Consider the following 57671-nt stretch of genomic DNA (forward strand, 5'->3'; position numbering starts at 1 on the left):
ATTGTCTTCGCGCAAGCTCAGACGGTACTCCGCGCGGCTCGTGAACATCCGGTACGGCTCGGACACGCCGCGCGTGACCAGATCATCGACGAGCACGCCGAGATAAGCCTGATCGCGGCGCGGGCACCATGCTTCCTTGCCTTGCACGAAAAGACCCGCGTTGATGCCGGCCAGAACGCCCTGTGCCGCCGCCTCTTCGTAGCCGGTCGTGCCGTTGATCTGTCCCGCGAAGAACAGGCCACTGATCACCTTCGTTTCCAGCGATGCCTTCAGCCCACGCGGGTCGAAATAGTCGTACTCGATCGCGTAGCCAGGGCGCAGGATGTGCGCATGCTCGAGGCCGCGCATAGAGCGCACCAGCTCGAGCTGCACGTCGAAGGGCAAGCTCGTCGAGATCCCGTTCGGATAGAACTCGTTGGTCGTCAGCCCTTCGGGCTCGAGGTAGATCTGATGCGATTCCTTCGATGCAAACCGGTGAATCTTGTCCTCGATCGACGGGCAATAGCGCGGCCCCACCCCCTCGATCACACCCGTGTACATCGGCGAACGATCGAGACCGCCGCGAATGATGTCATGCGTCCGTTGATTCGTATGCGTGACCCAGCACGGCACCTGGCGCGGATGCTGCTCGACGCGGCCGAGGAATGAGAACACCGGCACCGGGTCTAGATCGCCCGGCTGCTCTTCGAGCAGCGAATAGTCGATCGTGCGGCCGTCGATTCGCGGCGGCGTACCCGTCTTCAGCCTACCCTGCGGCAGCTTGAGTTCTTTCAGCCGCGCCGACAGCGAAACCGCAGCGGGGTCGCCCGCGCGGCCGCCGGTATAGTTGTTCAACCCCACGTGAATCTTGCCGTCGAGGAACGTGCCAGCCGTCAGTACCACCGCGCGCGACCGGAAACGGATGCCCACTTGCGTGACGGCACCGACCACGCGGTCGCCGTCAACCATCAGATCGTCGACGGCCTGCTGAAACAGCCACAGGTTCGGCTGATTCTCAAGCCGATGGCGGATCGCTGCCTTGTACAGCACGCGGTCGGCCTGAGCGCGCGTTGCGCGGACGGCTGGTCCTTTCGACGAATTCAGGATACGAAACTGGATGCCGCTTTCGTCGGTAGCGGCCGCCATGGCGCCGCCGAGCGCGTCGACTTCCTTGACTAGATGGCCTTTGCCAATGCCGCCAATCGACGGATTGCAGCTCATCTGACCTAGGGTTTCGATGTTATGGGTCAAAAGCAGCGTTTTATTGCCCATACGCGCCGACGCCAAAGCGGCTTCGGTGCCGGCATGACCGCCGCCGACGACGATTACGTCAAATTCTGTGGGAAAAAGCATCGCGGGATCTCACGCCAGATCGTCGCGTGAGCCTTCAAAGGAAAATGTATGGGCGAATTATAACGGGTTCGGTTTCGGCCCGAATTTCGTCGGAATGGTGAAACAATAAAAAAGCGGTATGTTTCACGTGAAACACACCGCTTTCAGAGACCGCCGCTAACCGGAAAAGTGCGAGCCTAGGCGACTTTTTTCGCGAGGCCAAGATAGGTTTCGATCACCCGGGGATTCTGCGCGAGGTCGGATGCCGGTCCTTCCAGTGCCAGCTCGCCGGTTTCCAGCACGTAGCCGTAGTCCGAGATCTGCAATGCGGCGCGCGCATTCTGCTCGATCAGCAGCGTCGCAACGCCCGTCTGCCGCAACGCGCTGATGATGTGGAAAATTTCCTTCACGATCAGAGGCGCGAGTCCGAGGCTCGGCTCGTCCAGCATCAGTAGATCGGGCTTGCCCATCAGCGCACGGCCTACCGCGAGCATCTGCCGCTCGCCACCTGAAAGCGTCCCAGCCGCCTGCTTGCGCCGCTCCTTCAGCCGCGGGAACAGTTCGAACACCGGTTCCAGCTGATCGAGAAAGTTGCGCTCCCCTGCCCGCTTGCGCCGGTAGGCGCCAAGCAGCAGATTGTCTTCCACCGTCATCGATGCGAACAGCTCGCGCTTTTCCGGCACCAGACACATACCGAGTGCGACCCGTTTTTCGACCGGCACCGCGCTGACGTCTTCGCCCTGATAGGAGACCGCGCCTTTTGCATGACCGGACGTGGGCAATGCGCCCATGATCGCGTTCAGCAGCGTCGATTTGCCCGCACCGTTCGGACCGATCACGGAGACGATCTGCCCCGCCCGCACCTTGATCGCCGCATTGTGCAGCGCCTCGACCTTGCCGTAGCGGACCGACAAATGATCTACTTCGAGAATCGGTCCCGCGGCCGCCACACCGGTCGTTGTCGTGTTATTCATCATTCCACCCCACCCAGATACGCTTCGAGCACCGCTGGATCCTGCTGCACTTCCTGCGGCAGACCTTCAGCGATCCGCGTACCGAACTCCATCACCACGAGCCGGTCCGTCAGATTCATCACGAAATCCATATCGTGCTCGACGAGCAGCACACTCATCCCTTCCGCCCTCAGCCTGCGCAGCAGATCGGCAAGTTGAAGCTTTTCCTGATAGCGCAGACCTGCAGCCGGCTCGTCGAGCAATAGCAGAGTCGGATCGCAGCACAGCGCGCGCGCAATTTCGAGAATCCGCTGCTGACCGAGCGCGAGGCTGCCTGCCTCGTCATACATATGCTGTTCGAGTCCGACGCGGCGAATCTGCCGAGCGGCTTCGGCCATCAGCCGCGCCTCTTCCGAGCTGTTCAGCCGCACGACGCTGCGCCACACACCCGCATGGCCACGCAGATGCGCGCCGATCGCGACGTTCTCGAGCACGGTCATGCCCGGCAGCAGCTTCACATGCTGGAACGTCCGGCCGATGCCACGCTTGACGATTTCACGTGAACTCAGCGCATCGATGCGCTCGCCGCGGAACGTGATCTCGCCACTCGTCGCCTGCAGCACGCCGGTCACGAGATTGAAGGTCGTCGACTTACCGGCGCCGTTCGGTCCGATCAGCCCGATGATCTGCCCGGCCTTGACCTCGAAGCTCACATCGTTCACCGCGACGAGGCCGCCGAACTGCTTGCGCGCCTTGTTCACCGTCAACAGGTCTTCGCCGGCCTGTGGCTTGTTGCGCTGCGGCAGCGGCTCCGCGTGATCTGCGAGATGCGCACGCGGGCCACGCGGGAAAAAGCGCGCGACGAACGGCCATACGCCCTGCCGTGCGTACTGAAGCAGCAGCACCATGATGATGCCGAACACGATCACTTCGAAGTTGCCGTTCTCGCCGAGCAGTTTCGGCAGTAGCGTCTGCAGATAATCCTGCAGCACGGTCAGAATTGCCGCGCCGAGCACCGCGCCCCAGACGTGCGAGACACCGCCCACCACCGCCATGAACAGAAACTCAATGCCGTGATTCAGCCCAAACGGCGTCGGGTTCACGGCGCGCTGCAAGTGCGCGTACAGAAAGCCCGACACCGACGCCAGCACCGCCGCATAGACGAAGATCACCACGCGCATCCAGCCGGTATTGACGCCCATCGCTTCGGCCATCTGACCACCGCCGCGCAGCGCACGAATGGCGCGGCCCGGGCGACTATTAAGCAGATTCTGAACAGAGACGACCGCCCCCAGCACGACCACCCAGATCAGGTAATAGATATGGCGGCCGGACTCGAGGTTGATCCCAAAAACATTCAGCACCGGGATGCCGTTGATGCCGTCGTACTTGCCGAGCATGTCGAGATTGCCGAACAGGTAGAACAGCGCGAGCCCCCACGCAATCGTGCCAAGCGGCAGGAAATGGCCGGACAGACGCATCGTCACGAGACCGAGCATCAGCGCGATCAGCGCAGTCACGATCACGCCCGCGATCAGCGCGAGCCACGGTGACACGCCAAAGTTCGTCGTCAGATACGCGGTCGCATAGGCGCCGATGCCGACGAACGCGGCCTGCCCGAAGCTCGTCATCCCGCCGATGCCGGTTAACAGCACGAGGCCGATCGCGACGATCGAATAGAGGCCGATGTAGTTCAGCAGCGTGACCCAGTACTCGGGCACATGAATCGGATGCGGCAGAACCGGCAACGCGAACAGCACCACGAGGAACAACCAGAAGAACTTCTTTTGCATGATCCGTTTCATCGCGTCACTCCTCTTCCTCTTCGGCGTGCGGGCTCGCAAGACTGCGCCACAGCAGCACCGGGATGATCAGCGTGAACACGATCACTTCCTTATAAGCACTGGCCCAGAACGATGAATACGACTCCAGCAGACCGACGAGAATCGAGCCGGCCGCCGCCAGCGGATAGCTGACCAGACCGCCGATGATCGCGCCCACGAAGCCCTTCAAACCGATCAGGAAGCCCGAGTCGTAGTAGATCGTGGTGAGCGGCGCGACGAGGATGCCGCACAGTGCGCCGAGCCCCGCCGCGAGCGTGAAAGCGAGGCGCCCCGCCTGCGTCGTGCCGATGCCGACGAGCCGCGCGCCGAGCCGGTTCACCGATGTCGCACGCAACGCCTTGCCGGAGATCGAGCGATCGAAGTACAGATACAGCGCGCCGATCAGCACGACCGCGGTGCCGATCACCCACAGGCTCTGCCCGGAGATCGACAGCGTGCCGATGTTGAACGTCGCATCGGAAAACGCGCTGGTGCGCGAACCTTCCGCCCCGAACATCACGAGGCCGAGACCGACCATCGCGAAGTGCACGGCCACCGCCACGATCAGCAGCAGCAGCGTGGTCGCCTCCGCGATCGGCTCATACGCAAGCCGATAGACGAACGGACCCATCGGAATCACGATCAGCAGCGTCAGCGCGATCTGCACGATCATCGGCAGCGGCTGCAGGAAGATGCCGCGTGTGAGCGCGTAGACCGCGATCGGAAACAGCAGGTACTTCCCTGCCAGCATAGGCAGCGTGCGCGCCGCATGACGACGCCGTTCCGCGTGCCGCAAGACCCCTGCCGTCTCGACGACGAAGCAGGCTGCGCCCATCGCCATCAACAGCCAGCAGGTGGCCGGAAACTTCTGCGTCTGCAGTGCGGCGAGCGTCAACGCGCCGTACGAAACGAACTCCCCTTGCGGGATGAAAATCACCCGTGTGACGGAGAACACCAGCACTAGCGCAAGCGCGAGCAGCGCGTAGATCGCGCCGGTCGTGATGCCGTCCTGCGCGAGGATCGCCGCAATTGATAGATCCATACTTCCTCGTCCTGAAGCGTCGAAATCGAAAACCGGGAATGAGTCGTGATCGTGTGGCTCGTAGCGGGCCATCGATCTGCAATGCCCGAAAAGACAACCGCCGCGCCGGGACACGGCGCGGCGGTCGATGCCATTGTCATCGAACACAATGGCAATGCGGCGTCATGCACCGCAGATTGCGCGAGAGGCGCGTACCGCTAGTTGTCTTTGTAAATGCTCTTAATCGTTCTGCAGCTTCCACTTGCCGTCGACGATCTGCACGATCACGCGCGCGCGCTGATCGAGGCCGTTGTGGTCGTTCGCGGTGGTGTTCATGATGCCGTGCGATACCGGCAGCTCCTTGATGTTTTCGAGCGCGTTGCGCAGTGCCATACGGAACTCGGGCGTACCCGGCTGTGCGGTCTTCAGCGCGACCGGAATGGCAGCCTGCAACATCTGGCCGGCATCCCATGCGTGACCGCCGAAGGTCGCGACCGAACCCGCGCCGTACGCCTTCTCATAGGCGTTCTTATAGGCTTCCGACGACTTCTTCACCGGGTTCGAATCCGGCAATTGATCGACGACGAGAATCGGACCGGCCGGCAGCAGTTCGCCTTCGCAATCCTTGCCGCACACACGCAGGAAATCGTTGTTCGCGACACCGTGCGTCTGATAGATCTTGCCCTTGTAGCCACGCTCCTTCAGCGTCTTGGCCGGCAGCGCCGACGGCGTGCCCGAGCCCGCGATCAGCACTGCGTCGGGATTCGCGCCCATTGTCTTCAGCACCTGGCCCGTCACCGATGCATCGGTGCGGTTGAAGCGCTCGTTCGACACGATCTTCAGGTTGTGCGCTTTCGCGGCGGCGTCGAACGTCGTGTTCCAGCTGTCGCCGTATGCGTCCGAGAAACCGATGAAGCCGACCGTCTTCACGCCATGGTGCTGCATGTAATCGGCGATCGCGTCGGCCATCAGACTGTCGTTCTGAGGCGGTTTGAACGCCCAGGCGCGCTTCGCATCCATCGGCTGGATGATCGCGGCCGATGCCGCGAGCGAGATCACCGGTGTCTTGCCCTCAGCGGCCGGATCGAGCATCGCGAGCGAATTCGGCGTGACGGTCGAGCCGATGATCGCGTCGACGTGGTCTTCGTCGATCAGCTTGCGCGTGTTCTGCACGGCCTTGCTGGTGTCCGACCCGTCATCGAGGATGATGTACTGCACGCTCTTGCCGCCGATCTCCTTCGGCAGCAATGCGATCGTGTTCTTCTCAGGAATCCCGAGCGACGCGGCCGGCCCCGTCGTCGACAACGTGACGCCGATCTTCACCTGCGCGAATGCCGCCCCCGCGCCGCACATCAGTGCCATCGCGATGCCGGTTCGTACCCAATGCCTTGTCTTTTTCATTGCGAGTCTCCAAACGCCTTGAAATGCGCCTATCTGTAAACCGGCTTGCTCGGCCGGGTGTCTGAATCTAGTGAGCGGGTTCAGGTGTGCCAAGCATGGTTTTCCCTGCTCGGCGCGCATACCTTCCCCGCTCTGTTGGGTGCCGCTCCTGCCGCGGTGCGCGAGTGCACATTCACGTCATACGCCGCGTTTCTGTGCCGCGGCTCTGGTCCAACCAGGCATTCTTAAACCACTAATATGTTAGTAGCTTGCGTTCTGCATCATCGACGGTCAAGAGAGCATGCGCCAAATGCGGGTTTGTCCTGAAGCCGCGAAACCACACTTTTGCGCGCTGCAGAGACCTCGCACGGGCAATAAAAAAGACGCGTCAACCGCACGCGTCTTTTTCGATGAGATCCCGTGGCGCAGAGCCTTCGCTCAGTCGCCGGCGAGCTTCCACTTGCCGTCGACGATCTGCACCATCACGCGCGCCCGCTGATCGAGACCCGCGTGGTCGTTCGCGCTAATGTTGAAGATGCCGTGCGACGCGGGCAGATCTTTCGTGCCTTCGAGCGCGGCACGCAGCGCCTCGCGGAATGCCGGTGTGCCGGGCTGCCCCTTCTTCAACGCGAGCGGGATCGCATGTTGCAGCAGCAGACCCGCGTCCCAGGCGTGACCGCCGAACGTCGACACCGATCCTGCGCCATACGCCGTTTCATACGCGTGCTTATAGGCGAGCGCGCTCTTCTTGACCGGATTCGCCTCGGGCAATTGCTCGGCGACCAGCAGCGGGCCGGCGGGCAGCCACGTGCCTTCGCAATCCTTGCCGCACACGCGCAGGAAGTCGTTGTTCGCGACGCCGTGCGTCTGATAGTACTTGCCCCTGTAACCGCGTTCCTTCAGCGTTTTCTGCGGCAGCGCGGCCGGCGTGCCCGCACCGGCGATCAGTACCGCGTCCGGATTCTGCGACATCATCTTCAGCACCTGGCCTGTGACCGACGCGTCGTTGCGCGCGAAGCGCTCGTTCGCGACGATCTTGATCTTGGCGAGGTCGGCGGCTTTGCCGAATTCCTTGAACCAGCTCTCGCCGTACGCGTCGGAAAACCCGATGAACGCGACCGCTTTCACGCCGTGATTGGCCATGTGCTGCGCGATCGCCGTAGCCATCAGAATGTCGTTTTGCGGCGTCTTGAAGACCCATGCGCGCTTCGCGTCCATCGGCTCGACGATGCCCGCGGCCGCGGCCAGCGAGATCATCGGCGTGGAAGTTTCGGCGGCGACGTCGATCATGGCGAGCGAGTTCGGCACGACGGTCGAGCCGATCAGTGCATCGACGTGATCTTCGCTAGTGAGCTTGCGAGCGTTCTTGACCGCCTGGGTGGAATCGGTTGCGTCGTCGAGGACGATGTAGTCGATTTTCTGGCCCGCTACTTCTTTTGGCAGAAGCGCAATCGTGTTCTTTTCCGGAATGCCGAGCGATGCGGCCGGACCTGTTGCCGACACGGTGACGCCGATTTTGACGTCCGCGAATGCAGGGTCGCTCCATGCGGCCGAAACCCCGGTGGCGACCAATGCCGCGCTGATCCAACGCAATGCCGACTTCATCCTGCTCCTCTATTAACCCCGTTATTCAATTGCAATTAAATCCACGGATTCAATTGCCAACCCAGTGGTCGGTGAATAGTGAGTTTAGCGGACGCAAGCGCCGTGCTGCAAGCGTTTCGAAGGCTTGCGACGTTTACATCCAGCGGCTTCCGAGGAATAAAAAATGGCGCGCGAAATAGCCGAGATATTGAGTCGAGGAAGATCAAAAATACAAATAAAAAAGCGCTGTTGGATATCAATCCAACAGCGCTTTCTTCTGGGCACTGAGTGCCTCAATTGTCTCCTCGTTCTCCACCTGCAAATTCGTGGTGCATCAGAACTGCATGAAGATTAAACGACCACCTAAGCAGTAACAACTAGCAATTACCCTAGTGGTGCACCGCGGCACCGAATTGGGGCGCATTGGGCGGATTTCGTCGCACAGGTTGCCACAGGTTCGCTCGAGCCTCCGATCCAGCGGACCTTCGGCGCGACCCGCAATTGAATCGGAGCCCGAAGCATTTGCGTATCGCACTGCATCAAGCGGCGGCCGCGCGCGACATTAATCCGACAATCTCAAGCCCGCAACGGCCGCACCCGCGCGACGATCTCACCGACGATGCCGCGCCGGAAAGCCAGCACACACGCGATGAAAATCAGCCCCGTGACGATCGTCACCGATTCGCCGAGCGAGCGGAACCAGTCGATGCCGGTCATCGACGCGAGCGCCGAGCCGATATCGCCGAGCCTGTCTTCGAGCGACACGATCAGCGCGGCGCCGAGCAACGGCCCGAACAGCGTGCCCATACCGCCCACCAGCGTCATCAGGATCACGAGGCCGGACATTGTCCAATAGGCGTCGCTCAACGTTTCGAAGCCTTGCACCAGCACCTTCAGCGAACCCGCCAGACCCGCGATGCCGGCCGACAGGATGAATGCGAGCAGCTTGAAACGGTCGGTGTCATAGCCGAGCGACACCGCGCGCGGCTCGTTTTCCTTGATCGCGATGAGCACCTGCCCGAACGGCGAATGCACGATGCGTACGATCAGCAGGAACGCCGCGACGATCACCGCGAGCACGACGAAATACAGCGCGACATCCGACGACAGACTCAGCAGGCCGAACAGATTCCCGCGCGGAACGCCTTGCAGGCCGTCCTCACCGTGCGTGAACGGCGCCTGCAGGAACACGAAGTAGACCATCTGCGCGAGCGCGAGCGTCACCATCGCGAAGTAGATGCCCTGACGGCGAATCGCGAAGAAGCCGACCACGAGCCCAAGCAGCGTCGCCGCCGCGGTGCCGCTCAGCACGCCGAGCTCCGGCGAAAAGCCGAGCGTCTGCATCGCATAGCCGGTCACGTAGCCGGCCGACGCGAGAAACATCGCGTGACCAAAGGACAGCAGGCCCGTATAGCCGATCAGCAGATTGAAGGCGGCCGCGAACAGCGCGAAGCACAGCACCTTCATCACGAAGAGCGGATAGATGCCGAGCACCGGCACCGCGAGCAGCACGATCAGCAGCAGACCGTAGAGCACTTTTCTCTGCATCATTTTTCCCTGCCGAAAAGACCCGCCGGACGCACGAGCAGCACGAGCGCCATGATCACGAAGACGACGGTCGACGACGCTTCGGGGTAGTACACACGCGTGAGTCCTTCGACTACGCCGAGCATCAGGCCGGTCAGAATCGAGCCCATGATCGAGCCCATGCCGCCGATCACGACCACTGCGAACACGGTAATGATCATCGACTGGCCCATTAGCGGCGAGACCTGGATCACCGGCGCCGCGAGCACACCGGCAAACGCCGCGAGCGCGACGCCGAAGCCATAGGTCAGCGTGATCATCAGCGGCACGTTGACGCCGAACGCCTCGACGAGCTTCGGGTTCTCGGTGCCCGCGCGCAGATACGCGCCAAGCCGCGTCTTCTCGATCACGAACCATGTCGCAAAGCACACGACCAGCGACGCGACGACCACCCATGCGCGATAGTTCGGCAGATACATGAAGCCGAGATTGGTCGCGCCCGACAGCGCCGACGGCACGTCGTACGGCTGCCCCGACGAACCGTAGATCGAATGGAACACGCCTTCGATCACGAGCGTGAGGCCAAACGTCAGCAACAGGCCATACAGATGATCGAGCTTGTAAAGCCAGCGCAGCATCGAGCGCTCGATCGCAACGCCGACGAGCCCGACGACCAGCGGCGCGAGCACGAGCATCACCCAGTACGGCAGATTGAAATACGACAGCCCCATCCACGCGAGCATCGCGCCGAGCATGAACAGCGCGCCGTGCGCGAAGTTGATCACGTTGAGCAAGCCGAAAATCACAGCCAGCCCGAGGCTCAGAATCGCGTAGAACGAGCCGTTCACGAGCCCGAGCAGAAGCTGGCTCAGCATCGCCGGCAGCGGAACGCCAAAGATGTCCATTGAAGCCCTTAGCTCTTCAAGCCATCGTCAAGGTGAGAAACGGTGACGCACGATCCGGCCGGCACGCGACGAGCGGCGAATCTGCCCATCGCGTGCGGCATCCGAAACGGTTACCCGCCGGCGCGTGCCCATGCACCGCCGACGGTTCTCTCAGGTCTGCGCGGTCCTCGACCGCATCCTGCTCCCGTTCGCGCTTACTTCCACAGCGCGCAGCGGGTCTGCGCCTTGGTCGTGAAGGCCTGATCGCCCGGAATCGTCGCCATGATCTTGTAGTAGTCCCACGGCTCCTTCGATTCGGCCGGCGTCTTCACCTGCATCAGGTACATGTCGTGGATCATGCTGCCGTCCTGACGGATGTAGCCCTTCGCGTAGAAGTCGTCGATCCTGGTCTTGCGCAGCTGCGCCATCACCTTGTCCGGATCGGTCGAGCCTACCGCCTGCACCGCCTTCAGATAGTTCATCGTCGCCGAGTAGTCGGCAGCCTGCAGGCTCGACGGCATCTTCTTCATCTTCTCGAAGTAGCGCTGCGACCACTTGCGGGTGTCGGCATCCTTGTTCCAGTACCAGCTGTCGGTCAGCACCAGACCTTGCGTCGTTTCCAGCCCGAGGCTATGCACGTCGTCGATGAACATCAGCAGCGCGGCGAGCTTCATCGTCTTCGTGATGCCGAATTCCTTCGAGGCCTTGATCGCGTTGATCGTGTCGCCGCCCGCGTTCGCGAGACCGAGGATCTGCGCCTTCGATGCCTGCGCCTGCAGCAGGAACGACGAGAAGTCCGACGCCGACAGCGGATGACGCACCGCGCCGAGCACCTGGCCACCGTTCGCCTTCACGACGTCCGAGGTCGCTTTTTCGAGCGCCTTGCCGAACGCGTAGTCTGCCGTCAGGAAGTACCACGTCTTGCCACCCTGCTTCGTCACCGCCGAGCCCGTGCCGTTCGCGAGCGCGGTCGTGTCATATGCGTAGTGGATCGTGTACGGCGTGCATTGCTCGTTGGTCAGCGTATCGGCGCCGGCGCCGACGTTGATGTAGACCTTGTGCTTCTCGCCCGCGACGGTGTTCATCGCAAGACCGGTCGCCGAGTTCGTGCCGCCGATCAGCATGTCGGCACCGTCGCGGTCGAACCATTCGCGTGCGCGCGACGCCGCGATGTCCGCCTTGTTCTGGTGATCCGCGTACAGCACCGTGATCGGCTTGCCGTTGACCTTGCCGCCGAAGTCGGCGACCGCCATCCGGATCGCTTCAAGTCCGCCCGGCCCGTCGATATCCGCGTACAGTCCCGACAAATCCGTGATGAAGCCGATCTTCACGGCATCGTCGGCCGCTTGCGCGCTGCCCAGCGTCAGTGCGGCGCCGGCGGCGACCGCGAAACAGAGCGAGGCAATTCGCGCGAGTGGATTCTTTTTCATGCGTGTCTCCTGGTTCTTCGCTTGTGGTTATCAGAGGCAGTCGGGCGCGAAAGAGTCCGTGTCTATACGCCCAGTAGGTCGTGCAGCACCGGCATCTTGCCTTCGAGCTCGCCGGCCCCGAAATGCTCGACGATCATGCCGTGCTCCATCACATAGAAACGGTCCGCGAGCGGCGCGGCGAAGCGGAAGTTCTGCTCGACCATCACGATCGTATAGCCGCGCGATTTCAGCGTGATGATCATGCGTGCGAGCGACTGAACGATCACGGGCGCGAGCCCCTCCGAAATCTCGTCGAGCAGCAGCAGATTCGCGCCGGTGCGCAGAATCCGCGCGACCGCGAGCATCTGCTGCTCGCCGCCGGACAGCCGCGTGCCCTGGCTCATGCGCCGCTCCTGCAGATTCGGGAACATCGCGTAGATTTCCTCGAGCGACATCATATGCGCCTTGTCGCCGACGGTCGGCGGCAGCAGCAGATTTTCCTCGCACGACAGGCTCGAAAAAATGCCGCGCTCTTCCGGGCAATAGCCGATGCCGCAATGCGCGATGCGATGCGTGGGCAGGCCGACCGTCTCGCGTCCGTCGATGCGAATCGAGCCGGTACGGCGGCCCGTCAGACCCATGATCGCGCGCAGCGTCGTGGTGCGGCCCGCGCCATTGCGTCCGAGCAGGGTCACGACCTCGCCGCGGCCGACCGACAGATCGACGCCGTGCAGAATGTGGGATTCCCCGTACCAGGCTTGCAGTCCCGCGATTTCCAGCGCGGGTACGCCGCTTTTCGTTTCGTTCGCTTCGAGGCCTTCGCGCTCGACCGTCGTATTCATGCGTGGGCTCCGGCGAGCGCCGCGTCGGCGCTGCCCATGTAGGCTTGCATCACGAGCGGATTCTTCGACACTTCCGCGTAGCTGCCCTCGGCGAGCACTTCACCCCGTTGCAGCACGGTGATCGTGTCGGAGATACCGGCGATCACGTTCATATTGTGTTCGACCATCAGGATCGTGCGGCCCGCCGATACTTTCTTGATCAGCGCGGTCACCCGGTCGACATCCTCATGACCCATGCCTTGCGTCGGTTCGTCGAGCAGCATCAACTCCGGCTCCATCGCGAGGGTGGTCGCGATTTCGAGCGCGCGCTTGCGACCATAGGCGAGTTCGACGGTCAACACATCGGCGAAATCGGTCAGGCCGACCTGGGTCAGCAGATCCATCGCGCGATCGTTCAGACGCTGTAGCGTACGTTCGCTCTTCCAGAAGTGAAACGCGGTGCCGAGCGAGCGCTGCAAACCGATGCGCACGTTCTGCAATGCCGTCAGATGCGGAAATACCGCGGAAATCTGGAACGAACGAATGATGCCCCGCCGCGCGATCTGGGCGGGACGTTCACTGGTGATGTCGACGCCGTTGAAAACGATCTGACCCGCGGTGGGTTCGAGAAATTTGGTGAGCAGATTGAAGCAGGTGGTCTTGCCCGCTCCATTGGGGCCGATCAGTGCATGGATCGAGCCACGGCGCACGCGCAGGTTCACGCCGTTCACGGCGACAAAGCCTTTGAACTCACGGGTGAGGCCGCGAGTTTCGAGAATCGTATCGCCGAGAATCATGTTCCCTTCCATACGGAGTAAGGCGAAGCACTTCGGTCTTTAAGCGCGAAGCTCCGCGCGACTTGTTATGTTGGCGGCACCCCTTGCCGCTCGTTGGCGTGCTGCACCAATCCGGACGGTGATCCATGGCGCGGCATGCAGCATGGCTGCCATTGTCGCCCCAATGATGCAGCGCATTCATTGGGATTTGCACTTAGTGAACGAGGTCCATGCCGTGCGCACGTGACGCACGGTTCGCACGCTTCAGTACGCGGCGGAAAACATGACCGATGCGCTCACTTTGCATGTCACGCATGGATGTCACACCGCCGACATCGAGGCGGCGACACCCGTTTGCGCGGCCATGCTGCCGCTCACGCGCGCGCGACGATCCTCGCGGATCATGTCGCTCGCGCGTTCGGCGATCATCAGCGTCGGTGAATTGGTGTTGCCCGAGGTGATGTTGGGCATCACCGACGCATCGACGACACGCAGGCCCTCGACTCCGATAACCCGTAGCCGATTGTCGACGACCGCGGCGGGATCGTCGCTCGTGCCCATGCGGCAGGTGCCGACCGGATGGAAGATCGTCGTGCCGACCGCGCCCGCGGCCTGCTGCAATTCTTCCTCACTCTGATACTGAAGGCCCGGCAGGATCTCCCGCGGCTGATAGCGCGCAAGCGCGGGCGCCGCGACGATGCGACGCGTGAGACGCAGCGCGTTCGCGGCGACGTGGCGGTCGTACTCGGTCGACAGATAATTCGGCGCGATCAACGGGGGCGCGCAAGCATCGGCCGACGCGATATGAATGCTGCCGCGCGACGTGGGACGCAGCTGACACACAGAAGCCGTGAAAGCATTGAAGCGATGCAGCGGTTCGCCGAAGCGATCGAGCGACAAAGGCTGCACGTGATACTCGAGATCGGGTCGTGTGAGCGAGCGATCGTCCGCGTCGGACTTCGCGAACGCGCCGAGTTGCGACGGCGACATCGACATCGGTCCGCTTTGAAACAACGCGTACTGGATGCCGATCTTCAGCTTGCCCCACCAATGCGCCGACATCGTATTCAGCGTACGCACGCCCTGCACCTGATACGCCATGCGCAGTTGCAGATGGTCCTGCAGATTTTCGCCGACGCCGCGCAGATCCTGAACGACCTCGATGCCGAGATTCTGCAGACGCGCACCATTGCCGACGCCGGATAATTCGAGCAATTGCGGCGAGTTGACCGCGCCCGCGCAAAGGATCACTTCGCAACGCGCTTTGGCGAGATAGTCGACGTCCCCGCCACGATATTCGACACCGGTGCAGCGCCGGCCATCGAACACGACGCGCTGCGTGTGGGCACCGGTAATGACCGTGAGATTCGCGCGCTTCAGCGCAGGCCGCAAGAATGCCTTCGACGCATTCCAGCGAATGCCGCGCTTCTGATTGACGTCGAAGTAGCCGACGCCGCTGTTGTCGCCGCGATTGAAATCGTCGGTGGCGGCAATGCCGGTTTGCTGCGCGGCTTTCGCGAACTCTTCGAGGATCTTCCATTTGAGGCGCTGCTTTTCGACGCGCCAGGGTCCGCCCGCGCCGTGCGCTTCGTTGGCGCCGCCGTGGTGATCCTCGCTGCGCCTGAAGACCGGCAGCACCGCGTCCCATGACCACGTGCTGTCGTTCGTCACGCGCGCCCACTCGTCGTAGTCTTCGCGCTGGCCTCGCATATAGATCATGCCGTTGATCGACGAACTGCCGCCGAGCACACGCCCACGCGGATACGACAGCCTGCGGCCATTCAGACCCGGCTCGGCCTGGGTCTTGTACAGCCAGTCCGTACGCGGATTGCCGATGCAGTACAGGTAGCCGACCGGCACGTGAATCCAGTGATAGTCGTCTTTGCCGCCGGCTTCGAGCAACAGCACCTGGACGTCGGGATCTTCGGTGAGCCGGTTCGCCAGCACGCAGCCCGCGGTGCCCGCGCCGACGATGACGTAGTCGAACTCGCCTTCGAGCCGCCGTGTGGCGCGAGGCGTACTGTCGGTATGACCCATCGTTCAGTCTCCTAAGCATTTCGGCGGCGCAAACGTGGAGGCTCGATTGCTTCCACGCTTCGCGCCGCGACGCGCTTTTATTCTGTTGCTGGCGTGCTTGCCGACCTGATGCCGTGCAAAGCCGCCAGCTTATTTGGCGACCGGCATCGTGAATTCGGCGCCCTTCGCGATGCTGTCGGGCCAGCGCTGCATGATGCTCTTGTAGCGCGTGTAGAACCGCACGCCTTCCTCGCCGTACGCGTGATGATCGCCAAATAGCGACTTCTTCCAGCCGCCGAACGAGTGCCAGGCCATCGGCACCGGAATCGGCACGTTGATGCCGACCATGCCGATCTCAATCTGCCGCGAAAACGCGCGCGCAATGCCGCCGTCGGACGTGAACAGCGACACGCCGTTCGCAAACTGATTCGCGTTGATCAGTTCGACCGCGGAGGCAAAGTCGGGCACGCGCACGACGCACAGCACCGGTCCGAAAATCTCCTCGCGGTAGATCTTCATGTCGGGCGACACGTCGTCGAACAACGTGCCGCCGAGGAAGAAGCCCTTCTCATGCCCGGCGACCTGATGACCGCGCCCATCGACGACGAGCTTCGCGCCCGCGGCGACGCCGGCGTCGATATAGCCGACCACCTTGTCGCGATGAGTGCCTGTGACGAGCGGCCCCATCTCGGCTGCCGCTTCCATGCCGTTGAGGATCTTCAGGTTCTTCACACGCGGCGTCAGGCGTTCGATCAGCTCATCGGCGATATGCCCCACCGCGACCGCCACCGAGATCGCCATGCAGCGCTCGCCGGCCGATCCGTAAGCGGCGCCGATCAGTGCGTCGACGGCCTGGTCCAGATCCGCGTCGGGCATCACGACGAGGTGATTCTTGGCGCCGCCCAACGCCTGCACGCGCTTGCCGTGCTTCGTGCCTTCCGTGTAGATGTATTCGGCGACCGGCGTCGAGCCGACGAACGACAGCGCGCTCACCTCGGGATGCACGAGCAGCGCATCGACCGCGACCTTGTCGCCGTGCACGACGTTGAACACGCCGTCCGGCAGGCCCGCTTCCTTCAGCAGTTCGGCGAGCCGGTTCGACGCCGACGGATCGCGTTCGGACGGTTTCAGCACGAAAGTGTTGCCGCACGCGATCGCGACCGGGAACATCCAGCACGGCACCATCATCGGGAAATTGAACGGCGTGATGCCCGCGACCACGCCGAGCGGTTGCCGCAGATTCCAGTTGTCGATGCCGCCGCCGATCTGATCGGTGAAGTCGGTCTTCAGCAGATTGGGGATGCCACACGCGAATTCGACGATTTCGATGCCGCGCATCACCTCGCCCTTCGCGTCCGAAAACACCTTGCCGTGCTCGCGCGTGATCAGCTCCGCCAGTTCGTCGTGGTGACGGTCGAGCAATTCCTTGAACTTGAACAGCACCCGCGCGCGTTTGATCGGCGCGGTTTCGCTCCACGCGGGAAACGCGGCTTTGGCGGCGGAAACCGCGGCGTCCACCTCGGCGACGCTCGCGAGCGGCACGCGCGCATTGACGCTGCCGAGCGCCGGATTGAAGACGTCGCCGAAGCGCCCGCTCGTGCCTTCGACGGCCTTGCCGTTGATGAAATGGCTCAGCGCGCGTGCGCTCGCCGCGCCGCGTGCGGCTTCGTTCTGGACGGTTGCGTCGGGATATGTCTCGCTCATCTCGTTCCTCTTTCCTGTGAAATCCTCCGCTTCGCGCGTCGGTGCCGCGCGCGCAAGCGTGTGTTGAACGCCAAGCGTACGGCGCCCACAGGCGACAAATCCAATGAGAATTGCTCAACTGAGCTATAAGCCGCGCTAATATCAAGATATGGATCTGACTCTGCTTAGGGCCTTCGTCACCGTCGCGCGCGAGGGCAACCTCACGCGTGCTGCGGTGCAACTGCATCTGACCCAACCTGCCGTCAGCCTGCAGATCAAGCACTTGCAGGAGACGCTCGGCGTGACGCTGTTCACGCGGACGTCGCACGGGCTCGCGCTGACGCGCGACGGCCAGGCGCTGCTGCCGCACGCCGAACGCGCGCTCGGCGCGGCCGCCGACGTGGAGCGCGCCGCGCAGACGCTTCGCCAGGAAGTGCGCGGGCGCCTGCGCATCGGCACGATTCTCGACCCGGAGTTTCTGCGCCTCGGCGGCTTCCTGAAGCAGCTGGTCGAGACCTGGCCGCAAATCGAAACTGCTCTGCGCCACGGCATGTCGGGCTGGGTGCGCGAGCAGATTCGCGCGGGCGAGCTCGACGTCGGCTATTACATCGGCCTGCCATCCGACGACGACAGCCGCGACGGCGCCACCTTTCACGCGGTCACGCTCACGTATTTCCAGTATCGCGTGCTCGCGCCGGCGGGCTGGAAAGATCGCGTGAAGGGGGCGCGGGACTGGCGCTCGCTCGCGGCTCTGCCGTGGATCTGGACCCCGCCGGCGTCCGCGCACAACCGGCTGCTGTCGCGCTGTTTCGGCGAGGCGGGCGTCAAGCCCGTCAAGGTGGCCGAGGTGGACCAGGAGCCGTCGATGCTCGATCTGGTCAAGTCGGGCATCGGTCTCACGCTTGCCCGCGACGCGACCGCCATCGCCGAGGCGCATGCGCACGCGCTGACGATCGTCGATGGCATCACGGTGCCGACGCAGTTGAGCTTCATCACGCTCGACGAACGTAAAAACGAGCCGGCGATCGCGGCGGCGTTGAAGCTGATCGAACAGCAGTGGGCGATTTGAGGGGGCCGGCCCGGCATGGGTTGCGATATGAGTCGCGCTAATGCCCGCGCCGCTCTGACCTGCCCGCACTGAAACCAATCCGTCACGAAGTTTTTGCTAGATTGTCGTTTTCCGCTCGCGCAGCGGCTTCGCTTTCCACTCCGCCTGACTTCGTCCTTCCCGGCGACTTCTCCCTGGCGACACCGGCAACCCCGGAGCCACCGGGTACTCCATTCATCCACAGGAGCCTGACATGGCACGCAACATCGAAATCAAAGCCCGCGCCCAGCATTTCGACCAACTGCGCGAGCGCGCCGCGCAGCTCGCGACGGACGCGCCGCTGATCTTTCGCCAGCAGGACTTTTTCTACGACGTGCCGCGCGGCCGCCTGAAGCTGCGCCAGTTCGACGACGGCACGCCGGCCGAGCTGATCTTCTACCAGCGCGACGACCGCGACGGCCCGAAGGCGTCGTACTACACGCGCAGCCCGGTAACGAACCCCGAAGCGATGCATGCGCTGCTTGCGACCGCGCTGACGACGCGCGGCATCGTCTCGAAAGAGCGGCACGTGTATCTGATTGGACGCACGCGGATTCATCTGGATCGCGTCGACGGTCTCGGCGATTTCGTCGAACTGGAAGTGGTGCTCGCGCAGGAAGACGACGAAGAAGGCGGCCACGCCGAAGCGCAAGCGATGTTCAGGAGCCTCGGCGTATCCGAAGCGGATCTGGTGCCGGTCGCGTATGTCGATCTGCTGAATGCCGAAGACGAGCCGAAGCAGGCGGCATAGAGATCGCGTCACCGCAGGGGCCGCGGCAGCGCATGCGCGGCTCACTCTTTCCTGTCAGTCGCCACTGCCGGCAACCGCCTCAAACCCTCAAACCGGCGCCGCTCCCGGCGCCAGATGACCGAGCGGCAACGGCCCATTGCGCTTGAACGTGGTCAGCACGATATTCGAGCGCACGCTATCGACACCCGGCACGCGCATCAGCTTCTTCATCACGAAGGTCGACAGGTAGTTCAGATCCGGCGCGACGATGCGCAGCAGATAGTCGGCATCGCCGACGACCGCGTGACATTCGAGCACTTCGGGCAACACGTCGATCTGCTGCTGAAACTGCTCAATGATCGAATCGCCGTGATGCTTGAGTTTCAGGCTCGTGAAAGCGGTGACGCCGAGCCCGAGCTTTTCGGGCCGCAGCACGACGCGATAGCCATCCACCACGCCGACCTGTTCCAGCCGCTGCAAGCGTCGCCCGATCTGCGACGGCGACAGCGGCACCTGCTCTGCGAGTTGCTGATGCGTGGCGCGGCCAAAGCGCTGCAGCACGTCGAGCAGCGCGAGATCGAAGTGATCGAGTTCAAGCATGAGCACATCCCGCATCAATTGGTCATTCAATGCACGATTATTGCATATCAGCGTGCTTTCACACCAATCTTGCGCCCATTCCGCAGCCGCTCCGCTCTACACTCGCATACACCGATTTCACGCGATTACTCTGTCAAAGCCGCTTCGCCATGCCCACCGCCAGCAGCGCCAAACTCCAGGAACAGTTCGACGCGGGTCTCGAGACCCGCGCCGACTTTATGATCGACCAGCCTCTAGAACGATACGGCACGGTCGACCACGCGGTCTGGCAACAACTGTACGCGCGCCAAACGACGCTGCTCGAAGGCCGTGTCTGCGATGAATTCCTCGCGGGGGTCGAGCGCATCGGCCTGCCGTCCGAGCGCGTGCCCTCCTTCGACGACGTCAACGCCAAGCTCACGCCCGCAACCGGCTGGCGCATCGTCGCGGTGCCTGGCCTCGTGCCGGACCAGGTGTTCTTCGAGCATCTGGCGAATCGCCGCTTTCCGGTCACCTGGTGGATGCGTCGCCCCGACCAGCTCGACTACCTGCAGGAACCCGACTGCTTTCACGACCTGTTCGGCCATGTGCCGCTGCTGATCAACCCGGTATTCGCCGACTACATGCACGCGTACGGCCGCGCCGCGCTCGCCGCCAATGAAGCGGGCGCGCTGCCGCTGCTCGCGCGGCTCTATTGGTACACAGTGGAGTTCGGGCTGATCCGCGATGCCGCGAGTCCGAACGGCGTGAAGATCTACGGCGCGGGCATCGTCTCGAGCAAGGCCGAGACGCTATACAGCCAGCAAAGCGCGGCGCCGAACCGGCTCGGCTTCGCGCTCGAACGCGTGATGCGCACGCGTTATCGCATCGATACGTTCCAGAAAACCTACTTCGTCATCGATGACTTCGCGCAACTGTTCGGCGTCGCGCAAACCGACTTCGCGCCGCTTCTGACGAAGCTCGTCAAGGCACCCGCCTACGCGGCGGGCGACGTATTCGACGGCGACTGCGTGATCACACGCGGAACCCGCGACGGCTGGCACGCCGGCGGCGACGTCTGAACATGAAGCCGCCGCGATTCGCCCCGTCCCGGCGTGAGGCGAGCGTTGTGCAATCGTGAAAAAATAACGGCTTCGCCCCGCCTGCCGGCGCAGCGTGTTCGATCAGCGAGGTAACCAACACCATGATTCAGAAACTGACGTCCGACCAACGTACCCAGCAACTGGCGAAACTGAATCGCTGGCAAAACGCGGCGGAGCGCGACGCGATTCGCCGCACATTCGAGTTCGCCGACTTCAACGAGGCGTTCGGCTTCATGACGCGCATCGCGATCAAGGCGCAGGAGATGGATCACCATGCGGAGTGGTTCAACGTGTACAACAAAGTCGACATCACGCTATCGACCCATGAAGCGAACGGAGTAACCGAACGCGACATCGCGCTCGCCACGTTCATCGACAGCATTACTATGTAATACAAATAATTACCGGCGTTTATGCGTGTTTATACACAACTTGCCGCGTAATCAGGCCACAATGAAAGGACAATGCAGGCAATTCCCTGGGCAAACCTTCAGTTCTACAGGCTATTCTTAAGTTGAACGTAAGCTTCCCAGGCCTGCCGTGCAATCGGGTCGAAACGATCGAGTGATAGCGACTGCTGACGCTGTACAATCAGCAGCGCATACGGCTTGGAGAGCGCGCTTGCCTCCTTGCACAGAACGTGTTCGTCGCCGCTTGAAGGTGAGCGGGCGCGCCAGAAGTTGATTGCGGCTTCCAGTTCGTGAATGCTGATCTCGGACATGGCTTCGTGATGACTGGCACGGCGCTTCGAGTCGGCTCGACAGCTGCCTGGTGGGGCGATAGCCGCCGCTTCGCACGCTGGCTGTGTAGCAGGCGCCCCGGCGAACCGCTTGCCCAAACGCCTAAACCCATTGTACTTGAGCGAAATCCATGCGACTCCTTCTGATCGAAGATGACCGCCCCATCGCGCGCGGCATCCAAAGCAGTCTCGAACAAGCCGGCTTCACCGTCGACATGGTCCATGACGGCATCTTTGCCGAGCAGGCCCTCACGCAAAACCGCCACGAACTCGTGATCCTCGATCTGGGTCTGCCGGGCATCGACGGCATGACGCTGCTGTCGCGTTTCCGCCAAAGCAACCGTCACACGCCGGTGATCATCCTGACCGCGCGCGACGAACTGAACGACCGCGTGCAAGGCTTGAACTCGGGCGCCGACGACTACATGCTGAAGCCGTTCGAACCGGCCGAGCTCGAAGCGCGCATTCGCGCGGTGATGCGCCGCAGCGGTCCGCACGGCGATATGCCGCGTCCGGAAGTGTCGCTGGGTGGCGTGCGGCTGTCGGGCGTCGATCGCCGCATCTTCAACGACGACAAACCGCTCGAACTGTCGCCGCGCGAATTCGCGGTGCTCGAAATGCTGCTGCTGCGTCACGGCCGCGTCGTCAGCAAGGCGCAACTGCAGGACCACCTGACGCACTTCGGCGGCGATCTCGGCGATACCGCGATCGAAGTCTATGTGCACCGTGTGCGCAAGAAGCTCGAGAACTGCCGTGTCGAAATCGTCACCGTGCGTGGTTTTGGCTATCTGTTGCAGGAAATCCGCCAGGCCGCATAATCGCCGTGAAGGCCGCGCATTGCGTCGCGGCCTGACGGCGCCGGACCGGCGCCGCGGATCGGCTGTGCCCGCTGCGCGCCGTGCCGGCAGCCGGTCTGTCTCAACGCGCTTCGCGCCGTTGCCACCGCAGTTACAACTTTCCCGCGCGTACGATCATGCACCAGCCGGCCGCCAATAGTCTGCGCCGCACGCTGCTGCGGCGCCTCGCTGCTCCCCTGTCGCTGCTCGCGCTGATGAGTGGCCTGATCGCCTACTGGCTCGCCTGGCAGTACACGCAGCACGTGGTCGACCGTTCGCTCGCGGACCTCGCGACCGCGATCTCCAAACAGATCCAGATTGCCGGCCCGGAAGCGCCGATCACGGTGCCGCCGCTCGCGCAGGCGATGTTCTCCGATCCGGTCGAACATCTGGTGTACCGGATCAGCACCGGCGACAGCGAAATCGCCGGCGACCACAATCTGCCGCTGCAAGGCACCAACGTGCGCCGCATGCATTACGCGTATGTGTTCGAGACGCAGCACGAAGGCGTGACCGTGCGGGTCGCACAGGTACGTGTCGAACAGCCGAGCGGCAATCCGATCGTCGTCGAAGTCGGCCAGCCCGTGCATCACCGCTTTCGCATCGCCGCCGAGTTCCTCGTCGCGATCATGATGCCGTTATTGCTGCTGCTGCTGGCCGGCTGGGTGATCGTGTGGCGCGTCGTCAATCAGCAGCTCAATCCGCTGACGGCGCTCGCCGATTCGCTGAACCGGCAAACGCACACGTCCCTCGAACCGGTCGACGAAACCTATGTGCCGGTCGAAATCCGTCCGCTGACGGGCGCGCTGAACGCGCTGCTCGACCGTCTGAAAGCCGCCCTCGATGCGCAACGCAAATTCATCGCCGATGCCGCGCATCAGCTGCGCACACCGCTCACCGCGGTGAAGCTGCATGCCGAGCAGGCCGTCGTCGCGCGCGATCCGCAGCAGACCCTTGCCGCCGTGCGCGAACTGCGCGCCGCAGCCGATCGCGCCGTGCGACTATCGAACCAGTTGTTGTCCCTCGCGCGCGCCGAGCCGGGCGAACAGGCGGCCCGCTTCGTCAATGTCGACATGGCCGCGCTTGCGTTCGACACCGGCGCCGAATGGGTGCCGCGTGCGCTCCCGGTGCACGTAGACCTCGGCTTCCAGCGCCTCGACGATCCGTCGAACGATGATCCGCTGATGGCGCGCGGCAACCCGGTGCTGCTGCATGAAGTAATCGCGAATCTGCTCGATAACGCGCTGAAGTATGTGCCGCCCTCGCGGGCCGAAGGCGGGCGTATCACGGTGACGGTGTCGCAGACCTTGATCGACGACCTGCGCATGGCCGAGATCGTCGTCGAAGACAACGGGCCGGGCGTGCCGCGTTCGCAGCAGGCGGATCTGTTCAAGCGGTTCTTCCGCGGCGACGGGCAGGCCGAGGCGGGTGTCGACAGCGGCGCCGGTCTGGGCCTCGCGATCGTCCACGACATCATGGTGCTGCATCATGGCAGCGTGCATTACGAGGATGCGCCGGAGGGTGGCGCAAAGTTTATCGTGCGGATTCCATTGCTGCCGCCCGGTGCGTCCGCAGGCGCTGCCCCCACCAACGACGCCAACGCGCGGCGCGCCACGAAGAAACCGGCGCACTCGGCGCCGGTCGATTTGTAGAAGGTTTGCCCGGCTGTCGCGTCCGCGTTCGCCTTAGCGCTTAGATCTGCGCGCCGGGCCGCGGCTCATTTCTTCTTCGATTTCTTCGCCGATTTGCTCGACTTCTCCGCCTTGTCGGCACCTTTGTCCGACTTGCCGGCGCCCTTGGCTTTCGGCGGCGGCGCCAGCATCGTGCCGCGGCACTTGCGCGCGCCGCAGCGGCATTCGTATTCCTTTTTCAGCTTTTTCGTCTGCCGCGCATCGATCACGAGGCCGTAGTCGTAAAAAACTTCCTCGCCCTCCGCGATATCGCGCAGCGCATGCACGTACACGTGCCCGTCGATTTCCTCGGCTTCGCAGTTCGGCGCGCATGAATGATTGATCCAGCGCGCGCTATTGCCGTTCACCTTGCCGTCGATGACCTTGCCGTTATCCAGCGCGAAATAAAACGTGTGATTCGGTTCAGCCGGATTATGCGGATGACGGCGCAACGCCTCTTTCCAGGTAATCCGCTCGCCCTTGTATTCGATCAGTCGCTCGCCGGCGGCAATCGGTTCGAGAGCAAACACGCCTTTGCCGTGCACACCCGAACGGCGCACGGCGATCCTGCGTGAATTCATTGAATGAATCCTTGTGAAGAACTGGGGAATCGAGTCTGGCAATCGTCTGGCGCGTCTTGCGCGCGGCCCTTTCTGACGCGAATAGCAAACGCGGCGCCTTGCGAGCGCCGCGTCGACTTGCGACGCACATCGCGCCACAACCGGCATCGTACACGCTGTCGACGGCTTCCTTCAACCGTCAGCCGATACGTTTGTTCAACCTGCGACGGGCGTCACCGTTGACCGAACGTAATGTCGCCGAACAGCGCTTTCTGCTCGCGCGGTTGTGAACGCCAGTACTGCGGCGGCGCCTCCACGGTCGCGCCGAGGTTAGCGGCCGCGTGCCACGGCCAGCGCGGGTTGTAGAGCAGCGCACGAGCCAGCGCGATCAGATCGGCATCGCCCGCTTCGATCAGTTGCTCGGCGTGCAGCGGATCGGTGATGAGCCCGACGCCGATCGTCGCCAGACCGGTGGCGTGCTTGACCGCCTTCGCGAACGGAATCTGATAGCCCGGCTCGAGGGGAATCTTCTGCAGCGGCGAGACCCCACCCGACGACACGTCGATCCAGTCGCAGCCGCGCTTTTCCAGTTCGTGCGCAAACGCGATCGTGTCATCGAGCGTCCAGCCGCCTTCGACCCAGTCAGTCGCCGACACGCGCACGCCGACCGGCTTGTCGGCCGGGAATGCAGCACGCACGATGTCGAAGATTTCGAGCGGGAAACGCATGCGGTTTTCGAGCGAGCCGCCGTAGTCGTCGGTGCGCTGATTCGCAATCGGCGACAGGAATTGATGCAGCAGATAGCCATGCGCGGCATGCAATTCGAGCGCGTCGATGCCAACGCGCGCGGCGCGCCGCGCGGATGCGGCGAACGCCTCGCGAATCCGGTTCAGACCGGCGACATCGAGCGCGAGCGGCGGTTCCTCGCCGGGCTTGTGCGGCAGCGCCGACGGCGCATGGGGCAGCCATCCGCCTTGCGACACCGGAATCAGCTGGCCGCCTTCCCACGGCACGTGGCTAGACGCCTTCCGGCCCGCGTGCGCGAGTTGCATCGTCACGTTGATATGCGAATGCTTGCGGATCGCGGCCAGCACCGGCACGAGCGCTTCTTCGGTCGCGTCGTCCCACAGGCCGAGATCGCCGGGCGTGATGCGGCCGTCCGGCTCGACGGCGGTCGCTTCGATGCACAACATGCCCGCACCGGACAGCGCGAGACCGCCGAGGTGGATCATGTGCCATGCGGTCGCTTCGCCGCGTTCGGCGGAGTACTGGCACATCGGGGAGACGACGATGCGGTTGGGAAGCGTCACGCCACGCAGCGTGAGCGGAGAAAATAGCGCGCTCATGGATTTTGTCCAGTGAAAGCCCGAGAGCGATCGAGGATAGCACCGCATGCGGTTTACTGCATGAACGTGGCACCAGACTGGCCGCTTACGTCGCCAATCGGCTAGCCATTCAGACTTTCGTCTCGACCTGATCGAGCCATTCGCCGAACATGCGGCACGCGGCGGCTTCCAGCGCCGGACCGAATCGAGCGGTGTCGGCGCGCAACTGACGCGGGTCGATGCCGTGGCCGGACAGTTCGTTCGCATTCCCAATCAGCCAGGGCTCGAACCGATCGGTGCGAATCTCCGGATGACACTGCAAGCCCAGCACGTGATCGCCCCATGCGAAGGCCTGATTCTCGCAAGCTGGAGTCGATGCCAGACGGGTCGCGTTGGCAGGCAGATCGAAGGTGTCGCCGTGCCAATGCAGCATCGACGTATGAGCGCCATCGAGGTGACGCAGCGGCGAGGCGCGGCCCGCATCGGTCAGCGAGAGCGGCGTCCAGCCGAGTTCGGCCTGAGCCGCCGGGTAGACGCGCGCCCCGAGCGCGCGCGCGATCAGTTGTGCGCCGAGGCAGATGCCGAGTGTCGGCAGACCGGCCGCAATGCGCTTTTCGATCAACGACAGCAGCGGCGCAAGCGTCGGGTACAGCGCGTCGTCGGTCGCGCTGATAGGACCGCCGAGCACGACCATCAGCGACGCCGAGACCGGATTGGGCGCCTCGATACGGCCGACGCCCACATCGAGATAACGGACCGGACGGCCGCGCTCGCCGAGGACGAGCTCGAAACTGCCCAGATCCTCGAAGTGCACATGGCGGATGGCGAGTACTTCCCGATTCATCGGCCTGCCCTATCTTCAGGTTAACTAACGACTTGCCGCTATCAACTCTATCCTTGCACGGCACCAGCCGGCAAGCAGGCGGCATATACCGCCCGCCGAGGCCGGCCGGGCCATGTTAGCGGATTGCCCCGGAATACGCCCTGTTACTGGGCGAAGATCTTCCAGGTCTTCTTCTGGGTGGCGACGTCCGCGGTTTCGTGCACGGAGCAGTCGAGACGCAGATCGGTGTCCGACATGTTCAGGTCGAGCAGCGCGCAGTGATGCGGCACTTTCTTCGGATTCTTGCTCACCTGGAAATGCGTGCAGCTCAGGCACATACGATGCGACGGAATCGTGTTTTGCGCTTCGAGCTGATAGATGGTCTTGAGCAGCGTGCGATAGAACACGGACTGTTCGTCGTCGCGCAGCGTGCCGACCGCCTTGGCCAGGAAGTCCGGCCATTGCGCGGCGCGTTTGGCAGCAGTGCGGCCTCGCGAGGTCAGGCGTACCGCGAGCGCGCGACCGTCGTCGAGTGCGCGACGCTTTTCGACGAGGCCCTTGGTCTCGAGCGTGCTGACCGCATCGCTGGTGGTCGCGGCGGTCAGCGCCGTTTCACGCGCGATTTCGCCGAGACGCATCGGCCCCTTACGTTGCATCAGCAGCACGAGGATTTCGCCCTGGGTCGGCGTAAGGCCCGCGCCTTCCGCCCATTCCCAAGCCTGGCTTCGCATCGCCGTGCTCAATCGCAAGAGGCTGTGGGTCACTCGCCCGGTTGCCTGTTCTCCGTATACGCCTTCGCTCATAATCTTCGATTCGTTTATTTACCGCTTGGTGCGATCCCGGCGGCTGCCTAGCGGGGTACGCCCGTTGCGTGTGTGGGGTGCTTCGTCCAACCGCGGATGAAGCCGTTCGTACTATCTCAAAAATACACCGCCTTGGAAGCCGAAGGCGGCGAAAAACGACATTCTATGCGACAGCGGCAAATCGTACAGCTAACTTATGCAACGCGAGCTGTGGATAAGCAGGGGAAAACGTTTGGATAGCCTGTGTACCGTTTTGCAACAAGCACTTGCAGCGGGTCGAACGTTTCCTCGGTTGTTCTTGCCGGGCGCGGCCGGAGCCTGTTTTTCGAGCCCGGTTGTCATTTCCCCAGCGCGTTGACTCTGCAGGAAATTATTCAGTTGTCCACAGCCTTTGGCAATGCCTGCTTACGACCACTACGCTGGTATACGTAAACTTTCGAAAAACCTGAAGGGTTGAGCACGCAAAAAAACATAAAAATTTTCTTACGAAAAAAAACCCGCACGCGGCGGGTTTCGTCGAAAACGTCGCGTACCTGGCGCACGCAAACGGTTTTCATCAGGTTTTCGCGCCTAGGCACGCCACTGCAGACACTGCTGGCGCACCGCTTCGTGCAGGGACTTTTCCTGCGCAAACACGCTGCGCAGCCAGGTCGCGTCGTTGACCTGGCCGCGCGCGATCGCGCCAACCTCCGCCAGCGCATTGGCCGAACCCAGCGCTTCGGCGTGCGGTCCGATCTGCTCGAGCGTTTCGAGAATATCTTCGGAAATCGTCTTGCGTTCACCGGTTTGTGGATTGATGCAGGTGCCGGCGAGCCCGAAACGGCAGGCTTCGAACCGGTTGAACGTGTAGACCAGATAGTCGTCTTCCTGCGGCATGATCGGCTTGTCGAGCAGCAGATGACGCGCGAGCGTCTGGATGTAGCAGGCGATCGCCGCGGCGCGATCCACCGAAAACGGCGTATCCATCACCCGGACCTCGATCGTGCCGAACCCCGGCTTCGGACGGATATCCCAGTAGAAATCTTTCATGCTGTTGACCACGCCGGTGTGGACCATCTTCGAGAAATACTCCTCGAAGCTGTCCCACGTCAGCACGAACGGCGCGCGGCCCGACAGCGGAAACGCGAACACGGAATTCAGTCGTGCCGAATGAAATCCGGTATCGACACCCTGTACGAAAGGCGACGACGCCGACAACGCAATGAAATGCGGGATGAAGCGCGACATCGAATGCAGCAGATACAGCGCGCTGTTCGGATTCGGGCAACCGATGTGCACGTGCTGGCCGAACACCGTGAACTGCTTCGCGAGGTAACCGTACAACTCGGAAAGATACTGAAAGCGCGGCGTATCGACGATCTGCCGTTCGCTCCATTGCTGGAAAGCATGCGTGCCGCCGCCGCACAGACCGACGTTCAGATGGTCGGCCGCGGACACCAGCGTGTCGCGAATCTTGCGCAGATCGGCGACCGCCTGTTCGTGCGACGTGCAGATGCCGGTCGACAGCTCGATCATGCTTTCGGTAATTTCCGGCGTGATGTTGCCCGGAATTTTCTCGTCCTTGATGAGGCGCAGCAGATCCGTGCCGGCTTTGGTCAGATCATAGTCATGCGTATTGACGATCTGCATTTCGAGCTCGATACCGAAGGTGAACGGTTTCGAATCGATGAAGGGTTCGAGTGACATGGCGTCCCCTGAGTCAGGTCGTTTGAGGCGAAAGAATGGGAAAGACAGGCTCGTGAACCGCGCATGGCAGCCAATGCGCGTTTCACGCCTACCCCTCGCGTCGCTCGGCGACGAGCGCGAGGCTGCGATAGACGAGCCACGGCCCGAGAATCTGCAGCACGAAAATCGAACACATGACGATCGCGCGCAGCTGCGGATCGAAGTTCGGATACAGGTTGTACGTGTCGTCGACGAGCAGATACGCAAGCGCCGACATCGGCGACAACGACAGGCCGAGCGCGATGCCCTGCTTCAGGTTCAGGCCGCTGGGCTTCGCGAACGCAAGCACGCCGACCAGCTTAGCGACGAGACGAGCAACGATCAGACCCAGCGCGGCGACTCCGCCCAACGCGATGTGCTTCCACTCGAACGACGTCAGCGTCAGCACGAACAGGATCACCGTCAGCAGCCAGCCCGCGGTGCCGAAATGCTCTGGCCACAACTGCGGACGCGCTTCGTGATTCTTCACGATGATGCCCGCGGCGAGCAGCGCGAGAATTGTCGACAGCTTGAACAGATGCGCGATCGCGATCGCAAGCAGCACGAGACCGAACAGTGCGACGAACGAATGCTCGTCGTGCATGTTCAGGCGGCGATAGAAGAACGTGCAGGTGCGCGCGAGCAGATACGCAAGCACGAGCGAGCCGACCAGCAGGTACAACGGCTGCAGGATCGTCGCGAACACGTTGCCGTAAACCTCCTGATGCAGCCAGCTCGAGACGAGCTTTTCGATCACCACCGCGTACATGCTGTTCAGCGCGGTCAAGGTCAAAAGACGCTGCGTGACCTGCCCTTCGGCGCGCAGTTCGGTTTTGAGCTGGATCACCATCGCGGGCGATGTCGCCATCGCGATCGCGGCAAGTACCGTCGCGACCATCAGCGGCACGTGCAGAAACAGCAGCACCGGCAGCACCAGCACGAAAGTCAGCGTGGCTTCCGCGACGCTCGACAGGATCAGCCACGGATTGCGGCGAATCCAGCGCAGATCGAGCCGGCTGCCCAATTCGAACAGCAACAGACCGAGCGCAACGTCGAGCAGCGGCCGCGCGGCGCTCGCGGAATCCGCGTCGATCACGCCAAAGCCGGCCGCGCCGGCCACCAGGCCGATCACCGCATAACCGGAAATGCGCGGTAAACGCCACGCGCGATAGCAAAGCTCGCCGCACAGACCGGCGGCAAGCAACGCAAGACCCGCCCAGAAAATGGCGTCGGGTGAAAGCGGCCACGCTGGCAGAAACGAAAACGCCGAATTCATCGTGATGGGTTCTCCTTGGCAGCAACGGCAGACGACACGAACCGGCGCACACGCACGCCGTGGCACGAGCGAACCGAGAGCGCTCGTGATCGCAAGCGCTTCGCGAAGTCAGCGTTGCGAGGTTTCAATGATCGGATGATCGGAATGCGCCGCGGCCGCAAAGAACACCACGGAGTCCGGCACATTCATGGATGCGGCTGTAGCAACAGGCACGGTGAAGGAACGCCGTCGACCTTGAATCAGATTCTGATTGACCGGCACCGTTCCATTGCTGCGTGTGCTACCAGACACGGTGGCACGACGCGGAAAAGAACGGGGATTGTGCCATAGCTTGTTCCGCGTTGACCGAAAAGCCGTTAACTCGCTGGCAAAACGGTAAAAAAGAACGTTATTTTCACAATGGACGGAAAAAGCGACCTTTTTTCGGGGTATCGCGTCAGTTTCGGCGACGTCGCGAACGGCGAATCCGATCAACAGTGTTACCGCTGCATGTGTGATTTTGATGTGCGGTTTTGTCTGTCGTTTCTCGGGCTCACTCAATGCTCGTTCAACGCTCTTTCAAGTTAAGGGGGTGCGTCGAATATTCTGTTTACGCGAGTTCGAACGAAATTCAGCTAACCCGACAGGCGGGGCGTTAGCCCCCGTCTTTGCTGTTTACTGGTTTACCGTATGTATACGTAGTAACAGTTAACAAGCTGACTCCGTTTCTGTGGATAACCTACGTTAACCGAAATAAATCATCGAGTTGCCGCTCGCATAACCAGATGTACAGCATGTGCGACGGCAGCCGGTATACGCGAGTAACTTTTCGCGTCTTTTTGCAATGTTCCAGTTACCCCGTTTACGTCCACAACGGTTCCACACGACTTGCGCCGGTTAACCGCGTGGTTATCCACAGGTTGCGGTGGACAAACAAGAGGGCCGGTTAACCCGGTTTACAGGGCGGACGGGGCTAACGCGTGTGCCGGGCGCAGAAGTTAACTTCCCAATGATCCAAGCCCGTTAACCGATCGTTCCCTGCCGCAACGAACGCAGCAGAAAACGCGCGGGATCGATGTCCTCCGCGAGATCGCGTTCGAGCGGCCACGGCTCGCCTTCGATCTGCGAGGCGATCAACTCGGCGCCGAGCGCGGCCCACACCAGCCCGCGAGAACCATAGGCGAATGCGCCGTACAGACCGTCGACACGCGGCAGATCGAGCGGCCATGCGCCGCGCAGCCGGGCAGCGTCGCGCGCGGCCCCGGTTTCGTCGGCGAGCTGGCCGATCATCGGCATGCGGTCCGAGGTCACGCAGCGAAACGCGACGCGCCCGGCGAACGAGGTCAGCGGCGCGGCATCGAGTGCCGTTGCGAACGACGGCAGCATTTGTGCAACGCGCTCGATATTCTCGCGATGACCGTCTGCGCGCAGCGACGTGTCGGGGTCGTCGAGTTCATAGGTTGCGCCTGTCAGCGTGACGCCGTTCGCGAGCGGCACGGCGTAGCCCTCGCCGATCACCGGCAGCGCGAGGGGCGTGACGGTACCGGCGGGCAGCAAGCTCAACTGTCCGCGAATACTGCGGGTCGGCGCATGACGCAAACCAGCGATGCGCGCAGCTTCATGCGCGCCCGCGACGATCACGACGGGCGCTCGAGCGACCACCTTCCCCGCGATATCGAAGACGGTCCACTGATCGCCGGAACGTTCGAGCCGTGCGACGTCGACGCCGAAGCGTCGTTCGAGCAAGCCGCCTGCCGATTCGAGTTGCGCCGCGCACAGCGAGCCCGGATCGATCCAGCCGCCGCGTGGAAAGAACCAGCCGCCACGCGCGAGCGGCATGCCCGCGAGTTGCGCTGCGTCGGCCGCGGAGACCGGCGTCACGTAATCGGACGGATAGCGGAACGTGCCGATGGCCTCGCCGAGTGCGCGCGCCTCGGCGTCGTCGGCAGCGATCTGCAGCAGGCCGCGATTGCCGCGCGCGATTCGATGCCCTGCCTGCTCGAGCGCGGACCAACGATTGAGCGCGTACAGAAAGCCCGCCCGCGTGACGCGCGACGCGACGCTGTCGTCGCGCGAAATCATCGGGTGGAATACGCCGGCTGGGTTGCCGGACGCATCCTGTGCAACGGACCCATGTCGCTCGAGCGAAGTGACGCGCCAGCCACGCGCCGCAAGCCGCTCGATCGCAGCGCAGCCGGCCAGTCCCGCGCCGATCACGACCACGTGCCGTTCGTCGTGCCCGAACGGCGCGGGCGGCTCATAGCGACGCACACGCCAGCGCGGTGCGAAGCGGCCGACCAGCATTGCGCGTTTCCAGCCGAAGCCGTCGACCTTGCGATACTCGAAGCCGCATTGCGTCAACGCGCGTTTGACGTCGCCCGCGCTGCTATAGGTGGAGAAGGTCGCGTCATCCCCGGCGACGCGCGCGAGTGCCTTGAAGATCGCCGGGCTCCACAGCTCGGGATTTTTCGCGGGCGCAAAACCATCCAGATAAAACGCATCGGCGCGCAGCCGTAACGAGGGCAGGCTGTCGAGCGCATCGGCGAAGATCAGCGTCAGCACGACGCGGCCCTCTTCGAATTCGAGTCGATGCGTGCCGGGCACGAGCATCGGCCATGCGTTCGCGAGCGTGTCCGCGAGTCCGGCGATCAACGGATCGGAGATCGTCGTTGCGTGCACGCGGCGCAGATCGGCGGCGCTAAACGGATGCTTCTCGATGGACACGAAATGCAGCCGCTCGCAGCGTGCCGGATCGGCGCGCCACGCGGCCCACGTCACGAGAAAGTTGATACCGATGCCAAAGCCCGTTTCGAGCACGGTGAAGGTGCGACGGCTCCGCCATCGATCGGGCAGTTCATTGCCGTGCAGAAAGACGTACTGAGCCTGCTCCAGCGCGCCGACCGCGCTGTGATAGATGTCGTCGTAGTGCGGTGAAAAGGGGCTGCCGTTGTCGCGGTAAGCCAGCACGGCGGGGATCAGCGGATCGGTCATGCGCGAGGGAAAAACACGCTCAAAAAGACGCTCGAAAAGAGCGGGTTCGGTGGTCTGAATCGGCGCGCGCTACGCGCGGGTCGCCGCAAAAGAGCCATCAGGACGCTTTCAGACGCTTTGCTGCGTTGGCAAAAACCAACGCTAACCCCCGCCAGGACTGGGTTTCAGCCCTCGTTTAGGGGGTGCGGAGGGACTAATTTTCGATTTCCTTGCAGGAACGGCCCGAAAACCGTGCAATTCCTCGAAACCCTTATCCTGATTGGGTTTGCGCTGCGCTATCATAGCAAGCGCCGCGAAGGGAGCGGCAGCACGGCCGCCGAACAGTGTTCTGTCCGGCGCGGGAGATCTTCAGGATCAGGGCCGCAGCTGCTCGACGGCGCGGTGCGCGCACGTATAATCGGCGCGGTCGCGCTGTTCGTATCAACCTAAACTCAGAAAGGAACCTTAATGAACAAACAGGAACTGATCGACGCTGTCGCAGGACAGACGGGCGCCAGCAAGGCTCAAACCGGTGAAACGCTGGACACGTTGCTTGAAGTGATCAAGAAGTCGGTGTCGAAGGGTGATGCGGTCCAGTTGATCGGCTTCGGTAGCTTTGGTTCGGGCAAGCGCGCAGCGCGTACGGGTCGTAATCCGAAGACCGGCGAGACCATCAAGATCCCGGCAGCCAAGACCGTCAAGTTCACGGCAGGCAAGGCGTTCAAGGACGCAGTCAACAAGCGCTAAGCAGACTACTGCCGGGCAGTTGACACCCGTGAGGAAAACCCGCCGATGGCGGGTTTTTTTTCGTCCATGCAGTGTGGTTCAAACGCGCTGCGGCTTTGCTCAGTCATGACGATGCGCTTGCTCGCCGTGGCCATGTCCGCAATGCTCGCAGTCGTCGCCGTGCCCGTGATGATGATGGCCGTGATCATGATCATGATCATGATCGTGATCGTGATCGTGATCGTGGTCATCGAACTCCCACGCCGGGAACGGATCGGGGAACTGCTGCCAGGCTTGCGGCCCAAGTGCGTATTCGTCGTCGGTGAGCAGGCAGGCGTCGAACTTCGCGCGCCAGATCGCGGGGTCGAGATCGACGCCGATCAGCACGAACTCCTGACGACGATCGCCGATGCTCATATCGTCCGGCGCGCCGTACCAGTCGGCGGCGATTTCCGCGGCCAGCTCGTCGTCGCCTTCCGGCCATTCGCTGCGATCCTGCGCGGCCCACCACATGCCCGCCGGACCGTGCCGGCAAGCGCCACCGGCCTGCGATAGCGAACCGCCGATATCGTTGCGCGTAGCGAGCCAGAAGAATCCCTTGCCACGCAGTACGCCCTTCCACTCCTGATGCAGCAGCTCCCACAACCGCTGCGGATGAAACGGCCGGCGTGCGCGATAGACGAACTGGCCGACGCCGAGTTCGTCGGCTTCGCTGTGATGCGTGTGGCCGTGCTGACTGCCGTCCTCATTCTGATGCTTGTGCTCGAGCGCCGCGAGCCAGCCCGGCGCATTCGACGCTTCGTCGAAATCGAAGCGTCCGGTGTTCACGATCTGATCGAGGGGCACGTCGGCAAAGCGGCTCACGAGCTGCTCCGCGCGCGGGTTCAGGCGCGCGAGGATGCGCTGCAAACGCGCGAGTTCGTCCGCGCTGACGAGATCAATCTTGTTCACGACGAGCATGTCACAGAACTCTATCTGCTCGATCAGCAATTCGACGATCGTGCGATCGTCGTCTTCGTCGACCGCGACGCCGCGGTCGGCGATCGCGTCCGCCGACGCGTAATCGCGCAGGAAGTTGAACGCGTCGACGACCGTGACCATTGTGTCGAGTCGCGCGACATCGTCGAGCGATGTGTCTTCGTCGCCGTCGGCGAACGCGAGGGTTTCGGCGATCGACATCGGCTCGGCGACGCCGCTCGATTCGATCACGAGCGCGTCGAAGCGATTTTCGCCGGCAAGACGACGGATTTCACTTTGCAGATCGTCGCGCAGCGTGCAGCAGACGCAGCCGTTCGTGAGTTCAACGACCTGCTCGTCGACGCGCGACAGATCGGCGGCATCGAGCATGAGTGTCGGGTCGATATTGACGGCGGCGAGATCGTCGACGATCACCGCGACACGTAATCCGGCGCGATTTGCGAGGATGCGATTCAGGAGCGTGGTCTTGCCGGCGCCCAGAAAACCGGAGAGCACGGTGACGGGCAAAAGCGGCTGGTTCATCGCGGTACGGAAAACGGAAGATTAGAAGGTGTGCGCGGCGCGGGGACATATCGTCGACGGCGCTGCGACAACGAATGGACGGCGTCGGAGCAGCATGAAGCCGCATTGTGCATCAAAACTTGTGCGGCCCGTGGGAGGGCGTCGATCGCAAAACGCCGTTCGCGCGCCTGGCGGATAAGGCCGAAGTAATGGCGCGGAAATCGGTAGAAAAGGAAGTTCGGCGCAAATAACGCGGAAAATAGAGTAAATATGACGCAAAAACGGCGGGGTGGCGCTAGAAAAACGCCTATTGTGCCGGCATTAATTTCCAACTGCGCAGAATTGCGGCGATCTGTTGCGCATACTTGTCGCGAAGGGCCGGCGTCTCAGAGTGGTATGATCCGACCGCCTGCCAGGTGTTGCCGTACTTGTTCATCTGGCGGCGCAGATGCCACGCCGCTATGTAAACGTTCTTGCACGGCTCCATCAGCGTGCCTTGCGAGATCCCGTACTGCGCGAGCACCGGCAGATGCACCGAATTGATCTGCATGACGCCATAGTCGGTCGAACCGTTCGCGTTCTTGTGCTGCGCATCCGGCCGGTTGTGCGACTCCTGCCAGGCGATTGCCCGCAAAATCAACGGATTAACCTTCTGGTACCTGGCCGCCTCGTCGAAGCAGTCGGCGCGCGCGGAGCCAGCTGCGGCGAACAGCGCGAGCGTGGCGACGGCGGTGACAATCGGACGTTTCATCGGTCAAGACGGCTAAATCAACCAGAGGTAAGGATTGGTAAGGCAGTTTGCAGGCCATGTTTCGGCCGCAACAGCAAGCTGGCCGGGCGTTTGTCGAGCATCGGGGAAAACCCGTGGCAGCAAACACATAACAGCGAGTCGAACGGCTCGTATGATACCGGCAGTCCGACCTTCGTCAAGTTGGCTAACCGACATAAGACCGCACAAAGCAGGCTAATGTCGCGCGCGTACGGTGCCAGTTAGCTTTCAATTAAATGACAACATTGCGAATCTTTTACCGGAATCGCATGGGGTCGCTTGTTTTTGTTTCAAATCCGACATGAAAAACTGTTACTGTTCGTTTTTTTCGCATGTCGGGACGCAGGAGCTCGAGGCGAAGGTCGCTTTTAGGGCTGGTTCACATACCGACCGGGCGCTGGTTTGCTGCCGGGTCCGCATCGCATGACCGTCGGTGGCTAAGGCTGCCGGCATCGATATCACATCCCATGAGAAGAAATTGTATGGCTTTGCGTCGCGTGGCAACGGCGCTGCTGCTAGCTGGACTGATTACCGCGCAGACAGCACAGGCACAGGTGACCCTGAACTTCGTCAACGCCGACATCGACCAGGTCGCCAAGGCGATCGGCGCGGCGACCGGCAAGACGATCATCGTCGATCCGCGGGTGAAGGGACAACTGAATCTCGTGTCCGAAAATGCCGTGCCCGAAGATCAGGCGCTCAAAACCTTGCAGTCCGCGCTTCGCATGCAGGGCTTCTCGCTCGTGCAGGATCATGGCGTGCTGAAAGTGGTGCCGGAGGCCGACGCCAAGCTGCAAGGCGTGCCGACCTACGTCGGAAATGCGCCGACGGCGCGCGGAGACCAGGTCGTTACCCAAGTCTTCACATTGAGGAACGAATCGGCCAACAATCTCCTGCCGGTCCTGCGTCCGCTGATCTCGCCGAACAATACCGTCGCGGCCTACCCCGCCAACAATACGATCGTCGTCACCGATTACGCCGACAACGTGCGGCGCATCGCCCAGATCATCGCGGGTGTCGACAGCACGGCGGGCCAGTCGGTGGCGGTCGTGCCGCTGAAGAACGCCAACGCGATCGACATCGCGCAGCAGATGAACAAGATGCTCGATCCGGGCTCGATCGGCAGCACGGACGCGACGCTGAAGGTGTCGATTTCGGCGGATGCGCGCACCAATTCGCTGCTGATGCGCGCGTCGAACGCCGCACGCCTCGCAGCGGCCAGGGAGCTCGCGAAGCAACTCGACACGCCGACCACGATGCCGGGCAACATTCACGTCGTGCCGCTGCGCAATGCCGACGCGACGAAGCTCGCGCGCACGCTGCGCAGCATGCTCGGCAAGGGCGGCGGCGAAGGCTCGTCGGGCGGCTCGAACGAGGCGAACTCGTTCAACCAGAACAGCAGCAGCGGTGGTGGCGGCGGCGGTCTGTCGAACAGCAGTTCGACGGGCACGTCGGGTACGCCGCCGTTGCCGTCGGGCGGCCTCGGCAGCAGCTCGATGGGCTCGCCGATGGGCGGCGGCGCCTCGGGTTCGAACAGTAACAATGGCGGCTTTCTCGGCGGCGACAAGGACAAGAGCGAGGACCAGGGCGGTGGCATGATCACGGCCGATCCCGCGACCAACTCGCTGATCATCACCGCGCCCGAAGCGACGTACCGCAACTTGCGCGCGGTGATCGACCAGCTCGACGCGCGTCGCGCGCAGGTCTATATAGAAGCACTGATCGTCGAGCTGAACTCGAATACGAGCGGCAACCTCGGCATTCAGTGGCAGGTCGCGAACGGTAACCTGTTTGCCGGTACCAACCTGGCGACCGGCTCGGGCAACAGCATCGTCAACCTGACGGCCGCGGCGGCCGCGGCTGGTTCGACCGGCGGTCTCGCGACGGCACTGGGTGCGAGCGGCCTGCAACAGGGTTTGAACGTCGGCTGGATTCACAACATTTTCGGCGTGCAGGGTCTCGGTGCGCTGCTGCAGGCGCTGTCGCAGACCGCCGACGCCAACGTGCTATCCACGCCGAACCTGATCACGCTCGACAACGAGGAAGCGAAGATCATCGTCGGTACCAACGTGCCGATCCAGACCGGTTCATACTCGAACCTGACGAGCGGCACGACGAGCGCGGCGTTCAACACGTTCGATCGCGTCGACATCGGTCTGACGCTGCACGTGAAGCCGCAGATCACCGACGGCGGCATCCTGAAGCTGCAGCTATACACGGAAGACTCGGCGATCGTGAACGGCACGAACAACGCGACGACGAACCCGGCGGGCCCGGAATTCACGAAGCGTTCGATCCAGTCGACCGTGCTGTGCGATAACGGCGAGATCATCGTGCTCGGCGGCCTGATGCAGGACAACTACCAGGTCAGCAACAGCAAGGTGCCGCTGCTCGGCGACATTCCGTGGGTGGGCCAGCTGTTCCGCTCCGAGCAGAAAACGCGCGACAAGACTAACCTGATGGTGTTCCTGCGCCCGGTCATCCTCGCCGATCGCGACACCACCCAGGCCGTCACGGCGAACCGCTACGACTACATCCAGGGTGTGCAGGGCGCGTACCGTCAGGACAACAACATCATGAAGGATCGCGACGACCCGGTCGTGCCGCCGATGCCGCTCGGCCCGAGCCAGGGCGGGGTGCCTGCGATGAACCTGTTCGACCTGAACCAGATGCGCCGCCAGCAGATGATGCCGCAGCAGCCCCCGCAGCAGGTGCCTCAACAGGTACCGCCGCCGCAGGCGGTGCCGCAAGCCGCCGCGCAGCCCACGACCCAACCGGTACCGCAGACGATGCCGCAAACCGTGCCGCAACCGGCGCTCGTCGATCCGGCAAGCGGCGTGGTGCCGAACACGGTGTCGCCGGGAGCGCGTCCGTGACGCCGACGCCCGCGCAAACCGCACCATCGCAACGTCTGCCGAACGGTGACGCTGCCGCCGGCGAGCGCGCGGCGCCCTCGCCGCTCGCCGCCCGGCTCGTGCCATACGGCTTTGCGCGCAGCGGCCAGATTCTGGTCGCGCATCAGCATGCCGATAGCCTCGAAGTCTGGATCAGCGAGCGCACGAGCGACGCCGCGCTTGCCGAAGTCGCGCGCAACTACGGCGCGGTGTCGGTCGTGCGGGTGCCCGCCGACGATCTCGCGCAGGCGATCAACCAGGCGTATGCGCGCCAGGACGGCAGCGCTGCGCAGGTGGTCGGCGAAGTGGAAGGCGAAGTCGATCTGTCGCGTCTGATGCAGGACATTCCCGAGGTCGAGGATCTGCTCGAATCGGAAGACGACGCGCCGATCATCCGTATGATCAACGCGCTGCTCACGCAAGCCGCGCGCGAACAAGCCTCGGATATCCACATCGAGCCGTTCGAGAATGCGTCCGTGGTGCGCTTTCGCGTCGACGGCACGCTGCGCGACGTGGTGCGGCCCAAGAAGGCGCTGCACGGCGCGCTGATCTCGCGGATCAAGATCATGGCCCAGCTCGACATCGCGGAGAAACGTTTGCCGCAGGACGGCCGCATCACGCTGCGCGTCGGCGGTCGTCCGGTCGACGTGCGGGTCTCGACGCTGCCGACCGGCCACGGCGAGCGCGCAGTGTTGCGTCTGCTCGAAAAAGACGCAGCGCGACTCAATCTCGAAGCACTGGGCATGGCGTCCGACACGCTCGGCCAGTTCGACAAACTGATCGCAAAGCCGCACGGCATCGTGCTGGTGACGGGCCCGACCGGCTCAGGCAAGACCACGACGCTGTATGCGTCGATGTCGCGACTGGAGACGGCGACCACCAACATCATGACGGTGGAAGACCCGATCGAATACGACCTGTCCGGCATCGGCCAGACCCAGGTCAACGAGCGGATCGGCATGAGCTTCGCGCGCGCATTGCGCTCGATTCTGCGTCAGGACCCGGACGTCATCATGATCGGTGAAATCCGCGACCTCGAAACCGCGCAGATCGCGGTGCAGGCGTCGCTGACCGGTCACCTGGTGCTCGCGACGCTGCACACGAACGACGCGGCATCAGCCGTCACGCGTCTGACCGACATGGGCGTCGAGCCGTATCTGCTCGCGTCGTCGCTGCTCGGCGTGCTTGCTCAGCGGCTGGTGCGGCGTCTGTGCCCGGTGTGCCGCGAAGAGCGCACCGAAGAGGATGGCAGCAAGCGCTGGCATCCGGTCGGCTGCGATCGTTGCGGCCAATCCGGTTACGCGGGACGGCGCGGCGTGTACGAACTGCTGCTGATCGACGAATCGATCCGCTCGCTGATCCACCGCAACGCGGCCGATGCCGAAATTCTCGAAGCCGGCCGCGCCCAAGGCATGCGCACGCTGCGCGACGACTCGGAGCGCTGGCTCGCGTCGGGACTGACGTCGCTCGAAGAAGTGATTCGCGTGACGGGCGGAGCATAAGCGCATGCCGGCATTCCGTTTTGAGGCGATCGACGCGGCGGGCAAGGCGCAAAAAGGCGTGCTCGACGCCGACAGTGCACGCGGCGCGCGCACCAACCTGCGCTCGCAGGGACTGACGCCGCTCGTCGTCGAGCCGGCTGCGTCGCGCACGCGCGGCGAGCGCAGCCAGCGCCTGGCGTTGGGCCGGAAGCTGTCGCAGCGCGAGCAGGCCATTCTGACGCGCCAACTCGCCAGTCTTTTGATCGCCGGTCTGCCGCTCGACGAAGCGCTCGCGGTACTGACCGAGCAGTCGGAGCGCGACTACATTCGCGAGCTGATGGCGGCGATTCGCGCCGAAGTGCTCGGCGGTCATTCGCTTGCGAATGCGCTGCAGCAGCATCCGAAGGATTTCCCCGAGATCTACCGGGCGCTCGTCGCGGCCGGCGAACATACGGGCAAGCTCGGTCTGGTGCTGTCGCGGCTCGCCGACTACATCGAGCAGCGCAATGCACTGAAGCAGAAGATCGTGCTGGCGTTCACGTATCCGACGATCGTCACGATCATCGCGTTCGGCATCGTCACGTTTCTGCTCAGCTATGTGGTGCCGCAGGTCGTCAACGTGTTCGCAAGCACGAAGCAGCAACTGCCGTTTCTGACGATCCTGATGATGGCGCTGTCCGGTTTCGTGCGGCACTGGTGGTGGGCGATGCTGATCGGTGTGATCGTGGTCGTCTATCTGGTGCGCGCGACGCTCAAGCAACCGGGCCCACGACTCGCGTTCGACCGCTGGCTGCTGACCGCGCCGCTGATGGGCAAGCTCGTGCGCGGCTACAACACCGTGCGCTTCGCGAGCACGCTCGGCATTCTGACCGCGGCGGGCGTGCCGATTCTGCGCGCGCTGCAGGCCGCGGCCGAAACGCTCAGCAACAACGCGATGCGCGAGAACATCGACGATGCGATCGTGCGGGTGCGCGAAGGCACGTCGCTGTCGCGCGCGCTCGGCAACACGAAGACGTTTCCGCCGGTGCTGGTGCACCTGATCCGCTCGGGCGAGGCGACCGGCGACGTGACGACGATGCTCGATCGCGCGGCCGACGGCGAAGCGCGCGAGTTGGAGCGTCGCACGATGTTCCTGACGAGCCTGCTCGAGCCGCTGCTGATTCTGGCGATGGGGGGCGTGGTGCTCGTGATCGTGCTGGCGGTGATGCTGCCGATCATCGAACTGAACAACCTCGTGCAGTAGCAGTAGCTGTAGCCGTAGCGCGAGGAAGGAAGAGAAAGAATTTGCGCGGCGTGCCGTATCAGCCGCGCAACCGCTTCAGGTTTCAGCGCACGTAGATGGTGGGACCGCTGGCGTTGGCGGGCAGGAAGATTTCCGAGTGGGCGCCGTTGCGGTCGATGATGATCGAGCGGGCGCGAACTTCGGAGAGTTTGGTGCCTTGCATCAGCGCGCTGCCGAGCGACACGGCGTGCGGCGGCTCGCCACCGACGCTGACGATCGCAGCGGCCCCTTCGCTCAACGCGAGGATGCCGAACAGATGGATGTCCTGATTGACGTTGCGCGTAAGCTGTCCGCCGAACAGCGTCGCGGCCTGCTCGGTCGAGACCTGCGCATGGGCGGCGGCAGCCGGCAACGGTGCGCCGGACATGGTGGTGAGCGTAATGACCCAGTAGGTCAGCGTCGCGCAGAAAGCGGCGAACAGCGCGAGCGACAGGAGGCGGATTTGGATTGCGTTCATGCGCACATTGTACGGACTATTGAGGAATTTGCGGTGGTTGAAGTCCTTCAACTGCCTGACATCAAAATGACCGGCCCGGTGTAGTCAATCTGACAGCCCGAGTCGAAATCTTCATCTGAAAAGAGGTAGCAATCTATGCAACTGTCGACCATCCGCCGCGCTGACAACGCGGGTTCGCGCAGCCGTCGTCAACGCGGTTTCACGCTGATCGAAATTATGGTCGTGATCGCGATTCTCGGCATTCTCGCCGCGCTGATCGTACCGAAGATCATGAGCCGTCCCGACGAAGCGCGACGCGTCGCCGCGAAGCAGGATATCGGCACCGTGATGCAGGCGATGAAGCTCTATCGCCTCGACAACGGCCGCTATCCGACCCAGGAGCAGGGCCTGCGCGCGCTGATCGAAAAGCCGAGCACCGACCCGGTGCCGAACAACTGGAAAGACGGCGGCTACCTCGAGCGTCTGCCGAACGATCCGTGGGGCAATGCGTACCAGTATCTGAATCCGGGCGTGCACGGCGAGATCGACGTGTTCAGCTACGGCGCCGATGGCAAACCGGGCGGCGAAGGCAACGATGCCGACGTCGGGTCCTGGCAATAAGCGCGCCGAAACCCAGTATTCCGCAGGCTCGATGATGTTCACGTCCGCGCCCTCCCTGCAACCGGTTTGGCCGCCGGTTTCGCCAAGGGCCTTGCCCGCCGCCCCGCGAGTTTCGCGGCGCGGCGAAGCGTGCGTGCTTCACCGATGCATTGCCGTTTGAATTACCGTTGATCGTCGATGGCCGGCACTATGCGCACGTCCGCTTGCAAGTCCCGTGGGGACACTCCGTGTACGGCTTCGCGGCCGCGCCCCCGCCTACGCCGCGGCCGCGCGGCCGGCTTCACGCTGCTCGAAATGATGGTCGTGCTGGTGATTGCGGGCCTGCTCGTGTCGCTGACCGCGGTCACGATGACCCGCAATCCGCGCACCGATCTGAATGAGGAAGCGCAGCGCCTCGCGCTGCTGTTCGAATCGGCCGGCGACGAAGCGCAGGTGCGCGCGCGACCGATCGCGTGGCAGCCGTTCGAGGGCGGCTTCCGTTTCGACCAACGCACCCAGGACGGCTGGCGTCCTCTGCGCGACGAGCTGCTCGGTCCGCGCAAATGGGAAGGCGGCGTGACCAGTGTCGCGATCAATTATGCGGGCTCGGATTCGCAATCCGATCGCCTCGTCTTCGGTACCGAGGCGATCGACGCGCCGGTGCAGGTCACGCTGTTTTCGGCGGCCGGCCAGGCGACGATCGTCGGTACCGGCAATGGCCGCTACGAGGTGCGCTGAGATGCGAATGCACCGTTATCGCAGCTGTGCCTGCAACCCTTCCCTCTCGACGGCGCGCGACGGCGCGCGCCGCAAGGAGCGCGGCTTCACGATGATCGAAGTGCTGGTCGCGCTCGCCATCATCGCGGTCGCGCTGGCGGCGTCGCTGCGCGCGGTCGGCAGTCTCGCGAGCGGCGAACTCGATCTGCACCGGCGTCTGCTCGCCGGCTGGAGCGCCGACAACGCGCTCGCCGATCTGCATCTGAAGCATGCATGGCCGAACGTCGGCTCAACCAGCTTCGATTGCTCGCAAGGCAATCTGCAACTGCGCTGTACCGAGCAAGTGACGGCGACGCCGAATCCGGTGTTTCGCCGTGTCGAAGTGATGGTGACGATGCCAGGGGTATCCGGCAATCTCGCCCAGATGGTCACGGTGGTCGCGAATGAAATCAACCGCTCGCTGTGAGCGCCGCCGCCGTTACGGCGCGCGCGGCTTCACGCTGATCGAACTGCTGGTCGCGATCGCGATCCTCGCGGTGATCGCGGTGCTGTCGTGGCGCGGGCTCGATCAGATCATCCGCGGCCGTACGACGATCACGAACGCGATGGAAGACGAGCGTGTGTTCGCGCAGCTGTTCGACCAGATCCGCATCGACGCGCGCCAGGCCGCCAGCGACGACGAAACCACCCAGGTGAGCGCGATCTCGGTCGCCGGCAACACCCTGCAGATCGTGCGGCACATCGTGCTGCCGGGCACGGCGCCGCGTCTGCAGGTGGTGCGCTATCAGATCTCGAGCGGCCGCGTGGTGCGCTTCGCGTCACCGCCGCTCGGCAACGTCGGCCAATTGTGGCGCGCACTGCACGGCAACGAGGAAGGCTGGAGCTCGGTGCAGCTGATGGGCGGCGTCGGCTCGATTTCGGCGCGCATGTATGTACCGAAGCTCGGCTGGACCACGAACATGAACGACGTAGAGACCGCGTTGACCCAGGCGATCAACAACCTGAAGGTGCCGCAGCTCGGCAACGCGCCGATGCCGCGTTCGGTGACGGGGCTCGAGGTCAGCGTCGGCGCGACGTCGCTCGCACGGCCGATCACGCGCGTTTTTCTGGTCGGAGAATGACATGACGTTCTCCTCGTCGTTGCCGAAGAAGTCCGCATCGGGTTCGCGCGCACGCGAGCGCGGCGCGGCCATCATCAGCGCGCTGCTCGTCGTCGCGCTGTCGGCGATCCTCGTGTCGGGCATGTTGTGGCGCCAGCAGGTGCAGATCCGGCGCATCGAGAATCAGCGGCTGCTGTCGCAGGCGCAATGGGTCGCGCGCGGCGCGCTCGACTGGACGCGGCTGATTCTGCGCTCCGAAGGCGACACGTCGGCGGGCGTCACGTACCTGGGCGGCTTGTGGGGCGTGCCGATCGCGAAAACGCGGTTGTCGGATTTTCTCGGCCAGATCGGCGAGGTGCGCGCAGAGCAAGGCGCGGCGACGTACCTGTCGGGCTCGATCGAAGACGCGCAGTCCAGATTCAATCTGCGCAATCTGGTCGCGAGTCCGGCGCCCGGTGTGACGCAAATCAGCGCCGAGCAGGTGGCCGCGTATCAGCGGCTGCTGGTGTCGCTCGGGTTGAGCGGACAGCTCGCCAAACCGACCGCGCTGCAGATGCGCGCCGGGTTGGCGCAATCGGCGACGCGCTTTCAGACCGGCACGTCGGTCAGCAGTTCGACGCAGGTCGGCGGCGGCGGCATGGCGGGCGGCAACTTCACGAATAAGCCCGGCATTGAGGACGACGACGACAACCTGGCGGTCAAGCCGTTCCTGATGACGGGGGTCGATTCGCTGCTCGACATTCCGGGCTACACGCCGGAGATCGTCGCGAAGCTGCGCCCGTTCGTCACGGTGCTGCCGACCACCACGCCGATCAACATGAACACCGCGTCCGCAGAGGTGATCGCGGCGGTCGTGCCGGGCATGACGGTGTCGCAGGCGCAGGCGTTGGTCGCGCGGCGGCAGACCGTGTTTTTCCGCAACGTCGGTGACGTGCAGCTCGCGCTGACTGCCGCCGGCGTGCAATCGGTGTCGATCGATCCGAACCAGTTCGACGTCAACTCGAGCTACTTTTTAGTCCACGGCAGTGTGCAGCACGAGCGCGCCGAAGTGGATCGCACGACGCTCGTCTATCGCGATCCGCTGACTCACACCACGCGTATCGTGCGGGTACAAGACCAACTATGAATAACGCAATCCACAGAGAGAGTGGCCTTTGAGCACGCTGATCGTCCTATTGCCGCCGCGTGATCCGGCGGTGCCCTCGCAGGAATGGCAACTGCCCGAGCTGCCCTTCGTGCTGCTCGACAAGTCGGGCCGCACGCAGCGCGCCGGTCGCTCGGCGCTCGCGCTGCTGCCGCGCGCGACCACGGCGGTGCTGATGGTCGCCGCGCGCGACCTGCTGCTGATGCCCGCGACGTTGCCGCCGCTGCGCGGTCCGAAGCTGCGCCAGGCGCTGCCCAATATCGTCGAGGATCAACTGATCCAGGACCCGCAGACCTGCCATATCGCGGTCGATCCGCAGGGGCTTGCCGAAGGCCGGCACCTGCTCGCGATCATCGATCGCGGCTGGTTCCGTTTCATCTGCGAGGCGTTCACCGCGGCCGGTCATCGCAGCCTGCGCGCGGTGCCGGTCACGCGTTGCCTGCCGCAGGCAGCGGTGGCCGAAACGGCCGCGAGCGGCGCTGAAGCAGCCGAACTGCGCGAGCCGGTGATGGCCGGTGGCGCGAGCGTCGCGACATCGCTGCCGGGTGCGGCGCCGGTGGTCGCGCCCGAAGCGCCGGCTATCGTGCCGATGGTGGCCGCCGTGCTCGGCGCGGTCGTGCAGACCGCACCTGCGCTGCTCGTCGAAGGCGCGATCGAGAGCGGCGTGCCGCGCGTCGAACTCGCGATTGCGCGCGGCGTGCAGGGCGAAGGTTTCGCGGCGCCGGCCGACGCGGTCAACGCGACGCTCGCCGCGCTCGCGGGTGCGGCGCCGGTCTCGCTGTACATGCTGACCGAGGTGCCCGGCAACGAGCCGAGCCACGCCACGACGAGTCCCGCGCGGCTCGCCGCGCATATCCACGGCGCGAGTCCGCTGCCGTTCGAACAGCTCGCGCGGCGCGCGCTCGAATGCCGCTTCGACCTGTGCCAGTTCGAATTCGCATCGCAGCCGTGGCGCCTCGATCGCGCGACGCTGCGGCGTCTGCGTCTGCCGATCGCGCTGGCGGTCGCGGCGGTCGTCGTCGCGATCATCGGCGCGAACGTGCAGTGGCTGATGCTCGCGCGTCAGCGTGACGCGATCAATACGCAGATGACGGAGTTGCTGCTCAACACGTTCCCGAAGACCACCGTCGTGCTCGACGCGCCCGATCAGATGGCGCGTCAGCTGCAACAGCTGCGCGTCGCGGCGGGTGAGTTGTCGCCGGAGGATTTCCTGTCGCTCGCCGACGGCCTCGCGCGCTCGCTGTCGCCGTTGCCGGTCAACGGCATCGCTGCGCTCGACTATCACGAGCACCGCCTCGACGTGACCTTCAAACCCGCGATCAAGGTCGACCCCGACTTCGCCAAGCGCCTCGCGCGCAACGGCCTCACCGGCGCGATCGACAGCAGTACCGGCAAGTGGACCATCAGGAACGGACAATGAAAGCTGAACTCGCTCAAACATGGGCTGGCTTCTGGGACCAGCGCACCGATCGCGAAAAGGCGCTGCTGACCTGGGGCGGCGCCGCGCTCGCAGTGGCGATTGCGTGGTCGGTGCTATGGGCGCCCGCGCAGGAAGGCCGCGCGCGTCTGCATGAATCGCTGCCGAGCCTGCAGCGCCAGCTCGCGCAAATGACCGCGCAGGCGAACGAGGCGCGCTCGCTGTCGGCGGCCGCGCAAGGCGTCGCGCCGACCGGCGCGGCACTGAAGGACGCGCTCTCCGCATCGCTCGGCGAGCATGGCCTCGCCGCGACGCAGGTGCAGTTCGTCGGCAACGCGGTGCAGGTGCAGATGAAAAACGTCGCGTTCCCGGCCTGGACCACCTGGGTCGACGACGTGCGCAAGCAGTTCAAGGTGCAGGTGTCCGAGGCGCACATCACCGCGTTGAAAGACGACGGGCAGGTGGATCTGACGGTGGCGCTGCAACCGTCGACCGCAAAATAACCACGCGCCCCTCGCTACAGGATCTCGCATGAATTACTGGATGTGGCGCCTGCGTGTGGCGCTGCCGTGGCTGGTGGTCGCCATTTTGTCGGTCGCGGCCGTGACGCTCGCGCTGCTGCCGGCCGCCTGGATTACGCCGCAGTTCGCGCGGCAAACGCACGGGCACGTCAATCTCGTCGACGCCGAGGGGTCGTTGTGGCACGGCTCGGCGACGCTGATGCTGGCGGCCGGCTCCGATATGAGCGCAGCGACGCTGCTGCCAGGGCGGATCGAATGGCGCACCGCGTTCTGGCCGCTTTTCACCGCACGTGTGCGCATGATCATGCGCCATAGCGAGGCGATGCCCGACCCGATCACGGTCGACGCGACGCCGCGCGGCGCGACCGTTACGCCGGGCATGCTCGTGGTGCCGGCGTCGCTGCTCGCGGGGCTCGGCGCGCCATTCAACACGCTCGATCTGCAGGGCAACGTGCAGCTGTCGTGGTCCGATTGGCGCAGCTTCCACGGCGAAGCGTTCGGACAGCTGACGATGATGCTCGAGGACGTCAGCTCGCGGGTGTCGCTCGTGAAGCCGCTCGGGTCGTACCGGGTCAGGTTTCAGGCGCAGGGCACGTCGTCGGAGCTCGATCTGAGCACGCTCAAGGGACCGTTGACGCTGAGCGGCAACGGCACGGTGTCGGCCACATCGACGTCGTTTCATGGCACGGCGAGCGCCGCGCCCGAGCAGCACGATAACCTCGCCGGCCTGCTGAATCTGCTTGGCCGGCCGAGCGGGCCGGATACGGTGACGCTGACGTTCGTGCACTGAGGTGCGCTTCGCGCGCAGATAGGTGCCGAAGCGTGCGTATCGCACGCGTGGCCCGATGAAAAAAGAGGCATGGCCGCGAGTCGCGACCATGCCTCTTCTGTTTGTGCAGCTGCTGTGAGTTTTGCGCTTCGCGCGTCGCGTTGAGCGCGCCGCGCACAGCTGCCGCTATTTGCTTTGCACCCGCGCTGACTGGGCCTCTGCGTTTGGAGCAGTACCCTGCGCGATGGACGTCGCGTCGACCGACGCGGCCGCAGCCGCCGGAGCCGATGCCGGCAGCGGCGCGGGCGCCGCGACGTCGCCGGTCTCGCGATCCATCTGCGACGCGTCCCAGCCGCCACCGAGCGCCTTCACGAGCCCCACCGACGACACCATGCGCTGCCCGGCGAGATTCTCGAGCTTCTGTTCGGCCGTGAACGCTATGGTCTGCGCAGTCAGCACATTGACGAATCCGACCGTACCCGCCTTGTACTCGTTCGTCACGATGGCGAGCGCCTGACGCGCCGAGTCGACCGCCTGCCGCTGCACGACGATTTCCTGCTCGAGGATGCGCTGCGATGCCAGGTTGTCCTCGACGTCCTGGAAAGCGGTGAGCACCGTCTGCCGATAGGTCGCGACATCGGCGTCATAGGTGGCGCGCGCGGCCTCGGTTTGCGCCTTGCGCAGGCCGGCGTCGAAGATCGTCCCGGCCAGCTGCGGGCCGAGCGTCCAGAAGCGCGACGGCAAGGTCAGCAATTGCGAGAACACCGAGTTCTCGAAACCTCCGGTCGCCGACAGCGTCAGCGATGGGAAGAATGCGGCGATCGCCACGCCGATCTGCTCGTTCGCCGCCGCGGCCTTGCGTTCCGCCGACGCGATATCCGGCCTGCGTTCGAGCAGCGCGGACGGCATTTGCGCTGGCACGGCGGGCGGCGTCGCGGTGAGCGGCATCGGCGGCAACGAGAACATCGACGCGGGCACGCCGACCAGCACCGCGATCGCGTGCTCGTCCTGCGCGCGCTGGATGCCGTTGTCGATCGCGGCGGCCTGCGCCGATTGCAGCTGCGTTTGCGCCTGGATCACGTCAGACCGCGCGGCGACACCGGCCGCGTACTGATTCTGGGTGAGTTGCAGCGAGTGCTGATAGGCAATCACTGTGTCATCGAGCAGCTTCTGCGTGGAGTCGAGCGCACGCAGCAGGAAGTAGGTTTGCGCGAGCGTGGCCTGGGCGGACAGGCGCGCGTTCGCGAGGTCGGCGGCCGCGCCCTGCTGGCTGGCCTTCTGCGCGTTGACCGAGCGCGTGACCGAGCCCCACAGGTCCGGCTCCCAGCTCGCCGTCATCTGCACGTTGAAGCTGTTGTTGATGCCTTCGCGGCTCGTCGCGGTCGTGGCATTGCCGCCGGTTTGCGTGCCGTTGCCCGAGCGCGTCATGCCCGCGGATGCGCCGATCGTCGGAAAGTACGCGGCCCGCGCTTCGCCGACGAGCGCGCGCGCTTGCCGATAGTTCGCGGCAAATTGCGCGATGGTCTGGTTCGCGGCGTTGAGCTTGTCTTCGAGTTCGTTGAGTTTCGGATCTTCGTAGATCGCCCACCAGTCGCCGCGGTCGTGTTGATCGGCGGGCTCGGCTACCTTCCAGCCGGGCGCGGCTTCCTTGAACGACGCGGGAATCTCGGTGGCCGGCCGCTGATAGTTCGGGCCGACCGCGCAAGCGGCGACGAGTGTCGCGCAGGCCGCGCTAACGGCGAGGGAAAGGACGCGCGGCGCAAGCACCCGCACGCGCGAGATTCGATCAGACTGCATGCAATGAAATTCCTTCTGGACGCCGCGGTGCGGCCGGGAACGGCGCCACCGGCCGGGCGAGATCGTGGTCTGCCGGAATGTTAGCGTATGAGCCCGCGCGAGCGCGGGAAACTGAAAGCTGAAAGGTTAATGCGAGGCGGTGTGGAGGTGTGTTACTTGCGGTGACGCGATGGTTACGCGTTGTTACCGGCAGCGCGAGGGGCTGCGGGTTGGCGGTAGTTCAGGTGACGACAGTAAGCGAAACTGTATGCCGAAAAGCGCGCTGCGAATCGGCGCGCCTTCAGAGTCGCGATTCCGTCGATTGGGTCTGCTGACGTTGACGTTGGCGCTGGCACGCGGGCTTGCCAGCCGAGGCCCGGCACGACGCACCGCCGGGCGCGACGCAAGCGTTGCCGCTGTTGACCGTCACGGCGACGACGTTGTCGGCCTCTATTGTGAAGCTTTCCTTCGGCAACACGATCTCGCTGGTTTCCACGGCCACTGCGTTGCCATTCTTCGCCCCCTTCGTCCCCCGTCGATGCTCGGCCCAAGCGAGCAACGCGACACCGACCGACCCGCCCGGCAGCACGAACAATCCCGCGAACAGCGCGAGCTTCCACCAGCGGTGCCGGCCCTGGAAGCTAAGGAGTGCGGAATCGGTCAGTGAGCGGCTGAGGCCGCCAAGCGTGTTTTTGAGGTACAGCATCGCGGAAATCCTTTGGCGCGCATCGCAACAGGGGCGATGCGCGGTCGATCGATCAGAACATGGTCTCGAATGGCGCGGGACGCGCGAAACTCATTGCTTATCATAATATTGACTATGCAAGCAAATTTCAAGATACTGTGCGGCGCAAAAGATTGGACTGTTGTTTTTATGATGTTTGATTGCGCACCGCAAAATGCGATTTGACTTGTCTGCTTAGGCAGCTAAACTTCGTCTTGCCTAGATGTTGCGGATACCCCATGACTGATGGCCCCTACAAAGCGGACGAGACCGAGCTCACGAGCAGTCTCGGCTACTACCTGACGAAAGCGCGCAACGTGCTGGTCGAGCGCACGGACCGTGCGGTCAAGCCGCTCGGGCTCACAGCGCAGCAAATCGGCGTGATCCTGATGCTGTCGTCGCGGCGCGCGAGCACGCCATTCGAGCTGTCGCGCGCGATGTCGTACGACAGCGGCTCGATGACGCGTCTTCTCGACCGGCTGGAAAAGAAGGGCTTCGTCGTGCGTACGCGCAGCAGCGACGACCGACGCATGGTGAAGCTGGAACTGACACCGCAAGGCCAGGAGGCCGCGCGGCAATTGCCGAACCTCGGCGCAACCGTGCTGAACGACCAATTGCGCGGCTTTACCGCCGAGGAGCACGCGACGCTGATTCACCTGCTCGCCCGTTTCATCGCGAACGGTCCCGAGGGAGAAGCCGGCGTGGGTTGCGGAGCGGCACCGGTAGCACCGGACGAGCCGCCGGGATGAGCCGAAGCATGCGTCGAAGCGCGGCCGTGGTCGGAGGGCGGCGGCGCTTCGTCACGAAGCACTAGCAGGACAATCACGAGGCGCCTTTCCAAGGCGTCATTGTCACCAGATATCTGTCTGGGCAGAGGGTGATCCGGCATGCAAGGATCGTGTTTGAAATACGCGATAAAGCTGCCGCGACAAGCTTTTGCCGCCTGAGGAGAACAAACCTATGGATGCCACGGCTTCCAACGCCGCGCGGCCCGCCGCAGAACCGGCCCCGCTCCAGGGCGGCACGCTCGCGCTGCTGACGGTCGGCCTTGCGCTCGGCACCTTTATGGAGGTGCTCGACACCTCGATTGCGAACGTCGCGGTGCCGACCATTTCCGGCAGCCTCGGTGTCGCGTCGAGCCAGGGCACCTGGGTGATCTCGTCATACTCGGTCGCCTCGGCGATCGCCGTGCCGCTGACCGGCTGGCTCGCGCGTCGCGTCGGCGAGGTACGACTATTCACGCTGTCGGTGCTGCTGTTCACGATCGCGTCGGCGGCCTGCGGTTTCGCGCACAACTTCGAATCGCTGATCGCGTTCCGGCTCGTGCAAGGGCTCGTGTCCGGGCCGATGGTGCCGTTGTCGCAGACGATCCTGATGCGCTCGTACCCGCCCGAGAAACGTGGCCTCGCGCTCGGCTTATGGGCGATGACCGTGATCTGCGCGCCGATCTTCGGCCCGGTGATGGGCGGCTATATCACCGATCACTTCACGTGGCCGTGGATCTTCTACATCAACGTGCCGATCGGCCTGTTCTCGGCGTTCTGCGCGTATCTGCTGCTGCGCGGCCGCGAGACCCAGACGATGCGCCAACGCATCGACGTGGTGGGACTCGTGCTGCTGGTGACCGGCGTGTCGTGTCTGCAGATGATGCTCGACCTCGGCAAGGACCGCGACTGGTTCAACTCGACGTTCATCGTGGCGCTCGCGGTGATTGCGCTCGTGTCGATCGCCTTCCTGCTGGTCTGGGAGTTGACCGAGAAGGAGCCGATCGTCGACCTGTCGCTGTTCAAGGATCGCAACTTCGCGCTTGGCGTCGTGATCATCTCGTTCGGCTTCATGGCGTTCTTCGGCTCGGTCGTGATCTTCCCGCTGTGGCTGCAAACGGTGATGGGCTACACGGCTGGCCTCGCGGGTCTCGCCACGGCCCCGGTCGGACTGCTCGCGCTGTTTCTGTCGCCGATGATCGGCAAGAACATGCATCGGCTGAATCTGCGCATGGTCGCGAGTTTCGCGTTCATCGTGTTCGCGATCGTGTCGTTCTGGAACTCGACGTTCACGCTCGACGTGCCGTTCGGCCACGTGATCCTGCCGCGGCTCGTGCAGGGCATCGGCGTCGCCTGCTTCTTCGTGCCGATGACGACGATCACGCTGTCGAGCGTGTCCGACGAACGTCTTGCGAGCGCGTCGGGTCTGTCGAACTTTTTCCGCACGTTGTCGGGCGCGATCGGCACCGCGATCAGCACGACGTTCTGGGAAAACGACACGATCTATCACCACGCGATGCTCGCCGATACGGTCAACACGTATTCGGCAAACACCAACGCGTATACGAATGCGCTCGCGGGCGCCGGGCTGTCCGGCGACAGCCTGACCGCGCAGCTGAACCAGGTGGTGACGAGCCAAGCGTACATGATGGCCACCAACGACTTCTTCCGCATCTCGTGCGCGGCGTTCATCGTGCTGGCGTTGCTTGTCTGGATCACGAAGCCGCGCAAGGGCACCGGACCATCGTTAGGACACTGAAGCAACTGTACGGCAGCGGCAAATGCACCGCCGCTGCCGCAATTGCTTCAGCTATTGCGACATCGCCTCGCCATTGGGCGGCGTGGTCGTCTTGCCGGGCGGCGTCTCCGGATGCGTCGCATCCGGCGCATTCTGCGATGGTGTCGCGCTGCCTCGCGGCGCGCTGGCGGCGGTGCCCGTGGCGCCTCTCACATACTGCTTGAAATCCGCACCGGCTTGCCACGGATTTGGCTTGCAGCCGAGCGAGCTGTCGCAATGCGCGGAAAAGCCGACCGTAATGGTGCCATCAGGACCCGCCGCGCGCGTGATCTGAAACGCGAGCGCGCGCTTGCCGCCGTCGGGGCCGGCGGTTTGGATCAGCGAATCGTTAGCGGTCTCGATCTTGTACTTCGAATGACTCGCGACCCACGTTTGCGCCCGTTGCCACCAGAGGTCGCATTCGGCCTTGTTCGAGCACGTCAAAGGCGTGGTCGCGATCTGCATGATGTCCGGATCGACCTGACCCTGGGTCGAGCATGCCGCCGTCGCCACGAGACACAGCGCGGCCAACAGAGCTTTGTTTTTCACGTCGATACCTCCCCGGTGGAGCGTGTCATAACATTTTGGACCACCCCATCGAAGCGGTGTTTCATCCAGATCAGAGAATCGCGACGACGCGCGGAGAATTTGCCGATTGCGTACGCGTTCGAAGCGCGCAATCCGTACAGCTTACTTGCGCTTTACGCGCGGCAAAGAAAAAGCGGCCACGTGGGCCGCTTGATCACTTCTGGAGATGCTGTGGTCCGTATGCTCAGACGCTGATGCGATTAAGCGTGTAGGCGCGATACGCAGCGACGAACGCATCGAACGAACCGACCTCCTCGCGTTCGAGCTTTGCCTGTTCGTCGAGCGATTGCACCGCGAGGTCCGCAAAGGCCTTCGACTGCGCCGCATCGAGCGGACGCGCACGGAAGTACGCGGCGTGCGCTTCGCTTTGCGCGAGGCCGAACGCGAGAAAGCTTTGCTGCTGGTCGCGCATGGTTTGCAGCACGCGCGCCGATGGCGTCAGCGACACGTCCGCGAGCTTCGAACGTTGCGCGGCGACCGCGCGCGCGTGTTCGTCGCCACCCTTCAGGCCGTCGAGCACGGCCGCCGCGGCGTCGATTTTGACGAGCAGTTCATTGGCCCAGTCGAGCATCGCGACCGGCTTGCCGTCGCGAACCAGTTCGAGGCCCGGCTTGCGGCCTTCCATCGTCACGCGGCCGAAATTCTCATTGGCTTCCGCGTACGCGGGCGGAGGCAGCGGCGCGCTGTCGTCGAGCGCGCACACGAGCAGGTACGCGTCGAGAAAGCGCGATGTTTCGAGCGAAATGCCGGTCGGCTCGAACGGATCGATATCCATGCAACGCACTTCGACGTATTGCACGCCGCGCACGGCGAGCGCATGCAGCGGCCGCTCGCCCGGGTACGTGACGCGCTTCGGCCGAATCGTCGAATAGAACTCGTTTTCGATCTGCAGCACGTTGGTGTTGATCTGCACCCACTCGCCGTCGCGCTGCGTGCCGATCTTCTCGTACGCGGGATACGGCTGGCTCACGGCTTTCGCGAGCGCGTCGAGATAGCCGGGCAGCGTGTCGTAGTCGGCGTGCAGCGCGGCTTGCGCGGTCGTGTTCGAATAGCCCAGGTCGCTCATGCGCAGGCTCGTCGCGTACGGGCGATACAGTGTGTCGGCGTCGAACGTGTCGAGCGTATGTTTGCGATCGCGGAGGAATCGACGATCGAGCGCCGGCGACGCGCCGAACAGATACATCAGCAGCCAGTTCGTGCGGCGGAAATTGCGGATCAGCGCGAGGTAGCGATCGGACTGGAAGTCGACGGCATTCGCGGCGGATTGCTGATCGGCGTGCAGCAGTCGCCACACTTCTTCGTTCAGCGAATAGTTGTAGTGGATGCCCGCGATGCACTGCATCGCGCGGCCATAGCGCAGCGCGAGGCCGATCCGGTACACGTACTTCAGCTTGCCGATGTTCGACGTGCCGTAATGGGCGATCGGGATGCCGTCGTCGGTGGCGGGCAATAGCCCCGGCATCGAGTTGTTCCACATGATCTCGTCGCCGAGTTCCGCGTAGACGAAACGATGCAGCACGTCGAGCTTCGCGAGGGTTTCGGCGACGTCCTGCTCGGCCGGCGTGATCAGCTCGAGCAGCGCCTCGGAGTAGTCGGTCGTCAGCGACGGATGCGTGAGCGCCGAGCCGAGCGCGCGTGGATGCGGGGTCATCGCGAGCTGGCCGTCGCGCGTCACGCGCAGGCTTTCCCTTTCGATGCCGCGTAGGCCGCGTATCAGCGCATCGCGCTGCGGGCTCGAGTCGAGCACGGACAGACGGTGCGAAAGCGTGTCGGTCGTGCGGGAAGGTGTGGTGTTTGGCATTGATGCGAGTCGCGCGTTGCCGGTCGCCGTGTATCACCAGACGATTCACAGACGGTACAGCGGCTGACAACGTTCGGCGGAATTTTCAGTAGCGGGCACTTTAACATCTCGCCAGAACGGCTGCTTGCGGCCGCTTCGGCGGGAGTTTGAGCGGGCTGCCGGGTCGCGCCGAACCAGGCCATCACCGTCGCCACGTCACGATGATGCTCACCCGCCGCGCGCCGCGCCCGCCCGATCCGCCACCTCGTTCCACAGATGCATCGCGGCATACGCGCGATACGGCCGCCACGCGTCGGTGCGGCTGCGTTGCTGCGCGGGCCGTGTGAGCGAAGGATCGCGCGCGCAGATCGCTTGCATCAGCACAAGATCCGACGCGGGCCATGCATCGGCATCGCGCCATGCGCGCATCGCGACGTATTCGACGGTCCAGGGGCCGATGCCGGCGAGCGCGAGCAGCGCGGCGCGCAGGCTCGCGGCGTCGACGGTATCGCTGCTGTCGAGCGGCACGTCGCCGCTCGCGACCGCGCGCGCGAAGCCCTGCAACGCGGCGACGCGTTTGCCCGGCATGCCGATCTGCGCGAGATCGACTTCGGCGAGCGCGGCCGGCGTCGGAAAACGCCACGCGGTGTTCTCATGCGGATGCCCGTCAATGCGTTCGCCGGCGCGTTGCACGAGCCGTCCGATGATCGTCGTCGCGGCCTTCACGCTGACCTGCTGACCGACGATCGCGCGCACCACCAGTTCGAAGCCGGACCACGCGCCCGGCACACGCAGGCCGGGCACCGCGGCGACGAGCGGAGCGAGCCACGGGTCCGCGGCGAATGCGGCCGCGATCTTCCTCGGATCGGCGCGCAGATCGAACATCCTCGCGACGGGCGCGGTGAGCGCATCGGCATGCCGGCTCGCCGGCCCCTCGATGCTCGCGACGATACAGTGCTTGCGCGGATGCAGCCGCACGCTGAGCGTGCCGCTGTCGCCGTTCCAGTCGATCGCGCGACGATACGCGCCGTCCTCGACGGCTTCGACGCCAGGCGTCGCGCGGCCGCTGAAAAAGCGCAGCAGCCGCGGCCAGTCGAACGGTGCCTTGAACGGTAATTCGAGAGTTGCGACGTCGTTAAGCGTGCTCAAGCGGCGTGATCCAGTTGGGAGTTGCGGGAGTCGGCATCGGTGCGGCTTGCGTCGCGGCGCGGCGCATCATCGGCTGAAGCGGCGGCTGCTACGCCGCCTGCGTGCTGCACCTCATTGTCGAGCAACGCGGCCTTGCGCGGCAGCCCCCAGCGGTAGCCGGCGAGCGCCCCTCCCTTCTGCACGACGCGATGGCAAGGAATCGCGAGCGCCACCGGATTGGTCGCGCATGCGCTGGCAACGGCGCGCACCGCGCGCGGCGAGCCGACCGCCTCGGCGATCTGCGAATAGCTGCGCGTCTCGCCGTACGGGATGCGCCGCAGCGCTTCCCACACGCGCTGCTTGAACGCGGTCGACGCGATATCGAGCGGCAGGTCGAAGTCCTGGCGCGTGCCGCGCAGATACGCGTCGATCTGCGCGATGAACGGCG

General features: G+C 63.8%; 53 protein-coding genes (2 of these 53 cut by a window edge). 20 read left to right on the top strand and 33 right to left on the bottom strand.

Features of this window, described 5'->3' with window-relative positions:
* From mnmG to EVC45_RS03440, 13 genes are all read right to left on the bottom strand, one after another.
* Nucleotides 1–1332, bottom strand: partial view of a tRNA uridine-5-carboxymethylaminomethyl(34) synthesis enzyme MnmG gene (mnmG, locus tag EVC45_RS03380; protein ID WP_129956629.1) — the 5' portion only. Its footprint begins 627 nt before the window's first position; the window shows 1332 of its 1959 coding nt (coding positions 1–1332); its start codon is at nucleotides 1330–1332; the stop codon falls past the left edge of the window.
* A 176-nt stretch (nucleotides 1333–1508) separates the two neighbouring features.
* Entirely contained in the window at nucleotides 1509–2285 is a 777-nt protein-coding gene (locus EVC45_RS03385) for an ABC transporter ATP-binding protein (RefSeq protein WP_373682978.1), read from the bottom strand.
* The gene (locus EVC45_RS03390; RefSeq protein WP_129956631.1) at nucleotides 2285–4069 is read right to left on the bottom strand and encodes an ATP-binding cassette domain-containing protein; all 1785 of its coding nucleotides are present in this window, start codon (nucleotides 4067–4069) and stop codon (nucleotides 2285–2287) included. Before EVC45_RS03390 ends, EVC45_RS03385 begins: the two co-directional genes overlap by 1 nt.
* Before the next feature lie 4 nt (nucleotides 4070–4073).
* Nucleotides 4074–5129 (bottom strand): branched-chain amino acid ABC transporter permease, encoded by a 1056-nt coding sequence (locus tag EVC45_RS03395; RefSeq protein WP_129956632.1) that lies wholly within the window; start codon nucleotides 5127–5129, stop codon nucleotides 4074–4076.
* A 219-nt stretch (nucleotides 5130–5348) separates the two neighbouring features.
* On the bottom strand, nucleotides 5349–6509 hold the full coding sequence (locus EVC45_RS03400) for an ABC transporter substrate-binding protein (RefSeq protein ID WP_129956633.1): 1161 nt from the start codon (nucleotides 6507–6509) through the stop codon (nucleotides 5349–5351).
* Between the two features lie 417 nt (nucleotides 6510–6926).
* Nucleotides 6927–8093 (bottom strand): ABC transporter substrate-binding protein, encoded by a 1167-nt coding sequence (locus tag EVC45_RS03405; protein ID WP_129956634.1) that lies wholly within the window; start codon nucleotides 8091–8093, stop codon nucleotides 6927–6929.
* Nucleotides 8094–8648: 555 nt separating this feature from the next.
* Nucleotides 8649–9620 carry a branched-chain amino acid ABC transporter permease gene (locus EVC45_RS03410; RefSeq protein ID WP_168991400.1) on the bottom strand — a complete coding sequence of 324 codons (972 nt, stop codon included), beginning with the start codon at nucleotides 9618–9620 and terminating at the stop codon, nucleotides 8649–8651.
* Nucleotides 9620–10504, bottom strand: coding sequence for a branched-chain amino acid ABC transporter permease (locus EVC45_RS03415; protein WP_129956636.1), 885 nt, complete (start codon nucleotides 10502–10504; stop codon nucleotides 9620–9622). The genes EVC45_RS03410 and EVC45_RS03415 overlap by 1 nt, the downstream gene beginning before the upstream one ends.
* A 194-nt stretch (nucleotides 10505–10698) precedes the next feature.
* Entirely contained in the window at nucleotides 10699–11913 is a 1215-nt protein-coding gene (locus tag EVC45_RS03420; RefSeq protein ID WP_129956637.1) for an ABC transporter substrate-binding protein, read from the bottom strand.
* Between the two features lie 62 nt (nucleotides 11914–11975).
* Nucleotides 11976–12734, bottom strand: coding sequence for an ABC transporter ATP-binding protein (locus tag EVC45_RS03425; RefSeq protein ID WP_129956638.1), 759 nt, complete (start codon nucleotides 12732–12734; stop codon nucleotides 11976–11978).
* The gene (locus EVC45_RS03430) at nucleotides 12731–13510 is read right to left on the bottom strand and encodes an ABC transporter ATP-binding protein (protein WP_062125193.1); all 780 of its coding nucleotides are present in this window, start codon (nucleotides 13508–13510) and stop codon (nucleotides 12731–12733) included. Before EVC45_RS03430 ends, EVC45_RS03425 begins: the two co-directional genes overlap by 4 nt.
* 300 nt (nucleotides 13511–13810) lie before the next feature.
* A complete protein-coding gene (locus EVC45_RS03435; protein WP_129956639.1) occupies nucleotides 13811–15526 on the bottom strand; it encodes a GMC family oxidoreductase in 1716 nt (571 codons plus the stop codon).
* Nucleotides 15527–15655: 129 nt separating this feature from the next.
* Nucleotides 15656–17209, bottom strand: coding sequence for a CoA-acylating methylmalonate-semialdehyde dehydrogenase (locus EVC45_RS03440; RefSeq protein ID WP_168991392.1), 1554 nt, complete (start codon nucleotides 17207–17209; stop codon nucleotides 15656–15658).
* A 148-nt stretch (nucleotides 17210–17357) separates the two neighbouring features.
* On the opposite strand from EVC45_RS03440, the gene EVC45_RS03445 reads away from it, so the two are divergent.
* Nucleotides 17358–18257 carry a LysR family transcriptional regulator gene (locus EVC45_RS03445; RefSeq protein ID WP_129956640.1) on the top strand — a complete coding sequence of 300 codons (900 nt, stop codon included), beginning with the start codon at nucleotides 17358–17360 and terminating at the stop codon, nucleotides 18255–18257.
* 232 nt (nucleotides 18258–18489) lie between these two features.
* Complete coding sequence (locus EVC45_RS03450) at nucleotides 18490–19026, top strand: class IV adenylate cyclase (protein ID WP_129956641.1); 537 nt, start codon at nucleotides 18490–18492, stop codon at nucleotides 19024–19026.
* Between the two features lie 87 nt (nucleotides 19027–19113).
* Here the strand turns inward: EVC45_RS03450 and EVC45_RS03455 are convergent, their stop codons facing one another.
* Complete coding sequence (locus EVC45_RS03455; protein ID WP_013090976.1) at nucleotides 19114–19605, bottom strand: Lrp/AsnC family transcriptional regulator; 492 nt, start codon at nucleotides 19603–19605, stop codon at nucleotides 19114–19116.
* 44 nt (nucleotides 19606–19649) lie between these two features.
* On the opposite strand from EVC45_RS03455, the gene phhA reads away from it, so the two are divergent.
* Complete coding sequence (gene phhA / locus EVC45_RS03460; protein WP_373682986.1) at nucleotides 19650–20645, top strand: phenylalanine 4-monooxygenase; 996 nt, start codon at nucleotides 19650–19652, stop codon at nucleotides 20643–20645.
* A 101-nt stretch (nucleotides 20646–20746) separates the two neighbouring features.
* Nucleotides 20747–21058 (top strand): 4a-hydroxytetrahydrobiopterin dehydratase, encoded by a 312-nt coding sequence (locus tag EVC45_RS03465; protein WP_306770754.1) that lies wholly within the window; start codon nucleotides 20747–20749, stop codon nucleotides 21056–21058.
* Nucleotides 21059–21162: 104 nt separating this feature from the next.
* On the opposite strand, the gene EVC45_RS03470 is transcribed toward EVC45_RS03465, so the two are convergent.
* A complete protein-coding gene (locus EVC45_RS03470; RefSeq protein WP_013090979.1) occupies nucleotides 21163–21387 on the bottom strand; it encodes a DUF3717 domain-containing protein in 225 nt (74 codons plus the stop codon).
* A gap of 149 nt (nucleotides 21388–21536) precedes the next feature.
* Between EVC45_RS03470 and EVC45_RS03475 the strand changes: the two genes are divergently transcribed.
* Nucleotides 21537–22223, top strand: a complete 687-nt coding sequence (locus EVC45_RS03475) for a response regulator transcription factor (protein ID WP_013090980.1) — start codon at nucleotides 21537–21539, stop codon at nucleotides 22221–22223.
* Nucleotides 22224–22378: 155 nt separating this feature from the next.
* On the top strand, nucleotides 22379–23893 hold the full coding sequence (locus EVC45_RS03480) for a sensor histidine kinase (RefSeq protein WP_129956644.1): 1515 nt from the start codon (nucleotides 22379–22381) through the stop codon (nucleotides 23891–23893).
* A 65-nt stretch (nucleotides 23894–23958) separates the two neighbouring features.
* Here EVC45_RS03480 and EVC45_RS03485 read toward each other — a convergent pair whose 3' ends face one another.
* The 9 genes from EVC45_RS03485 to mnmC all read right to left on the bottom strand — a co-directional run bounded on the left by EVC45_RS03485 (nucleotide 23959) and on the right by mnmC (nucleotide 33372).
* On the bottom strand, nucleotides 23959–24492 hold the full coding sequence (locus tag EVC45_RS03485; protein ID WP_129956645.1) for an SET domain-containing protein: 534 nt from the start codon (nucleotides 24490–24492) through the stop codon (nucleotides 23959–23961).
* 212 nt (nucleotides 24493–24704) lie between these two features.
* Nucleotides 24705–25817, bottom strand: coding sequence for an NADH:flavin oxidoreductase/NADH oxidase (locus tag EVC45_RS03490; protein WP_129956646.1), 1113 nt, complete (start codon nucleotides 25815–25817; stop codon nucleotides 24705–24707).
* Nucleotides 25818–25926: 109 nt separating this feature from the next.
* On the bottom strand, nucleotides 25927–26640 hold the full coding sequence (locus EVC45_RS03495; RefSeq protein ID WP_129956647.1) for a glutamine amidotransferase: 714 nt from the start codon (nucleotides 26638–26640) through the stop codon (nucleotides 25927–25929).
* 143 nt (nucleotides 26641–26783) lie between these two features.
* Nucleotides 26784–27422, bottom strand: coding sequence for a MarR family winged helix-turn-helix transcriptional regulator (locus tag EVC45_RS03500; RefSeq protein WP_129956648.1), 639 nt, complete (start codon nucleotides 27420–27422; stop codon nucleotides 26784–26786).
* 374 nt (nucleotides 27423–27796) lie between these two features.
* A complete protein-coding gene (locus tag EVC45_RS03505; RefSeq protein ID WP_129956649.1) occupies nucleotides 27797–27979 on the bottom strand; it encodes a hypothetical protein in 183 nt (60 codons plus the stop codon).
* A gap of 13 nt (nucleotides 27980–27992) precedes the next feature.
* A complete protein-coding gene (locus EVC45_RS03510) occupies nucleotides 27993–29108 on the bottom strand; it encodes a YbdK family carboxylate-amine ligase (protein WP_129956650.1) in 1116 nt (371 codons plus the stop codon).
* A gap of 88 nt (nucleotides 29109–29196) precedes the next feature.
* Nucleotides 29197–30402 (bottom strand): cation:proton antiporter, encoded by a 1206-nt coding sequence (locus tag EVC45_RS03515; RefSeq protein WP_129956651.1) that lies wholly within the window; start codon nucleotides 30400–30402, stop codon nucleotides 29197–29199.
* Between the two features lie 108 nt (nucleotides 30403–30510).
* Nucleotides 30511–30942 carry a hypothetical protein gene (locus EVC45_RS03520; protein ID WP_129956652.1) on the bottom strand — a complete coding sequence of 144 codons (432 nt, stop codon included), beginning with the start codon at nucleotides 30940–30942 and terminating at the stop codon, nucleotides 30511–30513.
* 462 nt (nucleotides 30943–31404) lie between these two features.
* Complete coding sequence (mnmC, locus tag EVC45_RS03525; RefSeq protein ID WP_129956653.1) at nucleotides 31405–33372, bottom strand: bifunctional tRNA (5-methylaminomethyl-2-thiouridine)(34)-methyltransferase MnmD/FAD-dependent 5-carboxymethylaminomethyl-2-thiouridine(34) oxidoreductase MnmC; 1968 nt, start codon at nucleotides 33370–33372, stop codon at nucleotides 31405–31407.
* A 447-nt stretch (nucleotides 33373–33819) separates the two neighbouring features.
* Between mnmC and EVC45_RS03530 the strand changes: the two genes are divergently transcribed.
* On the top strand, nucleotides 33820–34098 hold the full coding sequence (locus tag EVC45_RS03530) for an HU family DNA-binding protein (protein ID WP_006050811.1): 279 nt from the start codon (nucleotides 33820–33822) through the stop codon (nucleotides 34096–34098).
* A 99-nt stretch (nucleotides 34099–34197) separates the two neighbouring features.
* Here the strand turns inward: EVC45_RS03530 and EVC45_RS03535 are convergent, their stop codons facing one another.
* Together EVC45_RS03535 and EVC45_RS03540 are read right to left on the bottom strand one after the other, a co-directional pair.
* On the bottom strand, nucleotides 34198–35577 hold the full coding sequence (locus tag EVC45_RS03535; RefSeq protein WP_129956654.1) for a GTP-binding protein: 1380 nt from the start codon (nucleotides 35575–35577) through the stop codon (nucleotides 34198–34200).
* Nucleotides 35578–35863: 286 nt separating this feature from the next.
* Nucleotides 35864–36307, bottom strand: a complete 444-nt coding sequence (locus EVC45_RS03540) for a lytic transglycosylase domain-containing protein (protein WP_129956655.1) — start codon at nucleotides 36305–36307, stop codon at nucleotides 35864–35866.
* 500 nt (nucleotides 36308–36807) lie between these two features.
* Between EVC45_RS03540 and gspD the strand changes: the two genes are divergently transcribed.
* Genes gspD through gspF form a run of 3 tightly spaced genes read left to right on the top strand, consistent with a single transcriptional unit; the run spans nucleotide 36808 to nucleotide 41943 of the window.
* On the top strand, nucleotides 36808–39201 hold the full coding sequence (gene gspD / locus EVC45_RS03545; RefSeq protein WP_129956656.1) for a type II secretion system secretin GspD: 2394 nt from the start codon (nucleotides 36808–36810) through the stop codon (nucleotides 39199–39201).
* A complete protein-coding gene (gspE, locus tag EVC45_RS03550; RefSeq protein WP_129956657.1) occupies nucleotides 39198–40721 on the top strand; it encodes a type II secretion system ATPase GspE in 1524 nt (507 codons plus the stop codon). Before gspD ends, gspE begins: the two co-directional genes overlap by 4 nt.
* A 4-nt stretch (nucleotides 40722–40725) precedes the next feature.
* The gene (gene gspF / locus EVC45_RS03555) at nucleotides 40726–41943 is read left to right on the top strand and encodes a type II secretion system inner membrane protein GspF (RefSeq protein WP_129956658.1); all 1218 of its coding nucleotides are present in this window, start codon (nucleotides 40726–40728) and stop codon (nucleotides 41941–41943) included.
* An 82-nt stretch (nucleotides 41944–42025) separates the two neighbouring features.
* Here gspF and EVC45_RS03560 read toward each other — a convergent pair whose 3' ends face one another.
* The gene (locus EVC45_RS03560; protein WP_129956659.1) at nucleotides 42026–42439 is read right to left on the bottom strand and encodes a type II secretion system protein N; all 414 of its coding nucleotides are present in this window, start codon (nucleotides 42437–42439) and stop codon (nucleotides 42026–42028) included.
* A gap of 135 nt (nucleotides 42440–42574) precedes the next feature.
* Here EVC45_RS03560 and gspG point away from each other — a divergent pair, with 135 nt between their 5' ends.
* The 8 genes from gspG (at nucleotide 42575) to EVC45_RS03600 (ending at nucleotide 48707) form a co-directional block, all read left to right on the top strand.
* Entirely contained in the window at nucleotides 42575–43039 is a 465-nt protein-coding gene (gene gspG, locus EVC45_RS03565; RefSeq protein WP_129956660.1) for a type II secretion system major pseudopilin GspG, read from the top strand.
* A 177-nt stretch (nucleotides 43040–43216) separates the two neighbouring features.
* Complete coding sequence (locus EVC45_RS03570) at nucleotides 43217–43756, top strand: GspH/FimT family pseudopilin (RefSeq protein WP_129956661.1); 540 nt, start codon at nucleotides 43217–43219, stop codon at nucleotides 43754–43756.
* A 7-nt stretch (nucleotides 43757–43763) separates the two neighbouring features.
* Complete coding sequence (gspI, locus tag EVC45_RS03575) at nucleotides 43764–44201, top strand: type II secretion system minor pseudopilin GspI (protein ID WP_373682979.1); 438 nt, start codon at nucleotides 43764–43766, stop codon at nucleotides 44199–44201.
* The gene (locus tag EVC45_RS03580; RefSeq protein WP_129956663.1) at nucleotides 44179–44856 is read left to right on the top strand and encodes a type II secretion system protein J; all 678 of its coding nucleotides are present in this window, start codon (nucleotides 44179–44181) and stop codon (nucleotides 44854–44856) included. The genes gspI and EVC45_RS03580 overlap by 23 nt, the downstream gene beginning before the upstream one ends.
* A 1-nt stretch (nucleotide 44857) precedes the next feature.
* Complete coding sequence (gspK, locus tag EVC45_RS03585) at nucleotides 44858–45961, top strand: type II secretion system minor pseudopilin GspK (protein ID WP_129956664.1); 1104 nt, start codon at nucleotides 44858–44860, stop codon at nucleotides 45959–45961.
* A gap of 28 nt (nucleotides 45962–45989) precedes the next feature.
* Complete coding sequence (gene gspL / locus EVC45_RS03590; protein ID WP_129956665.1) at nucleotides 45990–47399, top strand: type II secretion system protein GspL; 1410 nt, start codon at nucleotides 45990–45992, stop codon at nucleotides 47397–47399.
* Nucleotides 47396–47899 carry a type II secretion system protein M gene (locus EVC45_RS03595; RefSeq protein WP_129956666.1) on the top strand — a complete coding sequence of 168 codons (504 nt, stop codon included), beginning with the start codon at nucleotides 47396–47398 and terminating at the stop codon, nucleotides 47897–47899. The genes gspL and EVC45_RS03595 overlap by 4 nt, the downstream gene beginning before the upstream one ends.
* 28 nt (nucleotides 47900–47927) lie before the next feature.
* Complete coding sequence (locus tag EVC45_RS03600; protein ID WP_129956667.1) at nucleotides 47928–48707, top strand: type II secretion system protein N; 780 nt, start codon at nucleotides 47928–47930, stop codon at nucleotides 48705–48707.
* Nucleotides 48708–48872: 165 nt separating this feature from the next.
* Here the strand turns inward: EVC45_RS03600 and EVC45_RS03605 are convergent, their stop codons facing one another.
* On the bottom strand, nucleotides 48873–50483 hold the full coding sequence (locus EVC45_RS03605) for an efflux transporter outer membrane subunit (protein ID WP_129956668.1): 1611 nt from the start codon (nucleotides 50481–50483) through the stop codon (nucleotides 48873–48875).
* Between the two features lie 280 nt (nucleotides 50484–50763).
* Nucleotides 50764–51168 carry a hypothetical protein gene (locus EVC45_RS03610; protein WP_129956669.1) on the bottom strand — a complete coding sequence of 135 codons (405 nt, stop codon included), beginning with the start codon at nucleotides 51166–51168 and terminating at the stop codon, nucleotides 50764–50766.
* A 257-nt stretch (nucleotides 51169–51425) separates the two neighbouring features.
* Between EVC45_RS03610 and EVC45_RS03615 the strand changes: the two genes are divergently transcribed.
* Nucleotides 51426–51935: a MarR family winged helix-turn-helix transcriptional regulator gene (locus tag EVC45_RS03615; RefSeq protein WP_129956670.1), complete on the top strand. Its 510-nt coding sequence runs from the start codon at nucleotides 51426–51428 to the stop codon at nucleotides 51933–51935.
* A 211-nt stretch (nucleotides 51936–52146) separates the two neighbouring features.
* Nucleotides 52147–53709 (top strand): DHA2 family efflux MFS transporter permease subunit, encoded by a 1563-nt coding sequence (locus EVC45_RS03620; RefSeq protein WP_129956671.1) that lies wholly within the window; start codon nucleotides 52147–52149, stop codon nucleotides 53707–53709.
* A 51-nt stretch (nucleotides 53710–53760) separates the two neighbouring features.
* On the opposite strand, the gene EVC45_RS03625 is transcribed toward EVC45_RS03620, so the two are convergent.
* From EVC45_RS03625 to ada, 4 genes are all read right to left on the bottom strand, one after another.
* A complete protein-coding gene (locus EVC45_RS03625) occupies nucleotides 53761–54276 on the bottom strand; it encodes a hypothetical protein (protein WP_129956672.1) in 516 nt (171 codons plus the stop codon).
* A 223-nt stretch (nucleotides 54277–54499) separates the two neighbouring features.
* Entirely contained in the window at nucleotides 54500–56116 is a 1617-nt protein-coding gene (gene gshA / locus EVC45_RS03630) for a glutamate--cysteine ligase (RefSeq protein WP_129956673.1), read from the bottom strand.
* A gap of 207 nt (nucleotides 56117–56323) precedes the next feature.
* A complete protein-coding gene (locus tag EVC45_RS03635; RefSeq protein ID WP_129956674.1) occupies nucleotides 56324–57244 on the bottom strand; it encodes a DNA-3-methyladenine glycosylase in 921 nt (306 codons plus the stop codon).
* Nucleotides 57241–57671: the 3' end of a bifunctional DNA-binding transcriptional regulator/O6-methylguanine-DNA methyltransferase Ada gene (gene ada / locus EVC45_RS03640; protein WP_248295021.1), read on the bottom strand. The gene runs 772 nt beyond the window's last position; only the last 431 of its 1203 coding nucleotides appear in the window; the start codon falls outside the window, past its right edge; the stop codon is at nucleotides 57241–57243. Before ada ends, EVC45_RS03635 begins: the two co-directional genes overlap by 4 nt.

This window comes from Paraburkholderia sp. UYCP14C (genome assembly GCF_004197395.1).
Taxonomy (GTDB): Bacteria; Pseudomonadota; Gammaproteobacteria; order Burkholderiales; family Burkholderiaceae; genus Paraburkholderia.

Coding starts and splice junctions, on each gene's coding strand:
- EVC45_RS03385 (WP_373682978.1), bottom strand. CDS start 2,285: ATGAATAACACGACAACGACCGGTGTGGCGGCCGCGGGACCGATTCTC.
- EVC45_RS03390 (WP_129956631.1), bottom strand. CDS start 4,069: ATGAAACGGATCATGCAAAAGAAGTTCTTCTGGTTGTTCCTCGTGGTG.
- EVC45_RS03395 (WP_129956632.1), bottom strand. CDS start 5,129: ATGGATCTATCAATTGCGGCGATCCTCGCGCAGGACGGCATCACGACC.
- EVC45_RS03400 (WP_129956633.1), bottom strand. CDS start 6,509: ATGAAAAAGACAAGGCATTGGGTACGAACCGGCATCGCGATGGCACTG.
- EVC45_RS03405 (WP_129956634.1), bottom strand. CDS start 8,093: ATGAAGTCGGCATTGCGTTGGATCAGCGCGGCATTGGTCGCCACCGGG.
- EVC45_RS03410 (WP_168991400.1), bottom strand. CDS start 9,620: ATGCAGAGAAAAGTGCTCTACGGTCTGCTGCTGATCGTGCTGCTCGCG.
- EVC45_RS03415 (WP_129956636.1), bottom strand. CDS start 10,504: ATGGACATCTTTGGCGTTCCGCTGCCGGCGATGCTGAGCCAGCTTCTG.
- EVC45_RS03420 (WP_129956637.1), bottom strand. CDS start 11,913: ATGAAAAAGAATCCACTCGCGCGAATTGCCTCGCTCTGTTTCGCGGTC.
- EVC45_RS03425 (WP_129956638.1), bottom strand. CDS start 12,734: ATGAATACGACGGTCGAGCGCGAAGGCCTCGAAGCGAACGAAACGAAA.
- EVC45_RS03430 (WP_062125193.1), bottom strand. CDS start 13,510: ATGATTCTCGGCGATACGATTCTCGAAACTCGCGGCCTCACCCGTGAG.
- EVC45_RS03435 (WP_129956639.1), bottom strand. CDS start 15,526: ATGGGTCATACCGACAGTACGCCTCGCGCCACACGGCGGCTCGAAGGC.
- EVC45_RS03440 (WP_168991392.1), bottom strand. CDS start 17,209: ATGAGCGAGACATATCCCGACGCAACCGTCCAGAACGAAGCCGCACGC.
- EVC45_RS03445 (WP_129956640.1), top strand. CDS start 17,358: ATGGATCTGACTCTGCTTAGGGCCTTCGTCACCGTCGCGCGCGAGGGC.
- EVC45_RS03450 (WP_129956641.1), top strand. CDS start 18,490: ATGGCACGCAACATCGAAATCAAAGCCCGCGCCCAGCATTTCGACCAA.
- EVC45_RS03455 (WP_013090976.1), bottom strand. CDS start 19,605: ATGCTTGAACTCGATCACTTCGATCTCGCGCTGCTCGACGTGCTGCAG.
- EVC45_RS03470 (WP_013090979.1), bottom strand. CDS start 21,387: ATGTCCGAGATCAGCATTCACGAACTGGAAGCCGCAATCAACTTCTGG.
- EVC45_RS03475 (WP_013090980.1), top strand. CDS start 21,537: ATGCGACTCCTTCTGATCGAAGATGACCGCCCCATCGCGCGCGGCATC.
- EVC45_RS03480 (WP_129956644.1), top strand. CDS start 22,379: ATGCACCAGCCGGCCGCCAATAGTCTGCGCCGCACGCTGCTGCGGCGC.
- EVC45_RS03485 (WP_129956645.1), bottom strand. CDS start 24,492: ATGAATTCACGCAGGATCGCCGTGCGCCGTTCGGGTGTGCACGGCAAA.
- EVC45_RS03490 (WP_129956646.1), bottom strand. CDS start 25,817: ATGAGCGCGCTATTTTCTCCGCTCACGCTGCGTGGCGTGACGCTTCCC.
- EVC45_RS03495 (WP_129956647.1), bottom strand. CDS start 26,640: ATGAATCGGGAAGTACTCGCCATCCGCCATGTGCACTTCGAGGATCTG.
- EVC45_RS03500 (WP_129956648.1), bottom strand. CDS start 27,422: ATGAGCGAAGGCGTATACGGAGAACAGGCAACCGGGCGAGTGACCCAC.
- EVC45_RS03505 (WP_129956649.1), bottom strand. CDS start 27,979: ATGAAAACCGTTTGCGTGCGCCAGGTACGCGACGTTTTCGACGAAACC.
- EVC45_RS03510 (WP_129956650.1), bottom strand. CDS start 29,108: ATGTCACTCGAACCCTTCATCGATTCGAAACCGTTCACCTTCGGTATC.
- EVC45_RS03515 (WP_129956651.1), bottom strand. CDS start 30,402: ATGAATTCGGCGTTTTCGTTTCTGCCAGCGTGGCCGCTTTCACCCGAC.
- mnmC (WP_129956653.1), bottom strand. CDS start 33,372: ATGACCGATCCGCTGATCCCCGCCGTGCTGGCTTACCGCGACAACGGC.
- EVC45_RS03530 (WP_006050811.1), top strand. CDS start 33,820: ATGAACAAACAGGAACTGATCGACGCTGTCGCAGGACAGACGGGCGCC.
- EVC45_RS03535 (WP_129956654.1), bottom strand. CDS start 35,577: ATGAACCAGCCGCTTTTGCCCGTCACCGTGCTCTCCGGTTTTCTGGGC.
- EVC45_RS03540 (WP_129956655.1), bottom strand. CDS start 36,307: ATGAAACGTCCGATTGTCACCGCCGTCGCCACGCTCGCGCTGTTCGCC.
- gspD (WP_129956656.1), top strand. CDS start 36,808: ATGGCTTTGCGTCGCGTGGCAACGGCGCTGCTGCTAGCTGGACTGATT.
- gspF (WP_129956658.1), top strand. CDS start 40,726: ATGCCGGCATTCCGTTTTGAGGCGATCGACGCGGCGGGCAAGGCGCAA.
- EVC45_RS03560 (WP_129956659.1), bottom strand. CDS start 42,439: ATGAACGCAATCCAAATCCGCCTCCTGTCGCTCGCGCTGTTCGCCGCT.
- gspG (WP_129956660.1), top strand. CDS start 42,575: ATGCAACTGTCGACCATCCGCCGCGCTGACAACGCGGGTTCGCGCAGC.
- EVC45_RS03570 (WP_129956661.1), top strand. CDS start 43,217: ATGGCCGGCACTATGCGCACGTCCGCTTGCAAGTCCCGTGGGGACACT.
- gspI (WP_373682979.1), top strand. CDS start 43,764: ATGCACCGTTATCGCAGCTGTGCCTGCAACCCTTCCCTCTCGACGGCG.
- EVC45_RS03580 (WP_129956663.1), top strand. CDS start 44,179: ATGAAATCAACCGCTCGCTGTGAGCGCCGCCGCCGTTACGGCGCGCGC.
- gspK (WP_129956664.1), top strand. CDS start 44,858: ATGACGTTCTCCTCGTCGTTGCCGAAGAAGTCCGCATCGGGTTCGCGC.
- EVC45_RS03595 (WP_129956666.1), top strand. CDS start 47,396: ATGAAAGCTGAACTCGCTCAAACATGGGCTGGCTTCTGGGACCAGCGC.
- EVC45_RS03600 (WP_129956667.1), top strand. CDS start 47,928: ATGAATTACTGGATGTGGCGCCTGCGTGTGGCGCTGCCGTGGCTGGTG.
- EVC45_RS03605 (WP_129956668.1), bottom strand. CDS start 50,483: ATGCAGTCTGATCGAATCTCGCGCGTGCGGGTGCTTGCGCCGCGCGTC.
- EVC45_RS03610 (WP_129956669.1), bottom strand. CDS start 51,168: ATGCTGTACCTCAAAAACACGCTTGGCGGCCTCAGCCGCTCACTGACC.
- EVC45_RS03615 (WP_129956670.1), top strand. CDS start 51,426: ATGACTGATGGCCCCTACAAAGCGGACGAGACCGAGCTCACGAGCAGT.
- EVC45_RS03620 (WP_129956671.1), top strand. CDS start 52,147: ATGGATGCCACGGCTTCCAACGCCGCGCGGCCCGCCGCAGAACCGGCC.
- gshA (WP_129956673.1), bottom strand. CDS start 56,116: ATGCCAAACACCACACCTTCCCGCACGACCGACACGCTTTCGCACCGT.